General features: G+C 72.9%; 48 protein-coding genes, 1 other RNA gene, 2 pseudogenes and 1 riboswitch (1 of these 52 cut by a window edge). Of the genes and pseudogenes, 31 read left to right on the forward strand and 20 right to left on the reverse strand.

Annotated features, from left to right (window positions below):
* From HW130_RS15025 to HW130_RS15045, 5 genes are all read right to left on the reverse strand, one after another.
* Positions 1-1,018 (reverse strand): ATP-binding cassette domain-containing protein (locus HW130_RS15025; protein WP_309140444.1); only part of this gene is annotated, 1,018 nt, incomplete at its 3' end.
* Positions 1,015-2,394: an energy-coupling factor transporter transmembrane protein EcfT gene (locus tag HW130_RS15030; RefSeq protein WP_309140445.1), complete on the reverse strand. Its 1,380-nt coding sequence runs from the start codon at positions 2,392-2,394 to the stop codon at positions 1,015-1,017. The genes HW130_RS15030 and HW130_RS15025, both read right to left, overlap by 4 nt.
* Positions 2,367-3,008, reverse strand: a complete 642-nt coding sequence (locus HW130_RS15035; protein ID WP_177150066.1) for an SCO2322 family protein — start codon at positions 3,006-3,008, stop codon at positions 2,367-2,369. Before HW130_RS15035 ends, HW130_RS15030 begins: the two co-directional genes overlap by 28 nt.
* Positions 3,008-4,240, reverse strand: coding sequence for a prenyltransferase/squalene oxidase repeat-containing protein (locus HW130_RS15040; protein ID WP_177150067.1), 1,233 nt, complete (start codon positions 4,238-4,240; stop codon positions 3,008-3,010). The genes HW130_RS15035 and HW130_RS15040 overlap by 1 nt, the downstream gene beginning before the upstream one ends.
* Positions 4,241-4,378: 138 nt before the next feature.
* A riboswitch (cobalamin riboswitch) is annotated at positions 4,379-4,448 on the reverse strand.
* Positions 4,449-4,516: 68 nt separating this feature from the next.
* Positions 4,517-5,551, reverse strand: a complete 1,035-nt coding sequence (locus tag HW130_RS15045) for an MBL fold metallo-hydrolase (RefSeq protein ID WP_177150068.1) — start codon at positions 5,549-5,551, stop codon at positions 4,517-4,519.
* 254 nt (positions 5,552-5,805) lie between these two features.
* Between HW130_RS15045 and HW130_RS15050 the strand changes: the two genes are divergently transcribed.
* The 4 genes from HW130_RS15050 (at position 5,806) to HW130_RS15065 (ending at position 9,110) form a co-directional block, all read left to right on the forward strand.
* A complete protein-coding gene (locus tag HW130_RS15050; RefSeq protein ID WP_177150069.1) occupies positions 5,806-7,275 on the forward strand; it encodes an aldehyde dehydrogenase in 1,470 nt (489 codons plus the stop codon).
* Positions 7,268-7,501: a ferredoxin gene (locus HW130_RS15055; protein ID WP_177150070.1), complete on the forward strand. Its 234-nt coding sequence runs from the start codon at positions 7,268-7,270 to the stop codon at positions 7,499-7,501. Before HW130_RS15050 ends, HW130_RS15055 begins: the two co-directional genes overlap by 8 nt.
* Positions 7,502-7,663: 162 nt before the next feature.
* Entirely contained in the window at positions 7,664-8,494 is an 831-nt protein-coding gene (nadE, locus tag HW130_RS15060; protein WP_309140446.1) for an ammonia-dependent NAD(+) synthetase, read from the forward strand.
* A gap of 94 nt (positions 8,495-8,588) precedes the next feature.
* Positions 8,589-9,110, forward strand: a complete 522-nt coding sequence (locus tag HW130_RS15065; RefSeq protein ID WP_177150071.1) for a hypothetical protein — start codon at positions 8,589-8,591, stop codon at positions 9,108-9,110.
* A gap of 30 nt (positions 9,111-9,140) precedes the next feature.
* On the opposite strand, the gene HW130_RS15070 is transcribed toward HW130_RS15065, so the two are convergent.
* On the reverse strand, positions 9,141-9,785 hold the full coding sequence (locus HW130_RS15070) for a TetR family transcriptional regulator (RefSeq protein ID WP_177150072.1): 645 nt from the start codon (positions 9,783-9,785) through the stop codon (positions 9,141-9,143).
* Positions 9,786-9,980: 195 nt separating this feature from the next.
* Between HW130_RS15070 and HW130_RS15075 the strand changes: the two genes are divergently transcribed.
* Genes HW130_RS15075 through HW130_RS15085 form a run of 3 tightly spaced genes read left to right on the forward strand, consistent with a single transcriptional unit; the run spans position 9,981 to position 13,176 of the window.
* The gene (locus HW130_RS15075) at positions 9,981-11,300 is read left to right on the forward strand and encodes a glycosyltransferase family 4 protein (RefSeq protein ID WP_177150073.1); all 1,320 of its coding nucleotides are present in this window, start codon (positions 9,981-9,983) and stop codon (positions 11,298-11,300) included.
* A 41-nt stretch (positions 11,301-11,341) separates the two neighbouring features.
* Positions 11,342-12,100, forward strand: a complete 759-nt coding sequence (locus HW130_RS15080) for a class I SAM-dependent methyltransferase (protein ID WP_177150074.1) — start codon at positions 11,342-11,344, stop codon at positions 12,098-12,100.
* Positions 12,097-13,176: a prenyltransferase gene (locus HW130_RS15085; RefSeq protein ID WP_177150075.1), complete on the forward strand. Its 1,080-nt coding sequence runs from the start codon at positions 12,097-12,099 to the stop codon at positions 13,174-13,176. The genes HW130_RS15080 and HW130_RS15085 overlap by 4 nt, the downstream gene beginning before the upstream one ends.
* 92 nt (positions 13,177-13,268) lie before the next feature.
* On the opposite strand, the gene HW130_RS15090 is transcribed toward HW130_RS15085, so the two are convergent.
* The 4 genes from HW130_RS15090 to HW130_RS15105 form a co-directional block, all read right to left on the reverse strand.
* On the reverse strand, positions 13,269-13,559 hold the full coding sequence (locus HW130_RS15090; protein ID WP_177150076.1) for a hypothetical protein: 291 nt from the start codon (positions 13,557-13,559) through the stop codon (positions 13,269-13,271).
* 81 nt (positions 13,560-13,640) lie between these two features.
* Positions 13,641-14,651 carry an LLM class F420-dependent oxidoreductase gene (locus HW130_RS15095; protein WP_177150077.1) on the reverse strand — a complete coding sequence of 337 codons (1,011 nt, stop codon included), beginning with the start codon at positions 14,649-14,651 and terminating at the stop codon, positions 13,641-13,643.
* Positions 14,652-14,745: 94 nt separating this feature from the next.
* A complete protein-coding gene (locus HW130_RS15100) occupies positions 14,746-15,588 on the reverse strand; it encodes a DUF5336 domain-containing protein (RefSeq protein WP_177150078.1) in 843 nt (280 codons plus the stop codon).
* A gap of 157 nt (positions 15,589-15,745) precedes the next feature.
* A complete protein-coding gene (locus HW130_RS15105; RefSeq protein WP_177150079.1) occupies positions 15,746-16,705 on the reverse strand; it encodes an N-acetylmuramoyl-L-alanine amidase in 960 nt (319 codons plus the stop codon).
* Between the two features lie 753 nt (positions 16,706-17,458).
* On the opposite strand from HW130_RS15105, the gene HW130_RS15110 reads away from it, so the two are divergent.
* Positions 17,459-18,709, forward strand: coding sequence for an RNA-guided endonuclease TnpB family protein (locus tag HW130_RS15110; protein WP_177150080.1), 1,251 nt, complete (start codon positions 17,459-17,461; stop codon positions 18,707-18,709).
* Here HW130_RS15110 and HW130_RS15115 read toward each other — a convergent pair.
* Positions 18,692-19,360, reverse strand: coding sequence for a class I SAM-dependent methyltransferase (locus HW130_RS15115; RefSeq protein ID WP_177150125.1), 669 nt, complete (start codon positions 19,358-19,360; stop codon positions 18,692-18,694). The genes HW130_RS15110 and HW130_RS15115 overlap by 18 nt on opposite strands.
* A gap of 125 nt (positions 19,361-19,485) precedes the next feature.
* Here HW130_RS15115 and HW130_RS15120 point away from each other — a divergent pair, with 125 nt between their 5' ends.
* From HW130_RS15120 to HW130_RS15145, 6 genes are all read left to right on the forward strand, one after another.
* Positions 19,486-20,334 (forward strand): helix-turn-helix transcriptional regulator, encoded by an 849-nt coding sequence (locus HW130_RS15120; protein ID WP_177150081.1) that lies wholly within the window; start codon positions 19,486-19,488, stop codon positions 20,332-20,334.
* Entirely contained in the window at positions 20,294-20,563 is a 270-nt protein-coding gene (locus HW130_RS15125; protein ID WP_177150082.1) for a DUF397 domain-containing protein, read from the forward strand. Before HW130_RS15120 ends, HW130_RS15125 begins: the two co-directional genes overlap by 41 nt.
* A gap of 62 nt (positions 20,564-20,625) precedes the next feature.
* Entirely contained in the window at positions 20,626-21,669 is a 1,044-nt protein-coding gene (locus HW130_RS15130; protein ID WP_177150083.1) for a hypothetical protein, read from the forward strand.
* Positions 21,666-22,829: a hypothetical protein gene (locus tag HW130_RS15135; RefSeq protein ID WP_177150084.1), complete on the forward strand. Its 1,164-nt coding sequence runs from the start codon at positions 21,666-21,668 to the stop codon at positions 22,827-22,829. Before HW130_RS15130 ends, HW130_RS15135 begins: the two co-directional genes overlap by 4 nt.
* A gap of 108 nt (positions 22,830-22,937) precedes the next feature.
* Complete coding sequence (locus HW130_RS15140) at positions 22,938-24,374, forward strand: MFS transporter (RefSeq protein ID WP_375256537.1); 1,437 nt, start codon at positions 22,938-22,940, stop codon at positions 24,372-24,374.
* 104 nt (positions 24,375-24,478) lie between these two features.
* Positions 24,479-28,786, forward strand: coding sequence for a trypsin-like peptidase domain-containing protein (locus HW130_RS15145; protein WP_177150086.1), 4,308 nt, complete (start codon positions 24,479-24,481; stop codon positions 28,784-28,786).
* Between the two features lie 61 nt (positions 28,787-28,847).
* On the opposite strand, the pseudogene HW130_RS15150 reads toward HW130_RS15145, so the two are convergent.
* Positions 28,848-29,294: pseudogene (locus tag HW130_RS15150) on the reverse strand (response regulator); the annotation flags it as partial.
* Positions 29,295-29,546: 252 nt separating this feature from the next.
* On the opposite strand from HW130_RS15150, the gene HW130_RS15155 reads away from it, so the two are divergent.
* The 3 genes from HW130_RS15155 to HW130_RS15165 are packed head-to-tail and all read left to right on the forward strand — an operon-like array spanning position 29,547 to position 32,461.
* Entirely contained in the window at positions 29,547-30,401 is an 855-nt protein-coding gene (locus HW130_RS15155; protein WP_177150087.1) for a MaoC/PaaZ C-terminal domain-containing protein, read from the forward strand.
* A 19-nt stretch (positions 30,402-30,420) separates the two neighbouring features.
* Positions 30,421-31,497, forward strand: a complete 1,077-nt coding sequence (locus HW130_RS15160; protein ID WP_177150088.1) for a Zn-dependent alcohol dehydrogenase — start codon at positions 30,421-30,423, stop codon at positions 31,495-31,497.
* Between the two features lie 10 nt (positions 31,498-31,507).
* Positions 31,508-32,461, forward strand: coding sequence for a 3-oxoacyl-ACP reductase (locus HW130_RS15165; protein ID WP_177150089.1), 954 nt, complete (start codon positions 31,508-31,510; stop codon positions 32,459-32,461).
* Positions 32,462-33,692: 1,231 nt separating this feature from the next.
* Here the strand turns inward: HW130_RS15165 and HW130_RS15170 are convergent.
* Complete coding sequence (locus HW130_RS15170) at positions 33,693-34,925, reverse strand: hypothetical protein (RefSeq protein WP_177150090.1); 1,233 nt, start codon at positions 34,923-34,925, stop codon at positions 33,693-33,695.
* A gap of 183 nt (positions 34,926-35,108) precedes the next feature.
* Between HW130_RS15170 and HW130_RS15175 the strand changes: the two are divergent.
* From HW130_RS15175 to HW130_RS15195, 5 genes and pseudogenes are all read left to right on the forward strand, one after another.
* Positions 35,109-36,106: pseudogene (locus tag HW130_RS15175) on the forward strand (ABC transporter substrate-binding protein).
* Positions 36,107-36,227: 121 nt separating this feature from the next.
* A complete protein-coding gene (locus tag HW130_RS15180; protein ID WP_177150091.1) occupies positions 36,228-37,067 on the forward strand; it encodes a Nif3-like dinuclear metal center hexameric protein in 840 nt (279 codons plus the stop codon).
* Positions 37,064-37,807, forward strand: coding sequence for a zinc ribbon domain-containing protein (locus HW130_RS15185; protein WP_218183556.1), 744 nt, complete (start codon positions 37,064-37,066; stop codon positions 37,805-37,807). Before HW130_RS15180 ends, HW130_RS15185 begins: the two co-directional genes overlap by 4 nt.
* Before the next feature lie 8 nt (positions 37,808-37,815).
* On the forward strand, positions 37,816-39,072 hold the full coding sequence (locus tag HW130_RS15190) for a bifunctional RNase H/acid phosphatase (RefSeq protein ID WP_177150092.1): 1,257 nt from the start codon (positions 37,816-37,818) through the stop codon (positions 39,070-39,072).
* 505 nt (positions 39,073-39,577) lie between these two features.
* Positions 39,578-40,429: a GNAT family N-acetyltransferase gene (locus HW130_RS15195; RefSeq protein WP_177150093.1), complete on the forward strand. Its 852-nt coding sequence runs from the start codon at positions 39,578-39,580 to the stop codon at positions 40,427-40,429.
* Between the two features lie 16 nt (positions 40,430-40,445).
* Here the strand turns inward: HW130_RS15195 and eda are convergent, their stop codons facing one another.
* Complete coding sequence (gene eda, locus HW130_RS15200) at positions 40,446-41,099, reverse strand: bifunctional 4-hydroxy-2-oxoglutarate aldolase/2-dehydro-3-deoxy-phosphogluconate aldolase (RefSeq protein WP_177150094.1); 654 nt, start codon at positions 41,097-41,099, stop codon at positions 40,446-40,448.
* Between the two features lie 61 nt (positions 41,100-41,160).
* Entirely contained in the window at positions 41,161-41,925 is a 765-nt protein-coding gene (gene yaaA / locus HW130_RS15205; protein ID WP_177150095.1) for a peroxide stress protein YaaA, read from the reverse strand.
* 112 nt (positions 41,926-42,037) lie between these two features.
* Here yaaA and HW130_RS15210 point away from each other — a divergent pair, with 112 nt between their 5' ends.
* From HW130_RS15210 to rnpB, 3 genes are all read left to right on the forward strand, one after another.
* On the forward strand, positions 42,038-43,483 hold the full coding sequence (locus HW130_RS15210) for an RNB domain-containing ribonuclease (protein WP_177150096.1): 1,446 nt from the start codon (positions 42,038-42,040) through the stop codon (positions 43,481-43,483).
* Between the two features lie 145 nt (positions 43,484-43,628).
* On the forward strand, positions 43,629-44,222 hold the full coding sequence (locus HW130_RS15215; protein WP_177150097.1) for a Uma2 family endonuclease: 594 nt from the start codon (positions 43,629-43,631) through the stop codon (positions 44,220-44,222).
* 30 nt (positions 44,223-44,252) lie between these two features.
* Positions 44,253-44,655: RNase P RNA component class A (gene rnpB / locus HW130_RS15220), an RNA gene on the forward strand.
* A gap of 68 nt (positions 44,656-44,723) precedes the next feature.
* Here the strand turns inward: rnpB and HW130_RS15225 are convergent.
* From HW130_RS15225 to HW130_RS15235, 3 genes are all read right to left on the reverse strand, one after another.
* A complete protein-coding gene (locus tag HW130_RS15225) occupies positions 44,724-46,064 on the reverse strand; it encodes an MFS transporter (RefSeq protein WP_177150098.1) in 1,341 nt (446 codons plus the stop codon).
* 72 nt (positions 46,065-46,136) lie between these two features.
* Positions 46,137-47,798 (reverse strand): amidohydrolase, encoded by a 1,662-nt coding sequence (locus HW130_RS15230; RefSeq protein ID WP_177150099.1) that lies wholly within the window; start codon positions 47,796-47,798, stop codon positions 46,137-46,139.
* A gap of 182 nt (positions 47,799-47,980) precedes the next feature.
* Complete coding sequence (locus tag HW130_RS15235) at positions 47,981-48,940, reverse strand: Lrp/AsnC family transcriptional regulator (protein ID WP_218183548.1); 960 nt, start codon at positions 48,938-48,940, stop codon at positions 47,981-47,983.
* A 139-nt stretch (positions 48,941-49,079) separates the two neighbouring features.
* Between HW130_RS15235 and HW130_RS15240 the strand changes: the two genes are divergently transcribed.
* From HW130_RS15240 to HW130_RS15250, 3 genes are all read left to right on the forward strand, one after another.
* The gene (locus HW130_RS15240) at positions 49,080-50,066 is read left to right on the forward strand and encodes a C-terminal binding protein (RefSeq protein ID WP_177150100.1); all 987 of its coding nucleotides are present in this window, start codon (positions 49,080-49,082) and stop codon (positions 50,064-50,066) included.
* An 11-nt stretch (positions 50,067-50,077) separates the two neighbouring features.
* The gene (locus HW130_RS15245) at positions 50,078-50,869 is read left to right on the forward strand and encodes a class II aldolase/adducin family protein (RefSeq protein WP_177150101.1); all 792 of its coding nucleotides are present in this window, start codon (positions 50,078-50,080) and stop codon (positions 50,867-50,869) included.
* A gap of 89 nt (positions 50,870-50,958) precedes the next feature.
* Positions 50,959-51,303, forward strand: coding sequence for a nuclear transport factor 2 family protein (locus HW130_RS15250; RefSeq protein WP_375256538.1), 345 nt, complete (start codon positions 50,959-50,961; stop codon positions 51,301-51,303).
* A gap of 110 nt (positions 51,304-51,413) precedes the next feature.
* Here HW130_RS15250 and HW130_RS15255 read toward each other — a convergent pair whose 3' ends face one another.
* A complete protein-coding gene (locus HW130_RS15255) occupies positions 51,414-52,196 on the reverse strand; it encodes an SDR family oxidoreductase (RefSeq protein ID WP_177150102.1) in 783 nt (260 codons plus the stop codon).
* A 132-nt stretch (positions 52,197-52,328) separates the two neighbouring features.
* Between HW130_RS15255 and HW130_RS15260 the strand changes: the two genes are divergently transcribed.
* From HW130_RS15260 to HW130_RS15270, 3 genes are all read left to right on the forward strand, one after another.
* Positions 52,329-53,963 (forward strand): alkaline phosphatase, encoded by a 1,635-nt coding sequence (locus HW130_RS15260; protein WP_177150103.1) that lies wholly within the window; start codon positions 52,329-52,331, stop codon positions 53,961-53,963.
* 219 nt (positions 53,964-54,182) lie between these two features.
* Positions 54,183-55,508 carry a multidrug effflux MFS transporter gene (locus tag HW130_RS15265; RefSeq protein ID WP_177150104.1) on the forward strand — a complete coding sequence of 442 codons (1,326 nt, stop codon included), beginning with the start codon at positions 54,183-54,185 and terminating at the stop codon, positions 55,506-55,508.
* Between the two features lie 272 nt (positions 55,509-55,780).
* Positions 55,781-56,803, forward strand: coding sequence for a small ribosomal subunit Rsm22 family protein (locus tag HW130_RS15270; RefSeq protein ID WP_177150105.1), 1,023 nt, complete (start codon positions 55,781-55,783; stop codon positions 56,801-56,803).
* Here the strand turns inward: HW130_RS15270 and ddaH are convergent.
* Positions 56,792-57,256: the 3' portion of a dimethylargininase gene (gene ddaH, locus HW130_RS15275; RefSeq protein ID WP_375256540.1), read on the reverse strand. Its footprint extends 432 nt past the window's final position; 465 of the gene's 897 nt are visible here — the last part of the coding sequence; its start codon lies beyond the right edge, outside the window; the stop codon is at positions 56,792-56,794. The genes HW130_RS15270 and ddaH overlap by 12 nt on opposite strands.

Below are 57,256 nucleotides of genomic sequence, written 5' to 3' on the forward strand. Positions count from 1 at the left end.
CACCCCGCCCCTTTCCGTAACCGGGGCTCCGCCCCGGACCCCGCGCCTCAATCTCCCCCAGACTCCGTCCGGAGGTGTCCCCAGGCGGGGCTGGATTTGCCGCAGGCAAAACAAACCCGTCAGGCGTTTGAGGACACGGCCGAAGGCCGTACGGGGCCTGGGGCGGAGCCCCAGTTCGGGAAGGGGCGGGGTGGGGAAAGGCCCCCGCCAGGCGCTCCCGCAGGCCCCCCGACGCGCGGCGAGCGTCGCGGACGGAGAGCGGCACGGGGGACCAGCCCGCCGCGCGGCCGAGTGCGACCACCGGCGGGTGGACCGGGGACACCGCCATCACCGACGCCGGGTCGCCCACCACGGGCGGGAGACCGCGGCCCGGCAGCAGCACCACCCGGTCCGCGTACTGCACCACCCGCTCCAGGCGGTGCTCCGCCATCAGCACCGTCGTGCCCAGGTCGTGCACCAGGCGCTGAAGCACCGCCAGCACCTCCTCCGCCGCCGCCGGGTCCAGCGCGGACGTCGGTTCGTCGAGGACCAGCACCTTCGGGTGCGTGGTCAGCACCGAGCCGATCGCCACCCGCTGCTGCCGGCCCCCGGACAGCGTCGCGATCGGCCGGTCCCGCAGCTCGGCCAGGCCCAGCAGGTCGAGCGTCTCCTCCACCCGGCGGCGCATCACGTCCGGCGCGAGGCCCAGCGACTCCATCCCGTAAGCCAGCTCGTCCTCGACCGTGTCGGTGACGAAGTGCGCGAGCGGGTCCTGGCCCACCGTGCCGACCACGTCGGCGAGTTCACGGGGCCTGTGCGTACGCGTGTCACGCCCGTCGACCGTCACCCGGCCGCGCAGCGTGCCGCCGGTGAAGTGCGGGACGAGGCCGGACACCGCGTTCAGGAGGGTGGACTTGCCGACGCCGGACGGGCCGACCAGCAGCACCAGTTCGCCCTCGGGGACCGTCAGGTCCAGGTGCTCCAGCGTCGGCGCGCCGGCATCGCCGTACGTCACCGACACGTCCTCGAAGCGGATCACGGGGTCGTCTCCTCGGTTCCTGCGGGTACGGGTACGGGTGCGACGAGCGCCGGGAGCAGTCCGATCAGTACCGACAGCGCCGGCCACAGCGGCAGCGACGGCGCGGCGGGGGGTACGACGCCGGGCAGCAGCGCGTCGGGGTCCACGGCGGCCGCGCGGATCATCAGCACCGCGACGGCCACGCCCGACCCGGCCACCAGCCAGGACCGGACACCCCACCGGTCCGGCCGGTAGCGGCTGCGCACCGAGCGCCGACCGCCGAGCCACAGGCCCCCGGCCGCCGCGAGCAGCCCCGCGGCCAGCAGCGGCACGCCGTACCCGGCGCCCTCCGCCGCCAGCAGCCCGTACGAGCCCCCGCACACGCCGAGGAGTCCGCCGAGCGTCAGGGCGGTCGTCGTGCGGCGTACCGCCGGCGGGACCTCGGCCGTGCGCCCGTAGCCGCGGGCGTCCATCGACGCGGCGACGGCGACCGAGCGCTCCAAGGCGCCCTCCAGCACCGGCAGTCCGATCTGTGCGACGGCCCGGACGCCCCCCGTCAAACGCCCGCGCAGACGCCGCGCGGTGCGCAGGCGCAGCACGTCCGCGACCATGTTCGGGGCGAACGTCATGGCGACGACGACGGCGACACCTGCCTCGTACAGCGCGCCGGGCAGCGACTTGAGCAGCCGGGCCGGGTTCGCGAGGGAGTTGGCGGCGCCGAGGCAGATGAGGAGGGTGGCCAGCTTGGCCCCGTCGTACAGCGCGAACAGCAGCTGCTCCCCGGTCACGCGCCCGCCGGCACGGATGCCGTCGGCCCAGCCGGGCAGGGGCACCTCGGGCAGCGTGAACAGGACGTGCGTGCCGGGGACGGGGGAGCCGAGCGCGACGGAGAAGACGACGCGTACGGCCACGACGAAGAGCCCGAGCCTGACGAACGCGCCGTAGGACCGTGCCCAGGGCGCGTCCGTGCGCCGGGTGGCGACGACGTAGCCGGCGACGCCGACGAGCAGGCCGAGGAGCAGCGGATTGGTGGTGCGCGAGGCGGCGGTCGCGAGCCCGAGGGCCCAGAGCCACCAGGCCCCGGCATGCAGGGAGTTGCCGCGGTCGGCGAGGGGCGCGCGCAGCGCGCGGGCCGCGCGGAGCGCGGCGCCCTCGGCGGGGTGCGCGTTGCCCTCGCCGGGCGCGCTCGACCGTCCAGCGCCCTTGCCGGGGCTCTGCTCCGGGCCCCGCGCCTCAACCTCCCCCGGACCCCGTCCGGGGGTGCCCCCAGGCGGGGCTGGGTCTGCCTCGAGCGACGGCGAGGCCGGGGGTGTCGCAGGCGGTGCCGGGGTCGCCCGTTCGGACGCCCCGGTGCGCGACCCGTCGCCCGTCATCGTCCGCGGCGGCGGGACTGCCACAGCGCTGCCGCACCCAGGGCCAGGACCGCCGCGATGCCCGCGAACACGCCCACCGACGGGCCGCCGCCGTCGTTCCCCGCGGAGTCGGGCCGCGTCGTCGGTGCGGGTTCGTTCGCCGAGACCTGTTCTCCGCACCCCGACTTCGGGTAACCGGAGATCGCGCAGAGCAGCGCCTCGCTGTTGTACCGCAGCGGCTTCGCCACCCGCGCCAGCGCCTCCGCCGCCGTCGCGTCCGGCGCCACCCGCGCGCACGCGGTGCGCCGCGCGGGCGGCCGCTCGCCCTGCGGGGCGTCCTTCGGCGTGCCGAAGTCGACGACGAGCGCCACCCGCTTCGTGCCGTTCTCCGCGGGCGTCCGCGCGCAGATCGCCGCGAAGTCGGGGGCGGTGCGCGGCTGCGCCGAGTCCCCGCTGTCCTCGCTGACCGAGAAGCGGAAGCCGGTCACGGACCCGTCCGCGGGGCGCGCCGTGGCCGGGCCCTCGGTGGCGTACGTCCATGTCCCGCCGCTGCTCTGCCAGAACGACCAGTAGCGGTACCCCGCCGCCTGCGCGGGCGCCGTGCCGGCGACCGCGAGGAGCGCGGCGAGCCCGAGGAGGACGAGGAAGCGGGCGCGCATCAGAGCCGGTTCTTCCTGCGGCCGCTGAACAGGAAGCCGACGCCGACCGCCGCCACGAAGAACACGCCCACGAGCCACCACGTGGACATGGAGGACGCGGACTCGTCCGACGTCCCGTCCTTCGTCTCCGCGCCGGCGGAGAAGTCACCCGACGAGGGCGCCGGACCCGTCGCGTTCAGGGCCGCCACCAGGTCCGTGGAGCCGAACTTCCTCGGGTCGGTCCCCGTGGCGTGAGCGGCGAAGATCAGCTGGGCGTACGCGGCCGGGCCGTTCTCCTTCGCCCAGGCCGCCGCGTTCTCCCGGAGCCACCGGAGCGGCTTCTTCGTCTGCGCGGTCATGCCCTGTGCGGACAGGGCGACGACGGCGTCCGCCGTGTTCCCGAAGTCCGGCCGGGGCGCACTGTCCTCGGCGCCCGGCATCGGCGGCGTGTCGAAGTGGCCGGACTTCGCGAGCCCCTCGGCGAGGTACGCCGCGCCGTTGTGTCCCGCGTCCGCGACGTTCCTCGCCTTCTGGCACACCGCGTCCTCGCGGTCCTCGGCGCGCGCGGTGGCGACCATGCCGCTGTTGTTCGCGGCGAGCACCGCGGCGGCCGTGGAGTCGGCGACGACGCCGGGGGTGCCGGTCTGGTAGACGAACGCGCCGCCGTCCTTGCCGCCGCACGGCTTCGCGAACGTCAGCAGCGCGTCGTACGGGGTCTTGCCGCTCTGCGAGGTCACGCGCACCGGGTGGTCGCCGGCCGCGTGCAGGGCGCCGATGACGACCGAGGTGGAGTTCGCGTCGCTGGCCCCGCCCGGGTTGTAGCCCCAGCCGCCGTCCTCGTTCTGGACGGACCGCAGCCACGCGGTCGTCTTCGACACCACGTGGGTGCGGTCGCCCAGCGCGACGAGCGCCTGCACGGCCGCCGCGCTCGCGTTGGTGTCGCGCGGGAGCTTCGGATCGCACGCCTTCGCCGCGTCCGCGCGGTAGGAGGGGAATCCGCCGTCGGCGCACTGCTGACCGGTCAGGAAGTCGACGGCCCTGTCCGCGGGCCGGACCCCGACCGCGTCCTGGGCGAGCAGCGCCAGCGACTGCCGCCACACGCCGTCGTACGTCGGGTCGCCCTTGCCGTACAGACCGGACGGCAGCACGGCCGACGGCGTCGGGGACGGCGCGGCGGCGGCCGCCGGGGCGGCCGGCGTGCCGAGCACGGCGGACACGGCGAGCGCGATGGCGCCGCGGCGGACGGTGGTCATGGCGTACTGCCTCTCCTGTGGCTCCGGATTCCGGTTCCGGGCACGGGAAGACGCACCGGGGCTCCGGCTCCGTATGCCTCGACGGTGCCGGTCACCGGCGGGGCGCCGGTGACACGAGCCGGTCACGACCGCGTACGAGGCATTCCGACTTGCCACCCGGTGGTGGCTCACGGTTGCGGGGTCAGTGCCGGATTCGCACCGGCTTCCCCCCGTACGGGCAATGATGACGACGCCGCCACTCTACCGGCCGGTCACTTGGGCGGGACGGGGCCCGGGTCACACCGCGACGTACCGCGCGGGCGCGCTGCCGGGCACCTCCTCCGCCCGGCCCAGCTTCACCAGCCGCCGCAGATGCGACTCGGCCTCGGAGACCGCGATGGTGCGGGAGCCGTACGGGATCTCGGCCCAGGGCCTGTTCCACTCCATCAGCTCCGCGACCTGCCAGGGCGTGAGCGGCGTCGACAGCAGGCGCAGCAGCCCGGCGAGCCGCTCCTCGTGGTGGGCGAGCAGCTCCCGCACACGGCCCGTCGCGTCGGTGAAGGCGTACTGGTGGGCGGGGAGCACCTCGGCGACGCCGAGCCGGCCGACGCGTTCGAGGGAGTCGAGGTAGTCGCCGAGTGGATCGGTGACGGTGTCGTCGTCCGGGTCCTCGTACAGCCCGATGTGCGGGGTGATGCCGGGCAGCAGGTGGTCCCCGGAGAAGAGCCGGCCGTGCCCGGGGCGCCGTGCCGGGTGGTCCTCCTCCAGGTGCAGGCAGACATGGCCGGGGGTGTGGCCGGGCGTCCACACGGCGCGCAGCCGGCGGCCCGCGAGGCCGAGCAGTTCGCCGGGGACGATCTCGCGGTCGGGCAGGGCGGCGCGCAGTCCGGGCAGCCGTCCGCCGCCCGTGGCCCGCGCGGCGCGCAGCGGGGCCAGGTGGTCCTCGGGCGCCCCGGCCCGCTCCAGCTTGTCGGTCAGATAGGCGAGCCACATACCCGGTTCGGCCTCGCGGGTGCGGCGGACGACGGCGGCGTCGGCGGCGTGCATCGCGATCCACGCCCCGGACGCCTCACGGACGCGTCCGGACAGCCCGTGGTGGTCGGGGTGGTGGTGGGTGACGATCACGCCGTGGATCTCGGCGGCCGAGGTTCCGCACGCCTCGAGTCCGGCGGTGAGCGTGTGCCAGGAGTGGGGGTCGTCCCAGCCCGTGTCGACGAGTACCGGGCCCCGGTCGGTCTCGAGGAGGTGGACCACCGTGTGGCCGAGAGGATTGTCGGGAATCGGGACGCGGAGGGACCGTACGCCGCCTCCGTGGTCGGTCACCTGCGTCATGGAGTTTCATCTCCCGTCCGCCCGAGGGCTGTTGCCCGTCCGTCGACTATAACGAGAACCGGTTCTCATGGTTGCCCTGGTCTCCTGCCTCTGGGGGACCGGGTGCGGGGGTGGGTGCCGGCCGGCGTCGCGGCCGGTGGCCGGTCCCCACCCGTGGACTCCTGGAACAGGAACTGGTATCAGTTCTGAAGCACCGTCAGATACGGCGTGGGCCACGGCGCCGGAGACGGCCGGCCCAGTGGGAGGCAGCGGTCATGACCGACTTCCAGGAGTACCGACAACTGTTCATCGGCGGCCGGCCGGCCGATCCGCTCGGGAGCGACACCATCGACGTCGTCTCCCCGCACACCGAAGAGGTCATCGGCCGCGTCCCGCACGCCTCGCGCGCGGACGTCGACCGGGCCGTCGCCGTCGCGCGCCGCGCCTTCGACGAGGGGCCCTGGCCCCGGATGTCCCTCGGCGAACGCATCGAGGTCGTCTCCCGGATCAAGGACGCGATCGCCGTACGCCACGAGGAGATCGCCCGCTGCATCAGCGCGCAGAACGGCTCCCCGTACTCCTGGAGCGTCCTCGCCCAGGCCCTCGGCGCGATGATGGTGTGGGACGCGGCCATAGCGGTCGCCCGCGGCTTCGTCCACGAGGAGCACCGCGACGGCGTCCTCGGCCCGGTGCTGGTGCGCCGCGAGCCCGTCGGTGTCGTCGCGGCCGTCGTCCCGTGGAACGTCCCGCAGTTCACCGCCGCCGCCAAACTCGGCCCGGCGCTCCTCGCGGGCTGCACCGCGGTCCTCAAGCCGTCGCCCGAGTCGCCGCTCGACGCCTACCTCCTCGGCGAGATCGCGCAGGAGGCCGGGCTGCCGGAGGGCGTGCTGTCGATCCTGCCCGCGGACCGGGAGGTGAGCGAGTACCTCGTCGGCCACCCCGGTGTCGACAAGGTGTCCTTCACCGGCTCGGTCGCGGCCGGCAAGCGCGTCATGGAGGTCGCCTCCCGCAACCTCACCCGCGTCACCCTGGAGCTCGGCGGCAAGTCGGCGGCCGTGATCCTGCCCGACGCGGATCTCGCGGGCGCCGTCGCCGGGATCGTCCCGGCCGCGTGGATGAACAACGGACAGGCGTGCGTGGCCCAGACCCGTATCCTCGCGCCGCGCAGCCGGTACGACGAGATCGCCGAGGCGTTCGCCGCGGCGGCCTGCGAGCTGGTCGTCGGCGACCCGCTGGACGCGGCCACCCAGGTCGGGCCGCTGGTCGCCGAACGCCAGCAACGGCGCTCGCTCGACTACATCCGCGTCGGCCAGGAAGAGGGCGCCAAGATCCTCAGCGGCGGCGGACGTCCGGCCCACCTGGACCGCGGCTGGTACGTGGAGCCGACCCTCTTCGGCGGCGTCGACAACTCCATGCGCATCGCCCGCGAGGAGATCTTCGGCCCGGTGATCTGCCTGCTGCCCTACGGCGACGAGGACGAGGCCGCCGCGATCGCGAACGACTCCGACTACGGGCTCAGCGGCAGCGTGTGGACCTCCGACGTCGAGCACGGCATCGACTTCGCGCGTCGCGTGAGGACGGGCACGTACAACGTCAACACCTTCAGCCTCGACATGCTCGGACCGTTCGGCGGCTACAAGAACTCCGGTCTCGGGCGCGAGTTCGGGCCCGAGGGGTACGGGGCGTACCTGGAGCACAAGATGATCCACCTGCCCGCCGGATGGGAGGCGCGGGCCGATGGGTGACCGCTGGCGCGTCGAGGTGGACCGGGGCGTGTGCATCGGCTCGGGCATGTGCGTGGGCCACGCCCCTGACGGCTTCCGGCTCGACACCGCGCGGCAGTCGCATCCGCGCGCCGAGGCGGCGGACGCGAGCGAGGAGGTCCTGGCCGCGGCCGAGAACTGCCCCGTGGAGGCGATCACGATCACGTTGCCGGACAGCGGCGAGACGGTCTTCCCGCCGGAGGACTGACCACCGTGTCCGGGTGCCCGGCGGATCGCGGCACGGACCCGGCCCGCTCCCCGCAGCCCGGCCGCAAGGTGCTCCCACCGGGCCGTCCGACCCGGCTCCGCCGGAAACCCGCTGGGTAGGGTGGGCGCGACAGCACACCGCGAACCGGAACGAGGAGCAGACGTGAGCGAGCCGGCGTCCATCGCCCTGCAGCAGGAGATCGCCCGGGAACTCGAGGTCGCCGAGACCTTCGAGGCCGAGCGGGAGATCGAACGCCGGGTGGCCTTCCTCGCCGAGCGGCTGACCTCCACCGGTCTGCGCTCCCTCGTGCTCGGCATCAGCGGCGGCGTCGACTCCACCACCACCGGCCGGCTGTGCCAGCTCGCCGTCGAGCGGGCCCGGGCGGCCGGCCACGAGGCGCGGTTCTACGCGATGCGACTGCCCTACGGGGTCCAGGCCGACGAGCACGACGCCCAGCTCGCGCTCTCCTTCATCCGGGCCGACCACGTGCTGACCGTGGACATCAAGCCGGCGAGCGACGCCGCGCTCGAAGCCACACTGGCCGCCGGCGTGAGCTTCCGCGACGCCCACCACCAGGACTTCGTGCACGGCAACATCAAGGCACGCCAGCGCATGATCGCCCAGTACGCGGTGGCCGGCGCGCACGACGGCCTGGTCGTCGGCACCGACCACGCCGCCGAGGCGGTCTCCGGCTTCTTCACCAAGTTCGGCGACGGCGCGGCCGACCTGGTCCCGCTGACCGGCCTGACCAAGCGCCGGGTGCGCGCCGTCGCGGACGCGCTGGGCGCGCCCGCCGAACTGGTGTGGAAGACCCCGACGGCCGACCTGGAGACCCTCGACCCGGGCAAGGCCGACGAGGACGCGCTCGGTGTCACCTACGACGACATCGACGACTTCCTGGAGGGCAAGCCGGTGGACGAGCGGGCCTTCGGGACGATCGTCGGCCGCTACCGCCTCACCGACCACAAGCGCCGGCTGCCCATCGCCCCCTGAGGGGTCGCGAGGCTTCGCGCCCGCGACCGTGCGAGACTTCTGATCCATGATCACGGGGGCAACGGGCCGCCGTTCACGTCGGATTGGGACAACTGTGCGCAAGGCGAGGTGGGCGGCCGCGGCTGCCGGTGTGGTGCTCGTGGTGACCGGCTGCAGCAGCGAGGGCGGCTCGGACGAGGGCAAGGGCGGCGCGTCCGGCTCCTCGTCGCAGGCCCCGGCGGAGGCGGGCGGCAGCCTCGACGCCGCCACGGTGACCAAGGAGATCGCGGACGCGGCCACGGCGGCCGGCTTCACCGAGAAGCCGTCGGACGACGTCCCGCCGGCCCTCAAGAGCTGCATGGTCTCGTGGCAGCCCGACGACAAGAAGGCCGCCGACCCGAAGACGTCCTACGACGCGACCGTCGCGGCCCTCGGCAAGGGCGGCTGGGAGGAGTGGCAGACCTTCGACGAGAAGGGCTCGGTCATCAAGTCGCTGGACAAGAGCGGCTGGACCGTGAAGGCGAGCTACCAGGGCCAGAAGGACACGTTCCTGCTGATCACCTTCATCGCCACGGACAACGGCCCCGCGTGCGAGAAGCTCTTCCGGGAGGACCTGGAGAAGAACAAGGACTCCTGACACACCGCGCGGCGCACCGGCGGCGAGCGGCTACCGCGCCGTCCGGCCGCGTCCCTTCGGGGGCGCGTCCGGCGCCGTCAGGTCGATCAGCCGGCACACCGTCTCGATGTCGATCTTCACCTGCGCGATCGACGCCCGCCCCGACAGCCACGTGATCAGCGCCGAGTGCCACGTGTGCTCGATCACCCGCACCGCGGACAGCTGCTCCGGCGTCGGATGCTCCAGCCCCATCGCGTCCAGGATGATCGCCGTGGTCTGCCGTGAGACGGTGTCCACCTCCGGGCTGACGCTGCGGTCGGCGAACGTCAGCGCCCGCACCATCGCGTCCGCGAGATGCGGTTCGCGCTGGAGCGCCCGGAACGCCCGCATCAGGGTCTCCGCCACCCGCTCGGCCGCGCCCTCGCCTCCCGGCGGGCGCTTGCGCAAGGTGGTGTGCAGACGCTCCAGCTGGTCCTGCATCGTCGCGACGAGCAGATGGATCTTGGAGGGGAAGTAGCGGTAGAGCGTGCCGAGGGCGACTCCGGCCGCCTCCGCGACCTCCCGCATCTGCACGGCGTCGAAGCCGCCTCTGCAGGCCAGCTGGGCGCTGGCGTGCAGGATGCGACGGCGGCGCGCCTCCTGGCGCTCGGTCAGGGGCGGTGACACACCCACCGCCGGCTTGGCTTCCGCTGTCATAGGTCCCGTTCCCCGCACGCGTCCGGATCGCCCGGCACGGCCCGCGCGCCGTGGCGCGAATCACCTGATCCGCCGGTCACAGTTGCGCTACCTGCCGGTAGATTCGAAGCTCCTCGAACGATCAAGTCTGTAACTTGTTCTAGATTAGCGCGACCGATTACGCTCCGGCGAAACGCAGTGAGAAGGGGGCCGTGGGTGACCGCAGAGGCCATAGAGATCGGCCCCCGTGCGGGCGCGTCCGGCGACGGCGACTCCCCGCTGCGCATCGCGCTCCTGACCTACAAGGGGAACCCGTTCTGCGGCGGCCAGGGCGTCTACGTACGCCATCTGTCGCGCGAGCTCGCCCGCCTCGGCCACCACGTCGAGGTCATAGGCGCCCAGCCCTACCCGGTCCTCGACGAGGGCGTACCGCTCACCGAGCTGGCGAGCCTCGACCTGTACCGCCAGCCCGACCCGTTCCGCACCCCGAGGCGCGGCGAGTACCGCGACTGGATCGACGGCCTCGAGGTCGCCACCATGTGGACCGGCGGCTTCCCCGAGCCCCTGACCTTCTCCCTGCGCGCCCGCCGCCATCTGCGCGCCCGGCGCGGCGAGTTCGACGTCGTCCACGACAACCAGACCCTCGGCTACGGGCTCCTCGGCGACCTCGGCGCCCCCCTCGTCACCACGATCCACCACCCGATCACCGTCGACCGGCAGCTCGAACTGGACGCCGCCGCCGACTGGAAGCGCCGCGCCTCGGTACGCCGCTGGTACGCCTTCACCCGCATGCAGAAGCGCGTCGCCCGCCGCCTGCCGTCCGTGCTCACCGTCTCCGGTTCCTCGCGCCAGGAGATCACCGACCACCTCGGCGTACGCGGCGACCGTATCCACGTCGTCCACATCGGCGCCGACACCGACCTCTTCTCGCCGGATCCCTCGGTCGCCGAGGTCCCCGGCCGGATCGTCACCACCTCCAGCGCCGACGTGCCCCTCAAGGGACTCGTCCACCTCGTCGAGGCCCTGGCGAAACTGCGCACCGAGAACCCGGACGCCCACCTCGTCGTCGTCGGCAAGCGCGCCGAGGACGGCCCCGTCGCCCAGCTCATCGAACGGTACGGACTCGCGGACGCCGTCCGGTTCGTCAAGGGCATCACCGACGCCGAACTCGTCGACCTCGTGCGCAGCGCCCAGATCGCCTGCGTGCCGTCCCTGTACGAGGGCTTCTCGCTGCCCGCCGCCGAGGCCATGGCCACCGGCACCCCGCTCGTCGCCACCACGGGCGGTGCGATCCCCGAGGTCGCGGGCCCCGACGGCGAGACGTGCCTGGCCGTGCCGCCCGGCGACGCCGAGGCCCTGGCCGCCGCCCTGCGCCGCCTCCTCGGCGACGCGACCCTGCGGGCCGGGCTCGGCGCGGCGGGCAGGGCCCGGGTGCTCGCCCGCTTCACCTGGAAGCAGGCCGCCATCGGCACGGCCGAGCGCTACCGGGAGGCCATCGCCGCCTCGCCGGCACCCGTCCGTACCCGTACCTCCTGACCCCCCGCACCCCAGCTCCGCCCCCAGGAAGGCAGACCCCCGTGCTGACCGTCGACTTCTCCCGCTTTCCGCTCGCCCCGGGCGACCGCGTGCTCGACCTGGGCTGCGGCGCAGGCCGGCACGCGTTCGAGTGTTACCGGCGCGGTGCGCAGGTCGTGGCGCTGGACCAGAACGGCGAGGAGATCCGCGAGGTCGCCAAGTGGTTCGCCGCGATGAAGGAGGCGGGTGAGGCGCCCGAGGGCGCCACGGCCACCGCGATGGAGGGCGACGCGCTCAACCTGCCGTTCCCCGACGAGTCCTTCGACGTCGTGATCATCTCCGAGGTGATGGAGCACATCCCCGACGACAAGGGCGTGCTCGCCGAGATGGTCCGCGTGCTGCGGCCCGGCGGCAGGATCGCCGTCACCGTGCCGCGTTACGGCCCGGAGAAGGTCTGCTGGGCGCTGAGCGACGCGTACCACGAGGTCGAGGGCGGCCACATCCGCATCTACAAGGCCGACGAACTGCTCGCCAAGATCCGGGAAGCGGGCCTCAAGCCGTACGGCACGCACCACGCGCACGCGCTGCACTCGCCGTACTGGTGGCTCAAGTGCGCGTTCGGAGTGGACAACGACAAGGCGCTGGCCGTGCGGGCGTACCACAAGCTGCTCGTCTGGGACATCATGAAGAAGCCGCTCGCCACCCGGCTCGCGGAGCAGCTCCTCAACCCGGTCGTCGGCAAGAGCTTCGTGGCGTACGCGACCAAGCCGCATTCCCCCTCGCTTCGCGGCGGGTACACCCAGCCCAAGGCCGACGCGTGACGACCTCGCGCCGCACCGATCACCTGGTCCTGCCCGGGGTCCTGACGGCCGAGCAGGCCGCGCAGACCGTCGCGGGCATCCTCGCCGCGCAGCGCGAGGACGGCGCGATCCCGTGGTTCCGGGGCCACCACCTCGACCCCTGGGACCACACCGAGGCCGCGATGGCGCTGGACGCGGCGGGCGAGCACGAGGCGGCGGCCCGTGCCTACGCGTGGCTGGCCCGCCACCAGAACGACGACGGTTCCTGGTACGCCGCCTACCACGACGGCGACGCGGACAACGTGACCGACCACGGCCGCGAGTCCAACTTCTGCGCGTACATAGCGGTCGGCGTCTGGCACCACTACCTGACCACGGGCGACGAGGCGTTCCTCGACCGCATGTGGCCTTCGGTGTTCGCGGCGGTCGAGTTCGTGCTCGGCCTCCAGCAGCCGGGCGGCCAGATCGGCTGGAAGCGCGAGCCGGACGGCACGGCGGTGAACGACGCGCTGCTGACCGGCAGTTCGTCGATCCACCACGCGCTGCGGTGCGCTCTCGCGATCGCGGAGGAGCGGGAGGAGCTTCAGCCGGACTGGGAACTCGCCACCGGCGCGCTGGCCCACGCGATCCGCCACCACCCCGAGCGCTTCCTCGACAAGGACCACTACTCGATGGACTGGTACTACCCGGTCCTCGGCGGCGCGGTCACGGGCGCGGAGGCCAAGGCGCGGATCGAGTCCCGCTGGGACGATTTCGTGGTCCCGGCCCTGGGCGTGCGCTGCGTCCTGCCGAACCCGTGGGTCACGGGCGGCGAGAGCTGCGAACTGGCGCTGGCGCTGTGGGCGATGGGCGAGTCCGACCGCGCGCTGGAGATCCTCCAGTCCATCGGGCACCTGCGCGCCGAGGACGGCATGTACTGGACGGGCTACGTCTTCGAGGGCGAGCGCGCGATGTGGCCGGAGGAACTGACCACGTGGACGGCGGGCTCCCTGCTGCTGGCGGTGGCGGCGCTGGGGGGCGACGAGGCGACGACGGCGGTGTTCGGGGGGGAGCGGCTGCCGAGAGGGCTGGCGGGGGACTGCTGCGGGTTGGTGTGACCGGGGGGTTTGTCCCCCACCCCGCCGTCCCCCTACGGCCTGGCGGCCGTAGGGGGACGGCGGGGTGGGGGAAAGCGCGCCCCCGCAAGGCGCTACCGTTTGCGCAGCTGGCCCGCCACGCCGTGCCCCAGGAACAGGTACACCAACGCCGCCAGGCCGTAGCCCGCCACCACCCTCGCCCATTCCTTGTCGAAGGTGAACAGGTCGTGCGACCAGCCGGCCAGCCACCGTGCCACCCCGCGGACGAACTCCACGAGGTCGTTCGCGCGGTTGGCCTCCAGCAGGTACATCAGGATCCACAGGCCGATCACGAAGGCCATCACGTCCGCGACGACGACAACGATCCGCGCCGCCACCGCGGTGTTTCTCGCATGTGTTGTCATGACCAGCGTCTTGCCGCTTGTGCGTGCGTGAAACCCCTCAGGGCCAACCCCGTTGACAACCGGGGCTCTCCCGGGAGCGGGTTACGCGTTCAGTTCCGCGAGCACCCGCAGCGTATGCGGGTCCGGAGCCGTCACCAGCAGGTCCGTCACCGGCCCCTTGCGCCACAGTTCCAGCCGCTCCGCGATCCGTTCCCGCGGCCCGGTGAGCGAGATCTCGTCCGCGAACGCGTCCGGCACGGCCAGCACCGCCTCCTCGCGCCGCCCCGCGAGGAACAGCTCCTGCACCCGCCGGGCCTCCTCCTCGAAGCCCATTCGTGCCATCAGGTCCGCATGGAAGTTGCGCGCCGCGTGCCCCATGCCGCCGATGTAGAAGCCGAGCATCGCCTTCACGGGCAGCAGCCCCTCGGCGACGTCGTCGCAGACGCGGGCCCGTGCCATCGGCGCGACGACGAAGCCCTCGGGCAGAGAGGCAAGTGACGCGGCGTACACGTCCGTCCGCAGCGGCGACCAGTACAGCGGCAGCCAGCCGTCGGCGATACGCGTCGTCTGCGCGATGTTCTTCGGCCCCTCCGCACCCAGCAGCACCGGCAGGTCCGCCCTCAGCGGATGCGTGATCGGCCTCAGGGGCTTGCCCGTGCCGGTGCCGTCCGCGCCCGCGTACGGATGCGAGTGGAATCGTCCCGCGAGCTCCACGGGCCCCTCGCGGGCGAGGACTTGGCGGACGACGTCCACGTACTCGCGCGTCGCGGTCAGCGGGCTCGCCGGGAACGGGCGCCCGTACCAGCCCTCCACCACCTGCGGCCCCGACAGGCCGAGCCCCAGCATCATCCGCCCGCCCGACAGGTGGTCGAGGGTGAGCGCGTGCATCGCCGTCGCCGTCGGGGTGCGCGCGGCCATCTGCGCGACGGCCGTGCCCAGCCGGATACGGGAGGTGTGCGCGGCGATCCAGGTCAGCGGCGTGAACGCGTCCGACCCCCACGCCTCGGCCGTCCACACGGAGTCGTAGCCGAGCCGCTCGGCCTCACGGGCCAGGGCGAGATGGGCGGGGTCGGGGCCGCGGCCCCAGTAGCCGAGGGCGAGTCCGAGTCGCATGTGCGCCGCCTCCACTGCTCGCTGACGGGGCGTCAGAGTACGGCAGCGGCCCCCCGCCCGGAAGGGGCGAGGGGCCGCGAAGGCGTGCGCGACGTCAGCCGCGCTGGATGCCGGAGGTGTCCTGCAGGACACCGCGACGGCCGTCCTGGGTCTGGGCCACCAGGCCCGGACCGCGCTGCTCGACCGCCAGGTACCAGGTGCCGGGCGCGAGTTCGGCGATCGGCGTGGGCGAACCGTCCTCGCCGTACAGCGGCCGGGCGACGGGCACGGCGAACCAGAACGGCGAGAAGTCGGACGCCGCACCGCCGTGCGAGGCGTCGGCCGGGGCCGGCGCGGCCTGCTGACCGGGCTGACCGGCCTGCGGAGCGCCCGTCTGGGCACCGTACGGCTGCGGCTGACCCGGCTGCGCGCCGTAGGGCTGCTGGGCGCCCGGGTATCCGTAACCGCCCTGCGGCTGCATGCCGTACGGCTGCGGGGCGGCCGGGCGGGGGGCGCCGATGAGCGGGGCCTTGAAAGCGGGGACCAGCAGGGAGCAGACGGCGCCGGCGGCGAGCACGAGCGCGGCGATGAAGCCGAGGATGAGCCCGGTGCCGGAATCGGGGCTGAAACCCTCGGCGTTGAGCGAACCGGCCGGGTCGAAGATCGCACCGAGCGCGGACCAGGCCGTGAAGAGCGTCAGCGCGACACCGAGCTGGCCGAGGTCGAGCCCGATGACCTTCGGGGGCTGCGGCAGCGCGCGGGCCAGGACGATCAGGGCCGCACCGATGATGCCGGCGAGGTAGAAGCCCAGGAGCAGGGATCCGTTGTCCCAGGCGGTCGGCACGTCGTCGCATTCACTGCCAGAGCAGTCGAACGTGTCGAGGAACGAGGCGATGAACAGCAACACCGCTGCTCCGATCACCACGCCATCGCCTCGAGTGAGGGAGCGGATGTTCACGTGTCAGTCCTTCGTAGGTCGTCTCATCGGGGCGGTCGTCGCTGCCGCCTGGTCGGGCGGGTGCACGGACGCGGAGCTCGGGGGTGACTCCCCATCGTAGAGGCGAATCTATCGTCCGCCGGTTCCGCCCGTCCTCCCGGTATCGCAGTTGCCCGGGTTACTTCCCGAGGTAGCTGCCGATCCCGTCCGCCATTCCCTGTGCCGCCTTCTGGCGCCAGCCCGGACTGGTCAGCAGAGCGGCATCCTTGGGATCACGCATATTGCCGCATTCGATGAACACCTTGGGAACGGTGGACAGGTTGAGCCCGCCGAGGTCCTTGCGCTCGTCCAGTCCCGTACCGCCGCCCACATAGTTGGACGGCGCGCTTCCGGTCGCGCGCAGGAAGTGGCCCGCGATGCGTTCCCCCAGGTCACGGGAGGGTCCGACGATCTTCGACGTGTCCGCGGCACCGCCCTTGACGAGCGCGGGCAGGATGACGTGGAATCCGCGGTTACCGGTCGCCGATCCGTCCGCGTGCACGGAGATCACGGCGTCGGCCTTCGCTTCGTTGCCGAACCGTGCCCGTTCGTCGATGCAGGGACCGAACGGACGGTCGCTTTCATGGGTGAATTCGACCCGTGCGCCCTGCTTTTCCAGCAAAGTGCGAAGACGTCGTGAAACATCGAGGGTGAAATCGGCCTCGCGGTATCCATCGGCCGTCGCCGTGCCCGTGGTGTCGCATTCCTTGCGATTCGTCCCGATGTCCACGAGCTTGTTGATCTCGCTCGGGTGACGGAAGTTACCGGGGTTGTGCCCGGGGTCGACGACGACCACCTTCCCCGTGAGCGGACCCTTGCCCCCGGGCCCCTCCGGAGCCGCGGAGCGCGTGGCGGACGCGCTGGGGGAGCCGGAGGGGGACGCCGAGGGGGAGGCCGAGGCGGTCGGGCCGGTGTCACCCGGCTTGCCCGCGGACGACGGCGTCGAGGCCGCCGCAGGTCCAGGGGCGCCGTCGCCGCCCGCCCCTTGCCAGATCAGCCATCCCGCGAGGCCCACGGGCACGAGAGCGGCGACAGCGACGAGACCGCGCCGGGAGCGGCGCGGTCCGGTGGGGAGATGCTGGTTCTCGTCGTACGACACGGTGGCGATGCTAACCGGGCCCGGTGTCCTGCCTCGGAACACGCGGCCGCGTAGGTCGGCGGATCAAGCGAGCGCTTGCGTGATTTTGCCGTCGTCGGCCGTCTAGAAGCCGCAGTACACGCTGCTCCCGTTGTCGGAGAGGAGGTATCACGGACCCAGCCGTAAGTGTTGGGGCACTCACTGTCGTCCCGCACGAAGGTCCAGGTGTCGACTGCTCAGCAGCTACGGGACTCCAACGCCGCCGCCGACTTCGCCATGAAGGAACAAACAGCGAGCCCGTGAGGTCGGCTACAACCCCGCCCTCCGCCAGCTCGGCAACCGCCTCGTCGGCATCCTCCACGGCTGCCTCAAGACCCGCACCCACTACGACCAAGCGACCGCCTGGTCACATCACGCCCACCCCCACACCCCTTGCCCCTTAACGACATGAGGTGTCTGACACGGTCGTGGGTGAGCGGGACCATCGTTGCCCGTTCAGCCGGACGGAAACGATGGTCCTTGTCCCTTGGATGACGCCGCCGGGGTTCAGCGGATTCTTGAGAGGAAACCCGGGGCTTCAGCCCCGGGAGGAATCGCATCCATGTGTTCGCGGCGGGGAGCGCCGCGGCATCCACTGTGATTGCCGGGCGTGAAGCGGCCGGAAGCCGCTTCGGGGACGGGCGGGGGTGCCGACGAGGCGGTCGGGTCATCCGGTGGGGTGAATGGTTGGGAACGTGCGATGGCGTCTCGCACGGATGTGTACGGTCGGTGACCGTGAAGCTGGTGGTGCAGATCAGGCTCTTGCCCTCGCCCGTGCAGGCGGCGGCGCTTGAGGCGACCCTGTGTGCCTGCAACGAGGCCGCCACCTGGGTGAGCAACGTCGCCTTCGAGCGGGGGGAGTCCAGGAACTTCGCCCTGCGCAAGCACACCTACGAGCAGGTCAAGTCGCGTTGGGGTCTGGGGGCACAGGCGGCCCAGCATGTGATCAAGAAGACCTGTGACGCCTACACCACTTTGAGGGCCAACCTGCGGGCCGGCAACCTGGGCAGGCCGGGGTCGAAACGCCGCCGCCAGGCGAGCGACAGGCCGATCGCCTTCCGACCTGGGGGCGGGCAGCCGTACGACGACCGGATGCTGTCCTGGCAGATCTCCGAGCGAACGGTGTCGATCTGGACGATACAGGGGCGGCTCAAGGGAATGACTTTCACTGCCTCGCCCGAGCAACTGTCCACCCTCGCCCGGTACCGGCGGGGCGAGTCGGACCTGGTGCATCGGGACGGTATGTGGTTTCTGAACGCCACGTGTGAGGTGCCCGAAGCCGAGCCGAACACGGGGCCGGTGGACTTCTTGGGCATCGACCTGGGGATCGTGAACATCGCCACCACGTCGGACGGTCAGATCATGGCCGGTCGGCAGCTGAACCGGATCCGGGTGAGAGAGCGCGGCCTGCGGCAGAAGCTCCAGAAGAAGAACACTCCGTCAGCCCGGCGCCGTTTGAAGAAGCGGCGACGCAAGGAAGCCCGGCGGGCGAAGGACATCAATCACAAGATCGCGAAACATGTGGTGGCCGAGGCAGAACGCACCGGTCGCGGAATCGCCCTGGAAGACCTCACGGGGATTCGCGAGCGGGTACGGCTTCGCAAGCCCCAACGGGCCACCCTGCACTCCTGGGCGTTCCAGCAGCTCGGCGAGTTCATCGCGTACAAGGCCCGCCGCGCCGGGGTTCCGGTGGTGTACGTCGATCCGGCGTACACCTCCCGCACCTGCGCCCAGTGCGGGCACATTGACAAGGCGAACCGGGTCTCCCAGGCCTTCTTCGCGTGCCGGTCCTGTGGATTCGTTGATCACGCAGACCGCAACGGCTCCCGCAACATCCGGGCCAGAGGCCTGGAGTTGTGGCGACGCGGGGCAAAGTCAACCGCCCCAGCCGTACCCCGATCCCGGAGTGCGGCAGGACGCAAACGTGGCAGCACCGCCAGTGATGCCACGCTGTGCAAGCCCGGGACTTCAGTCCCGGGTAGTTGACATCCCCGCGCCCGTGCGCCGCAGCACCCGCAGCGACCCCGCCGCCGCCACCTCGGTGAACGCCCCCGAACCCAGCGCCCGCAGGTAGACGCGGTACGGGGCCTGGCCGGTGAATTCGTCCACCGGGTCCGGGAACACGTCGTGGATCACCAGCAGACCGCCCTCCGCGATGTGCGGTGCCCAGCCCTCGTAGTCGTTCGTCGCGTGCTCGTCCGTGTGCCCGCCGTCGACGAAGACGAGACCGACCTCGCCGGCCCACACCTTCGCCGCCTGCGGCGACCGGCCGACGATCGCGATCACGTGGTCCTCAAGGCCCGCGCGGTGCAGTGTGCGGCGGAAGGTGGGCAGCGTGTCCATCAGCCCCACCTCCGGGTCCACCACCTCCGGGTCGTGGTAGTCCCAGCCCGGCTGCTGCTCCTCGCTGCCCCGGTGGTGGTCCACGGTCACCGCCACCGTCCCGGCCTCGCGGGCCGCGTCGGCGAGCAGGATCGTCGACCGCCCGCAGTACGTCCCCACTTCGAGCAGCGGCAGACCGAGCGCCCCCGCCTCGACAGCGGCCGCGTACAGGGCCAGCCCCTCGTCCACGGGCATGAAGCCCTTGGCGGCCTCGAAGGCGGCGAGGGTCTCCGGCTTGGGGGTGGCGGGCGGCATGCGGTCCTCCGGGCGGGTGTGCGGATCGGAGGCCATCGTGCCTTACGTGCCGGTAGCTTCCCCTTTCGCGGGCAGTTACCTGATTCACATCACCTGCGCGCGTCCGCGTGGTTACGCTCGGCTACATGGTGCACATCCGCAGCCTTGACCCCTCTGCGTCGCCCCTGGACTACTACGGCTTCGAACTCCGCCGCCGACGAGAGGAAGCGGGCCTCAAACAGAGCCAGTTGGGGGCGTGCATCTTCGTCACCGGCTCGCTGGTCGGCCAGATCGAGACGGCGAAGAAGGTCCCCACACGGGACTTCAGCGAACGGGTGGACGCGGCGCTCGGCACGGACGGGATGTTCTCCCGGCTCGTGGGCCTGGTGCTGCGCAGCCAACTGCCGCACTGGTTCCAGGCGTACGCGGAGATGGAGGCGAAGGCGGCGTACATCTCCACGTACCAGGCGCAGTTGGTCGACGGGTTGTTGCAGACGGAGGAGTACGCGCGGGCGGTGCTCGGCTTCAGGAACGAGGACAACCTCGACGCCAGGGTGGCCGCGCGGATGGAGCGCCAGCGCATCCTGGACCGGGAGACGCCGCCGCTGATGTGGGTGGTGCTCAGCGAGGCCGTGCTGCACCAGGAGGTCGGCGGTCCCGAGGTCATGCGGAACCAGCTCGCCCACCTGTTGGAGCTGCGCGGGCGTGAGTGGGTCAAGGTGCAGGTGCTGCCCTTCGCGGTCGGCGCGCATGCCGGACTGCCGGGTACGTTCACTCTGCTGCGGTTCGAGGACGACCCGGACCTCGTCTACACCGAGGACTTCGTCCAGGGCCATATGACGGCCAATCCGGCCGCTATCAGGGAGGGTTCGCTCCGTTACGATCACCTGCAGGCCGCCGCGCTGTCCGTGGAGGACTCCGCGGCACTCATCGCCCGCGTAATGGAGGAACGTTATGGACACCGACCAGGGCCTGACGGGCGCACGCTGGCGTAAGTCGTCGTACAGCTCCGACACCGGTGGGCAGTGCGTCGAGTGCGCCCCCGTCGGCGGCGCCACCTGGCGCAAGTCCTCGTACAGCTCCGACACCGGCGGTGAGTGCGTCGAGGTCGCCCACCTAGCCCCTCACGTCGCCGTCCGCGACTCCAAGAACCCCGACGGTCCCGTCCTCACCCTCACCCCCGCCGCCTTCGCGGCCTTCGTGGGAGCCGCCGCCGCGCTCTGACGGGCCGCCACGTACCATCGCTGCGTTTGCTCTGACTTGGCGGGTTCGCAAGGGGGAAAGTCATGGCCGGCAGCAGACGGAAACGTCTCGGTGTCACAGCCGGGGTGCTGGCGGGAGCGGTCTTCGCGACCGGGATCGGTTTGTGGGCCACGGACAGCGGGCCCTTCAAGGACGCCTACTGCTGGGGCGCGTGGCAGCAGAACAGCGGCCCGCGCCTGCTCGGCGACGAGGCCGTGGACGAGTCGGGTGCCGAGCGGCGGGCGACCGAGTCCGCGCCGCCGTCCGCCGGGCGGCCGCAGGGCACGTGCACCGTCGAGGTGGCGTCGGACGACGACGAGGACAAGGTCACGGTGACCTACGGCCCTCTCCCCGCCGCCGTGGACAAGCGCCAGGAGTGGATCACCCACTACCTGCACGGCTCCGTCTCCTTCCTGCCCGACGGCCTCGACGGCCTCGTCGGCGGTGACCGGGGCATGCTCGTGCTGCCCGAGGCGTGCGACGTGGACGGCAGGCCCTCCGTCGTGACGATGCACAACGAGAACTGGAGCGAGGGCCGCGAGGGCCGGGTCACCGGAGGCATGGGCGTCATCGGCACGCGCGCCGAGGTCGCCGAACTGCTGCTGGCGGCCGCCGACACCGGGATGCGCGCTGCGGGGTGCGCCCCGAAGGAGCCGCTGCGCGCCAACACGCCCATGGCGACCGTCGCCGAGGACAGAGAAGACGCGGACAATCCCGTCTGCCGGATTCCCGGCGTGGTCTTCGACCTGCCGAAGCAGTCGAGGTACCGGCAGCAGGTCGGCGTCGTGAGCGACCGGCTGCAGACGTGCTCCGTGGCGTGGCTGACCGAGAGCTTCGACGAGGAACCGGCCGCGCAGTACGTGATGGCCTCCGCGCCCCGGCTGGCGGCCCTGTTCACGGGCCTGCCCGAGGGGCCGGACAAGGGGCTCGTGCGGGTCGAGTGCGGGGGACGCGAGACCGTCTTCTACGGCAGCACCCGGCTCGGACTGACCGGCCTCGCCAAGCCCAGCGCGAAGCGGGTGTTCACGAACTTCGTCGACTCCGTCGGCAAGCGCATCGGATGCAAGGCGGACAGGGGCACGGCATGACGACGACCGACAAGACGCCGGAGCAGGAGACCGCGTCCGCCGCCGAGCCCCGGCCCTCGCTGCTGCGGAGGCTCCTGCGCAGCCGTACGGCCAGGGCGGTCACCGCCTCAGCCGTCGCCGGCGCTCTGCTGGGCGCGGGCGTCGTGGCCTGGCGTACGGACACGCTGCCGCTGCTGAAGGCGGATGCCTGCTGGGACTCGCTCGACGAGTCGACCCTCACCGCGCTGTTCGGCGACCGCCGGATCGAGGCGGAGGAGCAGGAGCTGCGGCGCGATCCGCAGACCGCCTCACGCTCGTACGGACAGTGCCGGGTCACCAGCTTCGGCGACCGCAGCACGGGGCGTCGGCAAGCCGTCCTCCGCGTCCACTACCTCGACGGGCTCTACGGCACCGACGCCCGCAATTGGCCTGCGGAGTACCTGTCCAGCCGGATGGTCGCGCTCGGCGAGGGGCTGCCCGGGATGGTGTCCCCGGACCGCGCGTGGCTCGCCGTGCCGCAGCAGTGCACGGGACGCCCCAAGGACGGCGACGCCTCGCTCGTGGTCGATGTGGCCCTGGGGGAGCACGTCTTCGACTCGGAAGGCCCGCACGACCGGGAGGACCGGGAGGCGCTGGCGCGCACCGTCGTGGCCGCGGCCAACGGCGTCATCCGCGACCTGGGCTGCACCGGCACGTACCGCGCGCCGCGCGACCTCCCGCCGATCCCGGAACGGGTGGACGTGGCCGAAGACGCCTTCTGCGGGGTGAAGGGGCTCACGGTGCCCGCCGCGTCCCGCGAGTACCTGAGGCGGGCCCGCATCGGCGGCGGCGCGGACGGACCCGCCCGCACCTGCGAGCTCGGCGGCACCTACCCGGACACCGCGGTGCGGATGACGACCATCGTCGATCCGGGTCTGACGGAGATCTTCGGCAAGGAGCTGCTGTACGGCGGGACGCGCTTCGGGGCCGAGAGCGACGACAAGGGTTACGGGACGGCCGGTCCGAGGCGTGCGGTGTACCGGGCGCCGTGCCAGACGGGGCCCGTGGTCTTCCTGGCCGAACAGCTGGAATCCATGGACGGCGGCAGGGACTTCCTCGCCGACGTCATGCCGGCCTACGTCGCCGCCGAGGCGGAGCGCATCGGCTGCGGCCGGCTGAAGATCGAGCTGCCGCGTGCCTGAGCCCGCGCCTTGGCGGGCTCAGCCCGGAGGCGTAGGACCAGCGGCGAGGTGACACGTACACCGCTGTCCTGATGTACGGGCCGCAGGGCGTTTGCGACCATGACACGCATGGTCGCAGCCCGTTCGCACACACAGACGTCCCTCCCGTCGTCCGCCGCCTCACGGTCGGCACGCACCTGGGCGGTGATCCTCGCCGCGTGCGCCGGTCAGTTCCTCGTCGTGCTCGACGTCTCCGTGGTCAACGTCGCGCTGCCGTCGATGCGGGCGGACCTCGGACTGAGCGCCACCGGGCTGCAATGGGTGCTCAACGCGTACTCCATCGCCTTCGCCGGGTTCATGCTCCTGGGCGGCCGGGCGGCCGACATCTTCGGCCGCAAGCGGATGTTCCTCGTCGGGCTCGGGCTGTTCACGGCCGCGTCGCTGGCGGGCGGGCTCGCGCAGGAGGGCTGGCAGCTGCTCGCCGCCCGTGCCGTGCAGGGCCTCGGCGCGGCCGTCCTCGCCCCGGCGACGCTCACGCTCGTCACGGCGGCCGTCCCGCCCGGCCCCGCCCGCACGCGCGCCATCGGAACCTGGTCGGCCGTCGGGGCGGCGGGCGGCGCGGCCGGCGGTCTCGTCGGGGGCGTCCTCACCGACCTGCTCTCCTGGCGCTGGGTCCTCCTGATCAACGTGCCCGTCGGCGTGCTCGTGCTGGCCTGCGCGGTGGTGTGGCTGCGCGAGAGCCGCGTGGCCGAGGGCCGCCGCCTCGACCTGCCGGGCGCGGTCCTGGTCACCGGCGGCCTCGCTGCCGTCGCGTACGGCATCGTGCAGACGGAGGAGTCGGGCTGGGCCGAGAGCGGGACGCTGTTTCCCCTGCTCGGGGGCCTGGTGCTGCTGGGCCTGTTCGTGGCCGTGGAGGCGCGCACGGCCGCACCCCTGATGCCGCTGAAGGTCTTCCGCTCGCGCGCCGTGTCGGCCGCGAACGTGGCGATGACGGTCACCGGTTCGGTGTCGTTCGCCATGTGGTTCTTCATGACCGTCTACGCGCAGAACGTCCTCGGCTACACGCCGCTGGAGGCCGGACTCGCCCTGATCCCCAGCTCGTTGAGCATCGTCATCGGCTCCAAGCTCGCCCCCCGCCTGATGGTGCGCGCCGGCGCGCGGAACGTCGCGGTCCTCGGCGCGCTGATCGCCGCCACCGGATTCGGCTGGCAGTCGACGATGGGGGCGGACGGCTCGTACCTGACGACCATCGCGCTGCCGGGCGTGCTGATGATGACCGGCGTCGGCCTCGTCGCGACGCCGCTCGCCTCCCTCGCCACCTCGGGCGCGGCGCCCGGCGACGCCGGTCTGGTCTCCGGCCTCGTCAACACCTCCCGCACGATGGGCGGCGCGCTCGGCCTCGCGATCCTCTCCACCGCCGCGGCCTCCCGCACGGACGGCGCGACCACGGCCGAGGCGCTGACGTCCGGCTACGCGCTGGCCTTCCGCACGGGCGCCGGGGTGCTGCTGGGCGCCGCGGTCCTGATGCTGCTGTGGCTGCCGCGCCCGGAGCGGGAGAGTGCCTGAAGCCGACCGGGTGCGGGGGGATCGAGGGTTGCGACAGGGTGTCGTGTGGAAGGGGTAGGGAACGCGGTCGACCGGGGCGGGGGAGCCCCGAAGGGGGAGAACAGGTGAGCGCGTTACCCCGGCAGCCCACGGAGGGCACCGGTCCCAAGGCCCTGGACGCGGCCGTCCTGCGGATCAGCGACGAGCAGGGCGACCCGGTCGGCCTGGGCTTCCTGGTCTCCGACGAGCTCGCCGTCACCTGCGCGCACGTGGTCTCGGCGGCGCTCGGCGCGCCGGAGGACGCCGAGCCCGACGCCTCCGCCCGGCTCCACGTCGACCTGCCGCTGCTCTCTTCGCCGGCGCAGGGAGTGACGGCGGGCGTCGTGCACTGGGTGCCCCCGCAGCAGTCCGGTGCCGGGGACGTGGCGGTGCTGCGGCTGGACGCGCCGCTTCCCGGCGCCCGGCCCGTCCGGCTGGTCGAGGCGCAGGACGTCTGGGAGCACCCCGTGCGCGCCTTCGGGTTTCCGCACGGGCGTCCCGGAGGGGTCTGGCACGCGGGCGTCCTGCGGGCGCGACAGGCCAACGGCTGGGTGCAGGCCGACCTGACCGGCGAGGGCTATCAGGTCTCCCGGGGCTTCAGCGGCACTCCGGTGTGGGACGAGAAACTCGTCGGCGTGGTCGGCATGGTGGCCGTCGCCGAGTCCGGCAGTCCCCCCGTGAGCTACCTGATCCCCACCGGCGGCCTGCTGACTGCCTGGCCCGAGATGCGCGGCCTGGCCCTCCCGCCGTCCCCGTTCCGCAGCCTCTCGGCGTTCGAGGAGTCCGACGCCCACGTCTTCCACGGGCGGCGGGCCGAGAGCGACGAAGTGGCCGGTGCGCTGGCCGCCGAGCGCTGGGTCTGTCTCGTCGGCCCCTCCGGCTCCGGCAAGTCCTCGCTGGCCCTGGCCGGAGTGGTCCCCCGGCTGCGCGCGGCCGGAGCCGCGGCGGTCGTCCTGCGGCCCGCCTCCGGCAGCAGCCCGCTGTCCGCGCTCGCGGCCGCCCTGCTCCCGCTCCTGGAGTCCGGTCTGTCCGAGACGGAACGGCTCGCACGGATCCCCGAACTGACCGGTCTGCTGCGGCGGCAGGGGCCTGCCGATGCCGTGGCACGGCTGCTGCAACTCCAGGGCAGCCGCCGGCTGCTCGTCGTGGTCGACCAGTTCGAGGAACTGCTCGGCCTCGACTCCGCGTTCGTGGACGAGCTGGCCGACGTGCTCTTCGACGACGCCCTCCCGCCCACCGTCCGGGTGCTGGCCACACTGCGGGCCGACTTCCTCGAGACCGCGCTCTCCCACCCGCGCCTCGGGCCGGTCCTCGGCCGGCACCTGTACGCGCTCGGCCCCCTGGGCCCCGAGCGGCTCCGCGAGGTCGTGACCGCACCGGTCGACGCCATCCCCGGCGTGCGCTACGAACCCCACCTCGCCGACCGCATCCTGGCCGACACCGGCACCGGCTCCGGCGCCCTGCCGCTGCTGGGCTTCACCCTCGACCTGCTGTGGCAGCGGCAGGAGGGCGGCCTGCTGACCCACCAGGCGTACGAGGAACTCGGCGGCGTGACAGGCGCGTTGAGCGCGCACGCCGACCGGGTCTGGGCGGAGTACGTGCCGAGGGAGGACGAAGAGGCGGCACGGCGGCTGTTCACCCGGCTCGTGCGGATGCCGGCGGGCGCGGCGGCGGCGACGCGCCGCATGGCGCTGCGCACGGAGCTGGGCGAGGACCAGTGGCGTATCGCCCAACGGCTCGCCGCGACCAGGCTGCTCGTCACCGGCCGCAGCGTCGAAGGCGCCGAGACGGTCGAACTCACCCACGAGGCGCTGATCAGCGGCTGGGACAAACTGGCCGCGTGGGCCGCCGAGGACCGGTCCTTCCTGGTCTGGCGGGAGTCCCTGCGACACGACAGGGAGCGTTGGGAGCAGGGAGGACGCGACCCGGAGCTGCTGCCGACGGCCGTCGCGCTGGCGGGCGCCCAGCAGTGGCAGCGCGAGCGGGGCGACGATCTGAGCGACGCGGAACGCACCTATCTGGAGGCCGGGCGCACCCACCGCCGATCCCGGACCCGCAGGCGCAGGGCGTTCCTCTCGGGTCTCGGCATCGTCGTCGTGCTGGCGCTGGTGCTCGGGACCCTGTTCGTGGTGACGCGGCGGGAGAGCGAGGAGCGAGCGGCGCTCGCCGCCTCACGTGCCCTGGCGGGTGCCTCGCAGGACGAGGCGTCCGCCGACCCGGCCCGGTCGGTGATGCTGGCGCTGGCGGCGTACCGGGCCTCGCCGACGCAGGAGGCGCGCAACCAGCTGCTGCGGCAGTATCTGGAGCACTGGGACACCGAACGGGTTCTCACCGGAGCGCTGGGCACCTTCAAGACGCTCGCGGCGAGCAGCGACGGCAATGTGGTGCTGGCCTCCTCGCAGCTGGGCAGCGCGGTGCTGTTCGTGCACGCGGCCGACGGACGCGTTCGCAGTGAACAGGTCCGCTCGACCGGCCACGTGCGTTACCCCCTGGTCTCGGCGGACGGAACGCGGGCCGGCTACGTCCAGGAGGACGGGAAGGCCGCCTGGTTCGACGTGCGTGCCGATGCCGGACGTCCCGTGGGCCGGGTGCGCGAACTGCCCGCGGCGCCGGGGGCGACCACCGGCGCGAACGAGGACGTCAAGTCCTCGATGTCGCCGGACGGAAGGATCATCGCCTCCAAGGTCAAGGACCGTCTGGTCTGGTGGAGCCTGGACAGCGGCACCGTCGGCGGAGAGGTGCCCGCACCCAAGGGCATGATCTTCGACCTGTGGGTCGGTGCCGACGACCGCACCCTGCTGGCGCCCGTCTACGAGAACCTGAACGGCCTGGGGAAGCAGGAGAAGATCAGCCTGCTGGCCGTGGACATGGCCACCGGCAGGCAGCGGGTGGTCGTGTCGGGAACGGATGAGGTCCTGCTGTCCGGCGACCGCAAGGCGGTCGTCGCCTGCCGTGAGCAGCACGGCCAGTCCGTCCTGAGCCTCCATCGCGTCTCCGACGGCACCCGGCAAGGGGGTCCGTACCGCGAGAAGGAGGAGAGGTACCGGACCGATCTGTGCACGGCGGACGCCGTCGACGCCACGGGACGCTTCGTCGTTCTCGGACTCGGCCATCTGCGCCTGCTGGACCTGTCCCGGAACAGGGTGGTGTCGCGGACGGCGGACCCGGTCGAGCCCGTCCGTTTCCTCCCCTACGAGAACCTGGTGTCGACCGGCGGAAAGCTCCTTCTCCTCCAGTACGACGACAACGCGATCACCTACACCGAGGTGCCCAGGTCCGGGGACCACATACTCGACGTGGGCCAGCAGACACTCACCGACGACGCCAGCAGGACGATCACCGTCCTCGCCGACGGATCGCGCATCCAGCTGCGGCCCTCGGACGCGGACGACGAGCGGGTGCTCGCCGAGGCGCAGCGGTCGAAACCGTACTGGAAGCCGGGACGGGACGACCTGCTCCAGACCGACAGCCGTGGAACACTCGTCGCCGACCGGGAGGGCAGGAACGTGGTGTCCGTCCGCGAGGTCGCGACCTTGCGGCAACGGGCGAGAATCACCGCGGCCGAGCCGCCACCCCTCGGCGCGCGGCCGCCGATCCCGGGAGGCGGCGGCGGGTCCCCCAACCGGCCGGGCCCGCAGTGGGACTTCCGCTACTTCTTCGACCCCAGCGGGCGTCTGGTCACCGTCTCGGGCACGGTGGTCCAGCAGTGGGACGCGCGCACCGGCGAGCAGCTCGCGCGCCTCGACGCCGGGCCCCTCCTCCGCAGGATCGCGGGGAAGGACAATCCGGATGTTCTGATCGGCGGCTATCCGGCCCCGAACCGGATCACCGTGACCGTCATGGGCGATCCCGTCGTCCGTGTCGTCGACGTCACCACGGGCCGCGTCACGGCCGAGGTGAGGACCAGCGAAGACGTCCGCGCCGTCCAGTTCGAGCCCACCGGCCGCTACTTCGCTCTGATGCGCCGGGGAGCGGTGGTCGAGCTGTGGCGGCGTGAGCCCACCCCCCGCAAGGTGCTCGGGCCGCTGCGCAGCGTCGGCGAGGACTCCACCACCCCGTGGGTGGCGGGCTTCCTTCGCGACGGCCGCTACCTGATAGCCGCCAACCGCTCCGTGCGGATCTACCGGGTCGACGGACGTGCGGCCGCGGACTCCTACGAGTTCGGCGTTCGGCGCAACATCGCCGGCGCGGAGGATGTGCACGCGTTCCTCGACGTCTCCAAGGACGGCAGAACCGTGATCCAGGCGGGCCCCGACGGCATCGGCGGTCCCCTCGCCCTCGACGCCGCCGCGTGGCAGCGCGCGTTGTGCGACGTCATCGGCCACCGCGCCTTCACGGATGACGAGGTGAGCAGCCTGCCGGTGGACATTCCGGAGAGAGTGGTGTGCCCCTAGCCTCAGGCGGGGGGTCGGTCAGGCGTGCCCTGCGCACGGCGGCGGTGCCGTCCGTCGGTCACGGCCTGCCCTGCTCCCCGGCCGCCGCCGCGGCCAGCACCGGGTCGATCACGGTCTCGCCGGTCAGCGCCCGGCGGATCGCCTCGGCCAGTTCCTCGACCGGGCCGTCCTTCACCAGGAGTCCGGCCGCTCCGGCCTCCAGAGTCCGGCGCAGGAGCCCGGGGCGGCCGAAGGTCGTGAGGATCAGCACCCGGCAGTCCGGCACCTCCTTGCGCAGCTCGGCCGCGGCGTCGACGCCGCTGAGCCCGGGCAGATCGCAGTCGAGCAGCGCCACGTCGGGCCACCGGGTCAGCGCCGCGTCCACGATCTCGTCACCGCGGCCCACCTGGGCCACCACCTCGATGTCGGGCTCCATGCCGAGGAGCAGCGCGAGCGCGCCGCGCGTGGTGCTCCGGTTCTCGGCGATCAGCACCCGTACGGACTTGGCGGGTCTGTGCTCCCGCGGCATCTCGTCCACGGTGTCAAGGGTATGACCGGCCGCGCCGGCCCGCCTGTCGTGGCCGTGGCACTGCGGGCCGTAACCAGGAATCTGACAAGCCGTCAGCCGTCTTCCCAATGCCCGGTGGCTGCGTTATACATAGGCCCATCGGCCTAGAACGCGTTCTAGAACCGTCTGGGCCCCGTCCGGGCGACCTCGGTGCGGCCGACGGTGCGGACGGCCGTGCCGAGGTCTTCGAACCGTTCGAGGAGCAGCAGCCCCATGCCCATTGACCCTGCCAGGGCCCTCGCCGCCGAACCCCGCTCGACCACGATCCGCTGGGACCACAAGGACGTCCAGCTCTACCACCTCGGCATCGGGGCGGGCGTCCCGGCCAACGACCCCGACGAGCTGCGCTACACGCTCGAATCCAGGCTCCACGTCCTGCCCAGCTTCGCCACCGTGGCGGGCGCGGGCATGGGCGTCGTCGGGGGACTGTCCGCGCCCGGCATCGACGTCGACCTCGCCGCCGTCCTGCACGGCGGCCAGCGCATCGCCCTGCACCGCCCCCTGCCCGTCAGCGGCACGGCGACCTCCACGTCACGCGTCGCCGCCGTGTACGACAAGGGCAAGGCGGCGGTCCTCGTCCTGCGCACCGAGGCGGCCGACGACGACGGGCCGCTGTGGACCAGCGACGCCCAGCTCTTCGTCCGCGGCGAGGGTGGATTCGGCGGCGAACGCGGCCCCTCCGAGCGCCTCGCCGTCCCCGACCGCGCACCCGACCGGACCGTCGAGCGCGTGATCCGTGAGGACCAGGCGCTGCTCTACCGGCTCTCCGGCGACTGGAACCCGCTGCACGCCGACCCGGAGTTCGCCAAGCTCGCCGGCTTCGAGCGGCCCATCCTGCACGGGCTCTGCTCGTACGGCATGACGCTCAAGGCCGTCGTCGACACGCTCCTGGGCGGCGACGTCACCAGGGTCCGCGCGTACGCCACCCGCTTCGCCGGCGTCGTCTTCCCCGGCGAGACCCTGCGCATCCGCATGTGGCGGCGCGACGACGGCGTCCAGGCGGCGGTGACGGCGGTGGAGCGGGACGACGCCCCGGTGCTCGCGGACACGATCGTCGAACATTCGTGATCTTCCGAAGGGATCCGTCATGCGCGCAGCCGTACTGCACGAGACAGGCCAGGACAAACTCGAAGTCCTCGACGACGTCGAGGCGGTGGGCTTCGGCCCGGGCAAGGTGCGGATCCGCGTCCGGGCGACCGGACTGTGCCACTCGGACGTCTCCGCGATGACCGGCGTCCTGCCGCAGCCCGCCCCCTTCGTCCCCGGCCACGAAGGCGCGGGCGAGATCATCGAGGTCGGGGACGGCGTTGCCGGCCTCGCACCGGGCGACCGCGTCCTGCTGTGCTGGCTGCCCGCGTGCGGCGCCTGCCCGTCCTGCCGGCGGGGGCAGTCGCACCTGTGCCTGGCGGGGTTCATGAACGCGGGCACGCCCAACTTCGCCCGCCCCGGCGGTGACGTCTTCGGCTTCGCCGGCACCGGCACGTTCGCCGAGGAGGTCGTCGTCGGCGCGGGCTGCGCCGTGCCCATCCCCGACGACGTGCCCTTCGACATCGCCGCGCTCATCGGCTGCGGCGTCACGACGGGGCTCGGTGCGGCGATCAACACCGCCCAGGTGCAGGCCGGTTCGTCCGTCGCCGTCATCGGCTGCGGCGGAGTCGGCATCTCCGCGATCCAGGGCACCCGGCTCCAGGGCGCGGCCGAGATCGTCGCGGTCGACCCGGTGGCCTCCCGGCGCGAGGCGGCCCTGCGGTTCGGCGCGACCGAGGCCGTGGCCCCCGACGGGCTCGCCGACGCCAAACAGCGCGTCACCGCGGGCGAGGGCTTCGACTACGTCTTCGAGGTGGTCGGCCGGTCGCAGACGGCACGGACCGCGTACGAGACGACCCGGCGCGGCGGAACGCTGTGCGTCGTCGGCGCGGGCGCCATGGACGACCACCTCCAGCTCACGATGTTCGAGCTGTTCTTCGACGAGAAGCGCATCCTGCCCTGCCTGTACGGAGGCGGCGACGTGCTGCGCTCCTACGAACGGGCCATCGCGCTCTGGCGGGCGGGCAGGATCGACCTGGAGTCGCTGATCACCCACCGGGTCCCGCTGGCCGGGATCAACGACGCCCTGGCGCAGATGCGCAGCGGCGAGGCCCTGCGTACGTGCGTCGAGATCTGAGGGGGCCGCGATGACACTCCCTCTGGCGGGCCTCACGGCCGTCGTCACCGGTGCGGGCCGGGGCCTCGGCCGCGCGGAGGCACGGGAACTGGCGCGGCTCGGTGCGGCCGTCGTCGTCAACGACTACGGGAAGCCGGGCCATGGGGGTACCTCCCATGCCGAAGGCTATGGGGGAGGCAGCGGCGACGCGTCGGCCGCGCCCGCCGAGTCGGTCGCGGCCGAGATCCGCGCGGCGGGCGGCCGGGCGGTCGCCCACCTCGGCGACGTCGCCGACTTCGCGACGGCCCGGGGGCTGATCGACCTGGCCGTGAAGGAGTTCGGCAAGCTCGACATCCTCGTCAACAACGCGGGCATCCTGCGCGATCGCATGATCTTCTCGATGTCCGAGAGCGAATGGGACGCGGTGGTCCACGTCCACCTGAAGGGCCACTTCACCACGACGCGCTTCGCCTCGGAACACTGGCGCGCACGCGCCAAGGCGGCGGGCGCGCCGGTGTACGGCCGGATCGTCAACACCTCGTCGGAGGCGTTCCTGGCGGGCTCGGCGGGCCAGCCCAACTACGCGGCGGCCAAGGGCGGGATCGTCGGCCTGACGACGTCGTCGGCGCAGGCGCTGGCGAAGTACGGGGTGACGGTGAACGCGATCTGCCCGCGGGCGCGGACCCGTATGACGGCGGACGTCTTCGGCGACGCCCCGCCCCCGGGCGCGGCCGACCCTCTGTCCCCGGAGCACGTGGCGCCTCTCGTGGGCTACCTCGCGTCCCCGGCGGCGTCGGTGGTCACCGGCCAGGTGCTGGTGGTGCACGGGGGGATGGTGGCGGTGATGGAACGCCCGAGGGTGGCGGCGAAGTTCGACACGGCGAAGGACGTGTTCACGTACGAGGAACTGGAGTCGCTGCTGACGCCCCACTTCGACGGGGAGTCGTTCGCGGCGCGCGAGGTCCTGTCGTTGAGGAGGGGGTAGGGGGTCGGGCGCGGCGCGTGATGCGGGGTCTCTGCCCCCGTGTGTCGCCGCGCCTCAATCGCCGGCGGGGCTTGATTTGCCCCCCGTTCCTCAAGCGCCGGGGTTTGATTCGCCCCCGTGCCTCAAGGACCGTCGGGGTTGGGTGTGCCTGAAGCGTCGGCGCGGCTTGGTGTGTGCGGCGGTCTTGTCGGGGCTCTGCCCCGAGCCTCGCGCCTCAATCGCCGGCGGGGCTTGATTTGCCCCTTGTGCCTCGAGCGCCGGGGTTTGATTCGCCCCCGTGCCTCAAGGACCGTCGGGGTTGGGTGTGCCTGAAGCGTCGGCGCGGCTTGGTGTGTGCGGCGGTCTTGTCGGGGCTCTGCCCCGGGCCTCGCGCCTCAATCGCCGGCGGGGCTTGATTTGCCCCTTGTGCCTCGAGCGCCGGGGTTTGCTTCGCCCCCGTGCCTCAAGGACCGTCGGGCTTGGGTGTGCCTGAAGCGCCGGCGCGGCTTGGTGTGTGCGGCGGTCTTGTCGGGGCTCTGCCCCGAGCCTCAATCGTCGGCGAGGCTTGATGCGCCCCCACCTATGCCTCGATGGTCGGCGGGGGTTCAAGCCCCGCGCCTCAATCGCCGGCGCGGCTTGGTGTGTGTGGCGGTCTTGTCGGGGCGCTGCCCCAAGCCCCGCGCCTCAATCGCCGGCGGGGCATGATTTCCCCCTGTGCCTCAAGCGCCGGCTGGGCTTGCTTCGCCCCCCGTGCGCCTGAGGCGCCCCGCGTGGCTCGTGGGGGATGAGCCCGGGGGCCGGAACGGCCGACGGGCTGGGTGCCGCGCAGCGACAGTGCCAGCCCGTCTGGGGGTTCGCCCACGGCCGCCAGGCCGTAGGGGGAGCGGCGGTTACAGGGGTCCAGGGCGGAGCCCGGTTACGGGATGGGGCGGGGTGGGGAAAACACCCCCGCGATTCAGGCGCCCCCGCCCTCCGACGCCCCCGGACGCCGGTGGCGGCCGTACGTCGGCGCCGCCCCGTCCTCCGCCGTGGCCGCCCCACCACGATGCTTCCCCGCGCCGCCGGCGTCGGCCCCGACCGCGTCCGCCGGCTGCGGGCGCTCGTGGGCCGTGTCGGTTCGGACTTCATACATGTGAGAACTTCACCCCGTCGCAATCGCTGATGCACTGTCACAGGGCTCCGGCAGCAAGCCCCGTGGACCCGTCACCGTCGGCGCGCGGGCAGTGCGGCTGCGTAGCCCCGGCCGCAGAGTCTAACCACGGGCCGCACGGCCGGTGAGGGGTGCCTGCTGCAAGGGAACCGGCTTGCACACCGCAGGACTCCCTGACGCCTCGCACGGTTCCCCACCTGCGTGTTCCGCTTGTGCCGGTTCTGTGGCCGGGCCCTCGCCGGGGCTCCGCACGCCGTTCGCATCCGGCAGGCCGAAGGTTTCTGCACCCCCGGCCGCACCCCCGGCCTCGCCGCCGCCCGCACCGTCCTCCGGCGCCTCCATCCGCACCACTCCGCACGGCACTTCGCCGGTCGCGTACGGCAGTCGGAGCACCCCGTCCCTGCTCCACGTCCCCGAACCCGCCAACCACCCGGGGGGAGGTGCCAGTTGGTGGAGGCGGCGGCCCGCCGGGCGCCATACCCCCAGCCAGCTGCCCGCCGCCCCGTCGATCCGCAGCGCCACCGCGCAGCTCTCCGGCGCCAGTATCTGCCCCGGCTGCACGGCGAACGGCGTCACCAGCGCGTCCGGCAGCCGCAGGCTCTCGGGGAACCGGACCGGTCGCAGGCTGCCGAGCACGCCCCAGCCGAGCCGGTCCCGGCCCTCGCCCGGCGCGTTCGAGCGGATCAGCAGCAGGCCGCTGTCGGCGTCCGCGAGCAGTAGCCGGTCGTCGCTCTCGTCGGTGATCTCCAGCAGCGGTGTCACCACCCCGCCGAGCGCGAGGTCCACCGCCACCGTCTTCACCGGTCCGCCGGGCTGCTGCCGGTCCAGGGCGAGCAGCCGTCCCGTACGGTCGAGCCACGCGCCGCCCGAGCAGCGGCCGGGCACGTCGGCGACGCGCTCGGGGCCGAACGCCCCGCCCGCCACGAGCCACACGGCCGTCGACGTCTCCCCGGGCGCCAGGGCATAGGCGTACGCACCGTCCGGTGCGGGCGGGAGCAGGGTGAGCTCCGCGGCCTCGACAGCGCCGAGGGCCAGTTCACCGGTCCCCGGACCGGTCGGGTACAGCAGCGAGAACGTGTGCCGCTCGCCCGCACGGCGGTTGATCAGGACCCGTCCGTCGGCCAGCGGCAGCACCTCCGCATCGCGCTCCTCGGGCTGGTCCAGCGGCAGCGGGACGGCGTAAGGCTCGGGTCCGTCGAGCGTCCAGCGCTCCGGGAACAGGGCGTCGCGGGTTCCGGCGAGCCGGGCCGCGTACGTACCGTCCGCGGTGATCGTGAACCCCGTACTCGCCACCGCCTCTTCCTTTGCGGCGGTCTCGATGGCACAGGCAGTCATCGATACGTCACCTCCGTCCGTCGACGCTAGGTATCGCACTTCCTGCCGAACACTGCGAGACGCGGCACTTCACACATAAGGATGGCGATGCCCGGATTTGCCTGAGACGAAGGGGGTGGTTGTGCTCGGTGACGGAGGAGTGCTTAAGGTAAGGCACCCCTAAGTTCGTCCCCAGGAGTCACCATGTCCCTACGCCGCCGCGGCGCCGCCGCAGCCATCGCTCTCACCGCCGCACTGTCCCTTGCCGCCTGCGGCGCCGACGGGGGCGGGGGCGACTCCGGGAAGGGCAAGGACAGCGGAAGCCAGGGCGATGCGGGCGGCAAGCCATGGGCACGGACGCCCGGCCCGGCCAGTTCCCGCGCACCATCACCCACGCCCTCGGCACGACGGAACTGAAGTCCGCGCCGAAGCGGGTCGTGGTCCTCGACGTCGGCGAGCTCGACAACGTCGCCTCCCTCGGCGTCGAGCCGGTGGGCTACGCGCCCACCGAGGGCGACGACGGCATCCCCGGCTACCTGAAGAAGCAGGCCGGCAGCCCGAAGAGCGTCGGCACGATCAACAGCCTCAACCTGGAGGCCATCGCCGCGCTGAAGCCCGACCTGATCCTCGGCAGCGAGCTGCGCGCGGCCGACAAGTACGACGAGCTGTCCAAGATCGCCCCGACGGTCTTCTCCATCCGCCCCGGCTTCACGTGGAAGGAGAACTACCTCCTCAACGCCGCCGCGCTCGACAGGACGGCCGAGGCGAAGGAGCAGCTCGGCGCGTACGAGAAGAAGGCGAAGCAGCTCGGCACGGACATCGGTGAGAAGAAGCCGACCGTCACCATGCTGCGCTACATGCCGGGCAAGATCCGCCTGTACGCCCAGGCGTCCTTCATCGGCACGATCCTGCGCGACGCGGGCGTCCCGCGCCCCGCGAACCAGCAGATCGAGGACCTGGCGGTCGAGATCAGCCCGGAGAAGATGGACCAGGCCGACGCGGACTGGATCTTCACCGGCGTCTACGGCGACCCGGCCAAGACCCAGCGCGACACCGCCCGCTCCAACCCGCTGTGGAAGAACCTCGAGGCGGTCAAGGCCGGTCAGGCCAAGGACGTTCCGGACGAGACCTGGTACCTCGGGCTCGGCGTCACGGCGGCGAACGAGGTCCTGGACGACCTGCGCGGCTACCTCGTCAAGTAGCACCCGCCGACCGGACGGCCGCGGCGCCCCCAGCGGTGGGGCGCCGCGGTCGTCCGCCGTGCGCCGGGCGGCGCCGCGGGCACAGACCGGTGTCCGGGCCCGGGCAGGTAGCCTTTCCCCCGTGCCCCGTCTGTCTGAAGTCATCACCGCCCTCGACGCCCTCTGGCCGCCCGAGCGGGCCGAACAGTGGGACGCGGTCGGCACGGTGTGCGGTGAGCCCGACGCCGCGGTCACGCGCGTGCTGTTCGCCGTCGACCCCGTCCAGGACGTCGTCGACGAGGCGGTGCGGCTGGGCGCCGACCTGCTGGTCACCCACCACCCGCTCTACCTGCGCGGTACGACGACCGTCGCCGCCGGCCACTTCAAGGGCCGTGTCGTGCACACGTTGATCAAGAACGACATCGCGCTGCACGTCGCCCACACCAACGCGGACACCGCCGACCCCGGCGTCTCCGACGCCCTCGCGGGCGCGCTCGACCTGCGGGTCGTGCGGCCCCTGGTGCCCGACACCTCCGACGCGAACGGGCGCCGCGGCCTCGGGCGCGTCTGCGAACTCGACCGCCCCGAGACGCTGCGCGACTTCGCCGCGCGCGCCGCGAAGCGGCTGCCCGCCACCGCACACGGCATCCGTGTCGCGGGGGACCCGGACGCCCTCGTACGGACCGTCGCGGTCAGCGGCGGTTCCGGCGACAGCCTCTTCGACCAGGTGCGGGCCGCCGGAGTGGACGCCTTCCTCACCGCCGACCTGCGCCACCACCCCGCGTCGGAGGCGACACAGCACTCTCCCCTCGGACTCGTCGACGCCGCCCACTGGGCCACCGAGTGGCCCTGGTGCGAGCAGGCGGCGGCGCAGCTCGACGAGATCTCCGACCGGCACGGCTGGGACCTGCGGGTCCACGTCTCGACGACGGTCACCGACCCCTGGTCCTCCCACCACGATTCCCCTGGAGCCCCCAACTGAACGCCGCGCCCGCCGACCAGATCCGACTCCTCGACGTACAGGCCCTCGACATGCGCCTGGCGCAGCTGGCCCACAAGCGCAAGTCGCTGCCCGAGCATGCCGAGATCGAGTCGCTGAACAAGGACCTCACGCAGCTGCGCGACCTGCTCGTCGCCGCGCAGACCGAGGAGAGCGACACCGCCCGCGAGCAGACCAAGGCGGAGCAGGACGTCGACCAGGTGCGCCAGCGCGCCACCCGCGACCAGCAGCGCCTCGACTCCGGCGCGGTCACCTCGCCCAAGGACCTGGAGAACCTCCAGCGCGAGATCGTCTCGCTCGCCAAGCGCCAGGGCGACCTCGAGGACGTGGTCCTGGAGGTCATGGAGCGCCGCGAGTCCGCGCAGGAGCGGGTCGCCGAGCTGACCGAGCGCGTCTCGTCCGTGCAGGGCAAGGCCGACGCGGCGACGGCCCGGCGCGACGCCGCACAGGCGGAGCTGGACGACGAGGCCGCCTCGGTCACCAAGGAGCGCGAGCTCGTGGCCGGTTCGGTGCCCGCCGACCTGCTGAAGCTCTACGAGAAGCTGCGTGTGCAGCAGGGCGGTGTCGGCGCGGCGCGCCTGTTCCAGCGCCGTTGCGAGGGCTGCCAGCTGGAGCTGAACATCACCGAGCTCAACGAGGTCCGCGCGGCCGCGCCCGACACGGTGCTGCGCTGCGAGAACTGCCGCCGCATCCTCGTCCGTACGTCCGAGTCGGGGCTGTAGTGCCCGCAGTGCGTGAACTGGTCGTCGAGGCCGACGGCGGCTCCCGGGGGAACCCGGGGCCGGCCGGCTACGGCGCGGTCGTCCTCGACCCGGCCACCGGCCTGACGCTGGCCGAGGCGGCCGAGTACATCGGTGTGGCGACCAACAACGTCGCCGAGTACAAGGGCCTGGTGGCCGGGCTCAAGGCGGCCCGGGAGCTCGACCCCGAGGCGGTCGTCCGCGTCCGGATGGACTCCAAGCTCGTCGTCGAGCAGATGTCCGGCCGCTGGAAGATCAAGCACCCGGACATGCGGCCGCTGGCGGCCGAGGCCGCGTCCGTGTTCCCGTCGTCGCAGGTCACCTACGAGTGGATCCCGCGCGAGCGGAACAAGCACGCGGACCGGCTCGCCAACGAGGCGATGGACGCCGGACGCAAGGGCAGGCAGTGGGAGCCGTCGCGCTCCACGGCCGAGCTGGACACGCAGGCGGCGCGGGTCGTCGGGGACGCGGCGGCCGGCGCGGCGAAGGCGCGGGCGGCGCTGGCGGGTGCGAGCGCCGGCGCGGTCGCGGCGCCGGTGACCTCCGCGCCTGTCGCGGCGACGTTGACCCAGGCGGCGGCCGCGCCCGTGCCCGCCACGGGCTGGGGCGTGTCGGCGGACCTCGGCACGCCGTCCACGTTCGTGCTGCTCCGCCACGGCGAGACGGCGCTGACCCCCGAGAAGCGCTTCTCCGGCAGCGGGGGCAGCGACCCCGTCCTGTCGGAGGCGGGCCGCCGCCAGGCGGAGGCGGCCGCCACGGCCCTGGCGGCGCGCGGCACGATCCAGGCGGTCGTCACCTCGCCGCTGCGCCGCTGCCGCGAGACCGCCGAGGTGGTCGCGGCCCGGCTGGGCCTCGACGTGATTGTCGACGAGGGGCTGCGGGAGACGGACTTCGGCGCGTGGGAGGGGCTGACGTTCGCGGAGGTCCGCGCGCGCTACCCCGACGACCTGGACGCCTGGCTGGCGTCCCCCAAGGCGGCCCCGACGGGCGGCGGCGAGAGCTTCGCGACGGTGACGCGCCGGGTGTCGTCGGCCCGGGACCGGCTGCTGGCGCGCCACCAGGGCCGTACGGTGCTGCTGGTCACGCACGTGACGCCGATCAAGACCCTGGCCCGTCTGGCGCTGGGGGCCCCGCCGGAGTCCCTGTTCCGTATGGAACTCTCGGCGGCGTCGCTGTCGGCGCTGGCGTACTACGCGGACGGGAACGCGTCGCTGCGTCTCCTGAACGACACGTCCCACCTCCGCTGAGCCGAGGTACGGGGGCTCTGCCCCCGTACCCCCCGCGCCTCAATCGCCGGCGGGGCTTGTTGTGCGAGGCGCCTGTCGGGGCTCTGCCCCAAGCCCCGCGCCTCAATCGCCGGCGGGGCTGAAGGTCCCGGCGGGGTCGGAAGTGCCGGCCTGGCAGCCCGTCGAGCGCCCCGCGCCCGTCCTCCGGGGCCTCGGTGACTCCCGCTGCTCGTGCGCCCACCGCTCGGGCCCGCGGCACGCCGATCGACGCCGCCGAGCACGTCTCGGCCTGCCTCGCCGACGCCGATCTACCCGGTGGACCCGGCGGGATCGGGCAGCCCGTCCGCGGCCCTCCCCCTGTCTTCGCCGGGGGGACCCCACCCACGGCCGCCAGGCCGTAGGGGGAGCTTGAGGACACCGCGCGGAGCGCGGTACGGGGGCCGGGGCGGGCGGAGCCCCGGTTCGGGGAGGGCGGGGTGGGGAAAAGCTCGCGCAGCCGCCGCCCGGCCTGTAGCACCATCGCCCCATGACCTGGCAACTCACCCACGACGTCGACGAGTTCCACCACCACGCCGGCCCCCACCTCGCCGCCGACCCCGTCCGCAACACCGGACTGCTCACCGTCAGCGAGACGGTCCGGCGCCACGGACCGGGCGCGTACGGCGACAGCGGCGGTCCGCCGCCCCGCTTCGGCTGGTGGATGGACGGCGACGGCGTCACCGGAGCCTTTCTCCAGACGCCTCCGCACCCGCCCCTCCTCGGGCCGCTCACCCCCCACCAGGCCCGTGAACTCGCCCGCGCCCTGCGAGCCGACGGGGCCGTGGTCACGGGCGTCAAGGGACCCGACGACAGCGGCCGGGCGTTCGCGGACGAGTGGGCCGGGCCGGGGCAGTGGTCCGTGGACGTGCGGCTGCGGCTGTTCCGGCTCGGCGAGCTCTGTCCTCCCCAGCAGCCGCCCCCGGGCCGTGCCCGCAAGGCCACCACCGCGGACGTCGCACAGGCGGCCGCGTGGATGACGGGCTTCGCCGCCGACACCGGGTCCGGCACCGATACGGACCAGACCTCGAACGTGTCCCGCCGCATCGCCTACGGCGGCCTGTACCTCTGGGAGGTGGAGGGCCGGCCCGTCTCCATGGCCGCCCACTCTCCGGTGCTCGTCGGCCATGCGCGGATCGCGCCCGTCTACACCCCGCCCGGGAGCCGCGGCCGCGGCTTCGCCGGCGCGGTGACCGCCGCGGCGAGTCTGGGAGCCCTGGAGGCGGGCGCCCGGCAGGTGCTGCTCTTCGCCGACGCGGACGACCCGATCGCCAACCGCCTGTACGAGCGCCTGGGTTACCGCCCTCTCGCCCCCTACGTGGAGCTGGACTTCGGCCGGTAGGACACCGGGCGGGACGTCAGGCCGACGGCGCTCGGCCGGCGTCCTGCCCGCGCAGCCCCGCCGCCTCGCGCGCCAGCGTCTCGACCCGGCCCCAGTCCCGGGCCGTCAGCGCGTCGGCCGGCAGCATCCAGGTCCCGCCGACACAGCCAACGTTCGGCAGCGCCAGGTACGCGGGGGCGGACGCGAGCGAGACGCCGCCCGTGGGGCAGAAGCGGGCCCCGGGCAGCGGGCCGGCGAGCGACCGCAGGTACGCGGTGCCGCCCGCCGCCTCCGCCGGGAAGAACTTCATCTCTTGCACGCCGTGCTCCAGCAGCGCCACGACCTCCGAGGCCGTCGAGACGCCCGGCAGGAACGGCACGCCCGACCCGCGCAGGGCCGCCAGCAGCGTGGCCGTCCATCCGGGGCTGACCAGAAAGCGCGCCCCGGCCGCCACCGCCGCGTCGACGCCGCCCGGCGAGACCACGGTGCCCGCGCCGACGACCGCGTCCGGCACCTCCGCCGCGATGGCCCGGATCGCGTCGAGCGCGGCGGGCGTACGCAGCGTCACCTCGATCGCGGGCAGCCCACCCGCGACGAGGGCACGGGCGAGGGGCACGGCGTCGGCCGCGTCGTCGATGACGACGACGGGCAGGACGGGCGCGAGGTCCAGTACGGACGGGGCGGAGGTCATGCGCCCCATCCTGCCCAGGACATGCATCTAGCGCAACGAGCGTTGCGTCCTGTGCAACGACTCAGTGGATCTCCGACACGAGCACGTCGAGCTTCCCCGTCGCCGGTGTCTCCACCACGTACCCGAGGTCCCGCAGCGCCTCCACCAGTTCGCCCGGCGACCCGGGCGCCGTCCCCGCCTCCAGCAGGCTCCGTACGATCCGCCCCTTCGTCGCCTTGTTGAAGTGGCTGACCACCTTCCGGGTCGGCGCGTGCAGCACCCGCACCGTCGCCGTACGCGCCGCGATCTCCCCCTTGGGCTTCCACGCCGCCGCGTACGCCGCCGACCGCAGGTCCAGCACCAGCCCGTCCCCGGCCGCGTCCGGCAGCACCGACGCCATCGGGCCCCGCCAGTACGCACCGAGCGCGCCCAGGCCCGGCAGCTTCACGCCCATCGAGCAGCGGTAGGAGGGGATGCGGTCGCCGAGACGCACCGCGCCCCACAGCCCGGAGAACACCAGCAGCGACTGCCGGGCCCGCCGGCGGGCGGCCGCGTCCAGCATGGCCAGGCCCAGCGCGTCGTACAGCACGCCCGTGTAGATCTCGCCGGCCGGACGCGTACCCGCCGTCCGGAGCCCCGCGTTCTTCGCGACCTCGCCGCGCAGCCCCTCGCTGAGGCCAAGAACCTCCCGGGCCTTCGTCTCGTCCGCGGCGCACAGCTCGACCAGCTCGTCCAGGACGGCGGCGCGTGCCTCGGCGAGCCCCGGAAGGGACAGCGACTCGGGCTTCAGGGGCGCCCCGCGGCCGGAAGCGGCCTTCCCCTCCGACGGCGGCAACAGCACGAGCACGGCAGATCTCCTTCATGACGTACGGGGGGAGGGGGTGCGGCCCCCGAGCCAGCCTACAAAGCGGGCGGGCCGCCGAAATGCCACGGCCCCCGCCCCGCCATACGCTCGGTCCATGCCCCGCCGCCCCATCCGTCTGACCGGCGCAGCCGAGGCCCCGCCGCTGCGCGCCGCCCTGCGCGAGCTGCGCGCGACGATCGGCGTCGGCGAGGATTTCCCGGCCGCGGTACTCGCCGAGGCGGAACAGGCCGCCCGCGCACCCCGCCTGCCCGGATCCGACGAGACCGGCATCCCGTTCTTCACGATCGACCCGCCGGGCTCGGTCGATCTCGACCAGGCGATGCACCTGACCCGGCGCGAGGGCGGCGGCTTCCGCGTCCAGTACGCGATCGCCGACGTCGCCGCGTTCGTCACGCCCGGCGGGGCGCTGGACGCCGAGGCCCACCGCCGGGTGCAGACCCTGTACTTCCCCGACGGGAAGGTCCCGCTGCACCCGCCGCTGCTCTCCGAGGGCGCAGCCAGCCTGCTCCCCGGCCAAACCGCGCCCGCCCTGCTGTGGCGCATCGACCTCGACGCCGAGGGCCGCGCCGTGACGACGGACGTACACCGGGCCCTCGTCCGCAGCCGGGCCGGGCTCGACTACGCGGGGGCGCAGCACCAGATCGACGCCGGCACGGCCGAGGAGCCGCTCGCCCTGCTCAAGGAGATCGGCGCCCTGCGCGAGGCACTGGAGGTCGAACGCGGCGGGATCTCCCTCAACGTCCCCGAGCAGGAAGTCGTCCAGCAGGACAGCACCTACGCCCTCGAGTACCGGGCCCCGCTGCCCGCGGAGGCGTGGAACGCCCAGATCTCCCTGCTGACCGGCATGGCCGCGGCCGACCTGATGGTCGCGTACGGCACCGGCATCCTGCGCACGCTGCCCACCGCTCCCGACGGTGCGGTGGCCCGGCTGCGCCGCTCGGCGACCGCGCTGCACATCGACTGGCCGCACCACGTCTCGTACGCGCAGCTCGTGCGCTCCCTCGACCCGCACGACGGCCGGCACGCGGCCTTCCTCCAGGAGTGCACGACGCTGCTGCGGGGGGCGGGGTACACGGCGTTCACCGGAGGCGTGCTGCCCACGCCCGCCGTGCACGCGGCCGTCGCGGACGAGTACACGCACTGCACCGCGCCGCTGCGCCGCCTCGTGGACCGCTACGCCGGTGAGCTGTGCCTGGCGGCGGTGGCAGGGCAGGAGCCGCCGCCGTGGGTGAGCGAGGCGTTGGAGGAGCTGCCCAGGGAGATGGCCGAGGGGTCCCGGCGGGCGGGCACGGCGGAGCGCGGGTACGTCGACATCGTGGAGGCGGCCGTGCTGCGCGACCGCGTCGGCGAGGTCTTCGACGCGGTGGTGGTCGACGTCAAGGAGAACGAGCCGTCCGTCGGCACCGTCCACCTGGAGGACCCGGCGGTGGTGGCCCGGGTGGAGAGCGACGGCGCCGGCCTGCCCCTGGGGGAGCGGCTGCGGGTGCGGCTCACACAGGCCGACCCGGTCCGCGCGAAGGTGCTGTTCGCTCCCGCGTGACGGCCTCGCGCAGGGCCTCGGCGAAGGCGCGGGCGTCGTCGGCGAGAACGTCATGGTCAAGCGTCGCCCGCACACGGTCACGTGACCGCCGTCCTGTGCCACGATCGAAGGAACGACCCCGATCTCACGGACGGCGGGTGCCTCGATGTCCGACGCTGACGACGTGATCGACACGTACGAAGCGCAGACGCAGGCCGACTTCCTGCTGGAAGGTTTCATGGCGCTGGAGACGCCCGAAGGCTTTCGCGCGCAACTGATCGAGGGGGAGATCGTTGTGACACCGCCCCCGAACGGGGACCACGAGCACTGCATCAGCGAGATCGTCAGGCAGGTGTACCGGCGGTCACTGACTGACATGGACTTCTCCGGGCACAAGGGCCTGATGCTGGAGGAGGCCCCTGGCGGGCCGAGAGACCACGTCATCCCCGACGGCACGTTCGCGCCGGGCGATCTCAGCCTCTACACCGGCGCGGCCCCCTGGATGCCTTGTGCCGGGGTGTCCATGGTGCTGGAGGTGACCTTGTCCCGTCCGGACATCGACCGTGAGACCAAGCGGCGCTGCTACGCGCGTGCCCGTATCCCGCGCTACCTCCTTGTCGACCGGGACTCCTCCACAATGACGCTCTTCAGCGAGCCCGAGGACGGCGACTACCGCCGGCACAACCTGGCGCCCTTCGGCAAGCCCCTCACCCTCCCCGAGCCCTTCGGCTTCGACCTGGAGACCGCCGAGTTCCTCTGAAACGCCAGGTAGCATGGTCGCCACGGCAGACGAGCCGGGCGGGCGGCCGCGTGGGGGTCCTGCGAAGGATCTCCCCGAGGAACGTCCGGGCTCCACAGGGCAGGGTGGTGGGTAACGCCCACCCGGGGTGACCCGCGGGACAGTGCCACAGAAAGCAGACCGCCGGGGACCTCGGTCCTCGGTAAGGGTGAAACGGTGGTGTAAGAGACCACCAGCGCCTGAGGTGACTCAGGCGGCTAGGTAAACCCCACCTGGAGCAAGGTCAAGAGGGGCCACTTCGGTGGCCCTGCGCGGACGTTCGAGGGCTGCCCGCCCGAGTCCGCGGGTAGACCGCATGAGGCCGGCGGCAACGCCGGTCCTAGATGGATGGCCGTCGCCCCGACGACCGCGAGGTCCCGGGGGACAGAACCCGGCGTACAGCCCGACTCGTCTGCCGCCATGACGTGGCCGAGGGGCCCGCGACCTGGTGTCGCGGGCCCCTCGCCGTATCCCCGTCCTCGGTCAGACCGCCGTCGTCACCGCCGCGGCCCCGTGGTCGGCGGGGACGCCGGCGTCGCGCGACCGCATGGCGCGCAGCCGTGCCGTGCACCAGATGCCCATCACCGAGATGGTCATCAGCAGGGCAGCGGCAGGCCAGTAGTGGCCGCCGGCCAGGGCGGTGAGGGAGACCGCCGCCAGCGGGGCGAAGCCGCCGAAGATCATGTTGCAGATCTGGTAGGACAGCGAGATCCCGGTGTAGCGGACGCGAGGTGCGAAGCCCTCGGCGAGGATCGCCGCGATCGGGCCGTACAGCGCCGACATCACGAACCGCATCGCCAGCATCATCGCGTAGATCAGGAAGACGCTCCCCGTCCCCATCACCAGGAACTGCGGCACGGCCAGGACCACCACACCGACCAGGCCGCCGATCACGACCTTGTGCGGGCCGACGCGGTCGCCGAGCCAGGACAGGCCGGGGGTGACGGCCAGTTCCACGAAGGCGGCCAGGGTCAGGCCGTTGAGCAGCATCGCCTCCGACAGGTGCAGTTCACCGGTGCCGTACGTGAGCAGGTAGCTGGTGACGACGTAGTAGCCGCCGGTGGCCGTGGCCAGGGCGAAGACTCCGACGAGCACCGTGCGCCAGGACGTCTGGAAGACCTCCAGCACCGGCAGCTTGTCCCGCTCGGTGCGCTGGGCGCGGATCTCCTCCATGACCGGGGCCTCCTCCAGCTTGAGCCGGATGACGAGGCCGATGACGACGAGCACGGCGGACGCGAGGAACGGCACGCGCCAGCCCCAGGCGGTGAACGCCTCGTCACCCCACAGGCTCATCAGCGAGAAGGCGCCGGTCGACAGCAGGGCGCCGACCGAGGAGCCGAGCTGGGCGAACGAGCCGAAGAAGGTGGCCCGGCCCGTGGGGGCGTTCTCGACGGCGACCAGCACCGCGCCGCCCCACTCGCCGCCGATCGCGATGCCCTGGATCAGGCGCAGGACGATCAGCAGGGCGGGGGCGAGGGCGCCGGCCTGGGCGTAGGTGGGCAGCAGGCCGATCGCGAAGGACGCGATGCCCATCATCAGCAGGGTGATGACCAGGGTCTTCTTGCGTCCGACGCGGTCGCCTATGTGGCCGAAGACGATGCCGCCGAGCGGCCTCAGCAGGAAGCCGACGGCGAACGTGCCGAACGCGGACAGGGTCTTGAGCAGCGGCGGCATGTCGGCCGGGAAGAACACGTCGTCGAAGACGATCGCGGCCGCGGTGGCGAAGGCATAGAAGTCGTACCACTCGATGGACGTGCCCACGAGTGCGGCGAAGGCGGCTCTCAGGGGGTTCTGCGGCTTCGTGGGCGTGGCTGGCTGGGACACGGGGGCCTCCGGCGAGGAGCGAGGAGCGGGGAGCGGGGACGGGGATCGGGGAGGGCGAGCGGGGGGCGGGGGTCAGCGGCCGGGGGCGGCCCAGGCCCGCGTGCCGCCGATCCAGGTCTCGCGCACGCCGATCGAGGCGAGTTCGGAAGGGTCGGCGAGCAGCGGGTCGCGGTCCAGGACGGCGAAGTCGGCCAGCATGCCGGGCGCGAGCGAGCCCACGGCCGCCTCCCGGTGCAGGGCCCTCGCGGCCGCGGCGGTGTGGGCGTGCAGGCCGTCGGCGACGGGCAGGCGCAGCGACTCGTCGCCGAGCACCGTGCCGAGCACGGTCCGCCGGGTCGCGGCCGCCGAGACGGCCTCCAGCGGCGCGGGCGGTGCGACCGGTGCGTCGGAGGAGAACACCACGGGCACACCGGCGGACAGGCACGGCCCCGCGGGGTTGTAGCGGTGGCCGAGGTCGCCGACCGCGGTGAGCGTGCCGTCGCCGGTGCGCAGATGGTGCTGCGGCTGCATGACCGGTACGACCCCGAGGCCCGCCATGCGGGTGATCTGCTCGTCGGTGGGCAGCCCGCAGTGCTCGATGCGGTGACGCATGCCGGAGCGCGGGACGTCCGCCTGCGCCTTCTCGACGGCGTCGAGCACCATGCCGATGGCGAACGGCGACTGGGCGTGGGTCGCCGTCTGCAGTCCGGCGCCGTGGGCGCGCCGGACGATCTCGGCGTACTCCTCGGCCGAGTGGTAGAGCTGCCCGTGGTGGCAGCAGTCGGCGGCGTACCCGTCGGGGAAGTAGGCCGTCCAGCCGCCGAGCGTGCCGTCCGCGTAGAACTTGACGCCCTGCACGCGGAAGAGGTCGTCGCCGAAGCCGTGGACCACGCCGAGTTCGAGGGCCGTGTCGAGCAGGGCCGAGGTCAGGTACGCCGAGACGCGCATCCGCAGCGCGCCGCTCTCGCGGGCCCGCAGGTACGTCTCCATCTCGCGGCGCGAGGCCTGGGCGTCGCCGACCGTCGTCACACCGGCGGCGAGGAAGGTCTCCTGGGCGCGCAGCAGGTGGTCGGCCATGATGTCGTCCGGCTCGGAGAGGTGGAAGTTCGGGCCGTGGTTGCCGATCTTCACCCCGCCGGGGCCGGTGAGCCGGTCGCAGGCCGCGTCCCACAGCTGTCCGTCCGGCTCCCCGTTCTCGAAGCGGCCGATGGAGCCGCCGTCCGGGTCGGGGGTGCCCGCGGTGATGCCGCAGGCGTGCAGAGTACGGGTGTTGACGACGCCGCCGTGGCCGGAGGCGTTCATCACGTACACCTCGCGGTCGGTGGCGATCCGGTCGAGGTCGTGGCAGGTGGGGTGGCGGCGCTCGGCGAGGCGTCGGTGCTCGTAGCCGAAGCCGCGCACGGGTACACCCGCGGGCAGCTCACGGGCGGCCTCGGACAGCACCGCGACCAGGGTCTCGATGTCGGGGACGCGCTCGGGGCGGCAGTCGACCCAGGCCAGCGCCTGCCCGTACATCACGGGGTGGCAGTGGGCGTCGACGAAGCCGGGGTGGACGAGGCCGCCGTCCAGTTCCAGCGTCTCGTCCACCCGGCCGCCGAGGGCCGCGCGGGCGTCGTCGGCGGTGCCGACGTGGACGATCCGGTCGCCGCGCACGGCGAGCGCCTCCGCACGGCCGGCGCCGGCGGGGGCGGCCACGTCGGCGCCCGTCACCAGCAGCGTGCGGTCGGCGGAGGCATCGGCGAGGGGGTGGTGCATGGGGTCCTGCTTTCGGCCAAGGAGGAGGGTGCCGGGGTCGGGGACGACACGCATCGGCTGATTCGTTCGTCAGGACGATAGATAACGAACGACAAGTTGGCCAGACCTTGGATTGAATAACTCTTCGGAAGTTTTCTGCTCTCTCACTTACGGATTCGTCTGTCGAGGGCGTCGCTCGGGGATCAGGTGGCCGGAGCGCCCAGGTCGTACCGCTCCTTCACCAGCTCCAGGTGCACCCAGCTCTCCACCCCGCGCACGCCCGCGCGGCCCCGCATGTCGTCGAGGGTGGCGCGCACCGCCGCGAGCGACTCCGCCGTGATCGTGCCGACGAGCTCCGCCCGGCCGACGCACGCCGACAGGAACGACACCCGCTCCAGGCCGGCCAGGGCGTCGGCCACCGGATCCCGCGCCCCCTCGACCCGTACCGCGAAGCCGCAGAGGTAGCCCATGCCCAGCAGTTCGGGACGCACCAGGGCCAGCACCTTCACCACGCCGCCGTCCAGCAGGCGCAGCGTGCGCGAGCGCGTGGCACCGGGGGACAGGCCGACGCGTTCGGCGAGCTCCGCGAAGGGCAGGCGCCCGTCCCGCTCCAGCTCGTCGAGGATCTGCCGGTCCGTCTCGTCGAGTTCGTTCACGCCGGGCGTGGCCGCGAGCAGGTACGGGTCTTTCAGGTGCTCGATGCTGATGAGCGGGTCGACGGCCGAGACGCCCGGAAGCGACCGGACCCGCTCGATGGCCCGGTCCAGCGCGTCGAAGTCCTCGGTGCGCAGCTCGGCCATGACGGCGCGCTGCCCGGCGGTGAGCGTGACGAACGGCGCCTGGGGCATCGCCGCGATCTCGCGGGCGACGGTCTCCGCCGGGCCGTGGGTGTCGATGGACAGGTGCGCGGAGGCCGTCAGCCCGCGCACGGCCGGATGGACCACGGCGACGACCCGTACGGCCCCGGACTCGAGCAGCCGCTGCACGCGTGCGCGGGTCGCCGGCCTCGACAGGCCCACGCGCTGCGCCAGCGTCTCGTAGGTGAGGCGGCCGTCGGTCTGCAGTTCGCGGACGACGGCCAGGTCGATGCGGTCCAGATCCACCTGGGCTGATCCCCTCGGCTCGGTGGCCCCGGCGCGTGCCGCGCCGAGGTCCGCTGACATTCTCGGGCACCGCGGGTGCCGAGGGTCCCGTCGGTGACGGGCCTCACTGACGTCCGCAGCGGACAGGTGTGGACAATCATGGAGAACGAATCGTAAGTTCAGTGCATCACTTACCGACGAATCATCTGTGGAGGATCGTATGGGGCGGCCCGTCGTCGTCTTCACCGACACCGAGGACCTCGATCCAGGGCCCGGTGCCCGGCTGCTGGCCGACGCCGGCTTCGACGTACGCGTCGCCGACAGCCGCGACCCCGAGGTCATCGCCCGGGCCGGAACGGACGCCGTGGCGCTGATCGTCGGCTACGCGCGCATCGACGCCGCGCTGCTCGACCGCCTGCCGGAGCTGCGGATCCTGGCCACCATGTCCGCCGGCTTCGACATGGTCGACACCGCGGAGGCCCGGCGCCGCGGCCTGTGGGTGGCCAACCTGCCGGACGCGGCCACCGAGGACGTGGCCGTCCACGCCCTCGCGAGCGCCCTGTCGCTCGTCCGCCGGCTCCCGCAGGCCGACGCCGTCGTCCGGTCCGGCGGCTGGAACGCGGAGTTCGCGGCCGCCGAACTGCCGCGCCGGGCCAGTGACCTGACCCTGGGCCTGGTCGGTCTCGGCCGCATCGCCCGCCACCTGGCCGCTCTCGCCGCACCGGTCTTCGGCCGGATCGCCGCGTACGACCCGCACGCGGCGGACGGGCACTGGCCGGCCGGCGTCCGGCGGTACGCCGGCCTCGACGCGCTCGCGGCGGACTCCGACGTGCTGTCCCTGCACGTCCCGCTCACACCGCGGACCCAGGGGCTGGCCGGCGCGCGGCTGCTGGGACGGATGCGGCCCGGCAGTTTCCTCGTCAACGTCGCCCGCGGCGAACTCGTCGACCCGTCCGCCCTGCTGGACGCCCTCGACAGCGGGCGGCTCACCGGAGCGGCGCTCGACGTCTTCCCCGTCGAACCGCCGCCCGCGGGCGACGCGCTGCGCCGCCACCCGGGCATCCAGCTGTCGCCGCACAGCGCGTACCTCTCCGACACCTCGCGCCGCGCGTACGTGTGCAAGCCCGCCGAGAACGTCATCGCCTGGCTGCGCACCGGCCGCCCGCTGACCCCCGTGGTCGACCCGTCCACCGCCGTCCCCGCCTGAGGAGCCACCGCATGACCGCCGACCTGGTGACGACCACCGCCCCCGCCGCTGCCGCCGCTGCCGCCGAGGAACTGCGGCTGCGCCGCGAACTCGCGGCCGTGTACCGGCTCGTGGCGCACTTCCGGATGACCGACCTGATCTTCACCCACATCTCGCTGCGGCTGCCGGGCCCCGAGCACCACTTCCTCATCAACCCCTACGGGCTCCTCTTCGAGGAGATCACCGCCTCCAACCTGGTGAAGATCGACCTGGAGGGCAACCCGGTCGAGCCGAGCCCGTACCCGGTGAACCCGGCGGGATTCGTCATCCACAGCGCCATCCACGCCGCCCGTGCGGACGCCCACTGCGTCCTGCACACCCACACCAAGGCGGGCTGCGCCGTCGCCGCGCAGGAGGGCGGGCTGCTGCCGCTCAACCAGATGTCGATGGAGTTCCACAACCGCGTCGGCTACCACGACTACGAAGGCGTCGCCCTCAACCTCGACGAGCAGCGGCGGCTCGTCGCGGACATCGGCGGGCACCCGGCGCTGATCCTGCGCAACCACGGCCTGCTGACGGTGGGTGAGAGCGCGGCCCAGGCGTTCCTGCGCATGTACTACCTGGAGAAGGCGTGCGAGATCCAGGTCACCGCGCAGGCCGGCGGCGGGCCGCTCATCCTGCCGCCCGCCGAGGTGTGCGAGTACACCGCGCGGCAGCTCGCGGGCGAGGCGGACGCAGACTTCCAGGACGACGACGCGTACGACCTGGCGTGGGCGGCGATGCTGCGGCTCCTCGACCGGATCGCCCCCGACTACAAGGACTGATCCGCCCCGGCGAGCGGGCCGACGCCCGGGTGGCCGCCGCCGGAAGGTGCCGCGCGGCGGGGCGGTGTACCGATGGAGGCGACCCACCCGTGAGCGGAAGGACCACCGCCGTGCCCATCGCCGTCAGCAAACTCACCGAGCCCGCCGTCCGCGCCTTCGTCACCGCGGTCAACGCCCACGACCGCGAGAGCTTCCGTGCCGCGCTCACGCCCGGCGCCACCATGTCCGACGACGGCAGCGAGCGGGACGTCGACGACTGGACCGAAAACGAGATCTTCTCGTCGAACGGTCACATGGACGTCGAGAAGCAGACCGCCGACGGGCTCGGCCTGGTCGCCCGCTACCGCAACGACACCTGGGGCGAGATGCGCACCACGTGGCGTTTCACCGTCGAGGACGGGAAGGTGGGCCGCTTCGAGACCGGGCAGGCCTAGGGTCTTTCGTTTGGATCAGGCCGGATCAGTCCGGTCCCGCCCTCAGCCGTCGGGGCCGGCTCCCGGCCCGCCGGGCCGCGCGACGGCCCTCAGCCGCGCCCCGCCGCGGCTCACCCGCGGCCGATGAACGGCATGTTCGTCGCCAGCACCGTCGCGAACTGCACGTTCGCCTCCAGAGGCAGCTCCGCCATGTGCCGTACGGTGCGCGCCACATCGGCCGCGTCCATCACCGGTTCGGCCGCCAGTTCGCCGTTCGCCTGAAGGATGCCCGCCTGCATGGCCTGGGTCATCTCGGTCGCCGCGTTGCCGATGTCGATCTGGCCGCAGGCGATCGCGTACGGGCGCCCGTCGAGTGAGATCGACTTCGTCAGCCCGGTCAGCGCGTGCTTCGTCGCCGTGTACGGCGCCGAATGCGGGCGCGGTACTTGCGCCGATACCGAGCCGTTGTTGATGATCCGGCCGCCCTGCGGGTCCTGGTCCTTCATCTGGCGGAACGCCGCCTGCGCGCACAGGAAAGCACCCGTCAGATTGACGTCCACCACCTTGCGCCATGCGGAGTAGGGCACGTCCTCGAAGGGGATGCCGCCGGGACCGAACGTGCCCGCGTTGTTGAACAGCAGGTCCACCCGGCCGTAGCGGTCGCGGACCGTCGCGAACAGCGCGTCCACCGCGGTCGGGTCGGTCACGTCCGTCGGCACGCACAGGACGTCGGCGTCCGGGCCCGCCAGGGCCGCCGTCTCCTCCAGCGCCTCGGCGCGCCGGCCCGCCAGCGCGACCGCCCAGCCGGGCCGGGCGCCCGTGTCCTTCGCGGCGGCCGCCAACTCCAGCGCCACGCTCCGGCCGATGCCCGAGCCCGCGCCCGTCACCACCGCGATCCTCCGTACAGCGTTCATGGGGCGCAGCGTACGCGCCTGTGCCCTACACGGAACTCATCCGACCGCCATACGGATGTGGTGTCCCCGACAACGTCGATTCGTCACCGGCCACTCCAATGCGACTGACAACAGCCGCAAGGGGAGGGCCACATGACACCCGCGTCGCACCGGAATCACGCACCCGAGCTCAGAGCGGCGGCCGTACGGCACCTGGGCCGCCGCACCTTTCTCACCGTCACCTCCGCGGCGGCCGCGCTCGCCTTCAGCGTGGGCCTGCCCGGCACCGCGCACGCCGCCGAGGCCGACGGCCGGAAGATCACCGCGGACCCGTTCACCCTGGGCGTCGCCTCCGGAGACCCGCAGCCCTCCTCCGTCGTGCTGTGGACGCGTCTCGCGCCCAGCCCGCTGGAGCCCGGCAGCGGTCTGCCGCAGGCCCGCTTCCAGGTCCTCTGGGAGCTCGCGCACGACGCGCGCTTCACCAGGATCGCCAAGCGCGGCAGCGCCACCGCCCACCCGGAGTTTCACCACAGCGTCCACGTGGAGGCCACCGGACTCGACCCGGACCGCGTCTACTACTACCGCTTCCGCGCCGGGAACTGGATCAGCCCGGCCGGCCGCACCCGCACCGCGCCCGCCCGCGGCGCCCGGATCGGCGAGCTGAAGCTGGCCGCCGTGTCCTGCCAGGCGTACCACGACGGCTACTTCACGGCGTACCGGCACCTCGCCGACGAAGATCTCGACGTCGTCTTCCACCTCGGCGACTACCTCTACGAGTACGCCGTCAACGCCGTCGGCGGCGCCCGCAACTACACCGACCGCCGGCTGCCCGCCCACGTCAACCGCGAGACGGTCACGCTGGAGGACTACCGGCTGCGGTACGGCCTCTACAAGTCCGACCCCGACCTCATGGCCGCGCACGCGGCCCACCCCTTCGTCGTCACCTGGGACGACCACGAGACCGAGAACAACTACGCGGACGAGACGCCCGAGAACGACGTGCCGCCGGAGGAGTTCCTGCTGCGCCGGGCCGCCGCGTACCGCGCGTACTGGGAGAACCAGCCGCTGCGCGCCCCCCAGCAGCCCACCGGCCCGGACATGACCCTCTACCGCCGGCTGCACTTCGGGCAGCTCGCGCAGTTCGATGTCCTCGACACCCGCCAGTACCGCTCGGACCAGGCGTACGGCGACAAGGCGCACGCCCCGGGCCCCGAGTCCGAGGACCCGTCGCGCACGATGATCGGCGCGACGCAGGAGCGCTGGCTCATCGACGGCTGGCGCGCCTCCGACGCCGTGTGGAACGTCGTGCCGCAGCAGGTCAACTTCTCGCAGCGCAAGCTGGACCTGATCGAGCCGGCCAGGGTCAGCATGGACGCCTGGGACGGCTACCCGGCCTCCCGCGACCGTGTCCTGGACGGCGCCGAGGCCGCCGGCATCGAGAACCTGATGGTCCTCACCGGCGACGTCCATGTCGCGTACGCCTACGACATCAAGCGCGACTACGAGACGCCCGGCGCGAAGACCGTCGGCACCGAGATCGTCGCCACGTCCGTCTCCAGCGGCAAGGACGGCGCCGACCGGCCGGCCACCTGGGAGACCTACACCAAGGCCAACCCGCACATGAGGTTCTACAACGGGCGGCGCGGCTACGTGACCGTCACCCTCGGCGAGCAGCAGGCGCGCGCCGACTTCCGCTCGATGGACTTCGTCACCAGGCCGGGCGGGTCGATCACCACGTCCGCGTCGTTCGTGACCGAGGCCGGCGACCCCGGTCTGCGGCAGGTCTGACGCTCACTCACCGGGAACTCCTCCGGGAAGCGGACGCCGACGCGGTCACAGCGCCGCGTCGAGCGTCCGCATTAAGGCGAGGGTGCCGTCCAGCGGGGCCGCCTGCGGATCAGGACCCGGCGCCGGAGCGTCCGAGTGACGAAGTCCACTGCTTCCGGAGTCGCTGCGAACGGACGAGCTGAGAGCATGGTTCGTTGAATTCAAAGAACGGAGCTGTCGATGCCGGAGAGCGGCCAGAGCCCCCAAGGACCCGTCCCCGAAGCCGATCCGGCACTTTCCTCTCCCGTCACCGGGCCCCGTGCGCAAGCCGCGGCCACCCGCCGCGTCGGTCTGCTGGTCACGCTCGTGCTGGGCGGGCTCACCGCCCTTGCACCGTTGTCCATGGACATGTACCTGCCGGCGCTGCCGCAGGTCACCGACTCCCTGCACGCACCCGCCGCGACCGTGCAGCTCACGCTGACCGCGTGCCTCGCCGGCATGGCGCTGGGACAGCTCGTCGTCGGGCCGATGAGCGACAAGTGGGGACGAAGGCGGCCGCTGCTCATCGGCATGACCGTGTACGTCGTCGCCACCGTGGTCTGCGCGCTCGCCCCCAGTGCCGCACTCCTCATCGGCTTCCGCCTGGTGCAGGGCCTCGCGGGCGCCGCCGGCATCGTCATCGCCCGCGCCGTGGTCCGGGACCTCTACGACGGCATCGAGATGGCCCGGTTCTTCTCCACCCTGATGCTGATCTCCGGGGCGGCGCCGATCATCGCGCCGCTGATCGGCGGCCAGGTGCTGCGGCTGACCGACTGGCGCGGCATCTTCGTCGTCCTCGCCGCCGTCGGCCTCGTGCTCACCCTCGTCGTGGCGAAGTGGCTGGACGAGACGCTGCCCGTCGAACGGCGCCACGGGGGAGGGGTCGGCGAGGCGCTGCGCACGATGCGCGGACTGCTCGGCGACCGCGCCTTCACCGGCTACATGCTGGTGGGCGGACTCGCCTTCGCCGCCCTGTTCGCGTACATCTCGGCGTCCCCGTTCGTGATGCAGGAGATCTACGGGGCATCGCCCCAGCTGTTCAGCCTGCTCTTCGGCCTCAACGCGGTCGGACTGATCACGGCCGGGCAGATCAACGGCAAGCTGCTCGTCGGGCGGGTCGGCCTCGACAAGGTGGTCGCCGTGGCGCTGACGGTGCTCACGCTCGCGGCCGCGGTGCTGCTGCTGATGACGGCGGGCGTGTTCGGCGAGGTGGGCCTGGTGCCGGTGGCCGCGGGCCTGTTCGTGCTGTCGGCGGCGATGGGCTTCGCCTCGCCGAACACCACGGCCCTGGCGTTGCTGCGCACTCCGCACGCGGCCGGTTCGGCCTCGGCCCTCATCGGCACGTCGTCGTTCCTCGTCGGCGCGGTCGCGTCTCCGCTGGTGGGCATCGCGGGCGAGGCGACGGCGGTCCCCATGGCCGTGGTCCAACTGTGCTGCGGGGTGGCGGCGCTGGCGTGCTTCGCGGTCCTGTGCCGCCCCTGGCAGCGCGACCGGTCCGGCCCGTCCGCGGCTGCCGCCGAGGGCTGAGCCCTACGCCCGCCGGCGGGGGCTGCCGAGCAGGTGGCGCCGGTCCCGGGGTCCGTCCAGGTGAAGAGGCCCGAGATCTCCGCGTCCGGCACGCGTACGTGCGCGGGCAGTGGGTCGGGGCCTGCGGCGGCCGGCATGGCGCCGCGGGCATGGCGCGGCAGCGTGGCAAGAGGCCCCGGACGCGGGGCAGTTCGCCGCAGGGCGCGGAGGTGGCGTCCTGGGCCGTCCGTGCGCGCCCGTTCCGGCAGGCCGGACGTGCCTAGAATCTTTCGGTGAACGCCTCCGCCCCCACCGCCGAGACCCTGCGCGGCGCCCTCGCCGGGCTGCTGGACGGCCTGCCGCCCCGGCAGGCCGCGCAGGCCGTCGAGCGGCTGATCGCCAACTACCGGGGCACCACCCCGACCGACTCCCCCGTGCTCCGCGACCGCTCCGACGTCGCCGCCTACGCCGCGTACCGGATGCCCGCGACCTTCGAGGCCGTACGGTCCGCGCTCGCGGCGCTGCGCGGGGCGGCGCCCGTGTGGACGCCGGCCACGCACACCGACATCGGCGGCGGCACGGGCGCGGCGAGCTGGGCGGTGGCCGACGCGTGGGAGGAGTCGGCGCCGGAGACGACGGTGCTCGACTGGGCGGAGCCCGCGCTGGAGCTGGGCCGCGAGCTGGCGCTCGCCTCGCCTTTCCCGTCGCTGCGGGCCGCGCGCTGGCAGCGCTCTCGGATCAGCTCGGCGCTCCGCATCGAGAGCACCGATCTCGTGACGGTGTCGTACGTCCTGAACGAGCTGTCCGAGGCCGACCGGGCCGCCGTGGTCGCCGAGGCGGCGCGTGCGGCGCAGGCCGTCGTGATCGTCGAGCCCGGGACGCCCGACGGCTACGAGCGGATCATCGAGGCCCGCGACGCGCTGATCGCGACAGGCCTCACCGTCGCCGCCCCCTGCCCCCACAGCGCGGCGTGCCCCATAGAGCCCGGCGCCGACTGGTGCCACTTCTCGGCCCGTGTCTCCCGCTCGTCCCTGCACCGGCAGGTCAAGGGCGGCTCGCTGGCCTACGAGGACGAGAAGTTCAGTTATGTCGCGGCCGTGCGCTTCCCCGCCGCTCCGGCGGACGCCCGGGTGATCCGCAAGCCGCAGATCCGCAAGGGCCTGGTCCTGCTGGACCTGTGCGCGAAGGACGAGGCGCTGCGCCGCGAGACGGTCACCAAGCGGCACGGCGACCGGTACCGCGCGGCACGCGACGCGGCGTGGGGCGACACGTGGCCGCCCCACGACGGTGACGGGGCCAACGCCTCAGGGGCGTAGCTCCTGGGTGCAGCACTTCACGCTGCCGCCGCCCTTGAGCAGCTCGCCCAGGTCCATGCCGATCGGCTCGAAGCCCCTCGCGCGCAGCGGCGGGAAGAGGCCGACCGCCGCCTGCGGCAGCAGCACGTGGCGGCCGTCGCTCACCGCGTTGAGGCCGAGGGCCGCCGCGTCGCTCCCGTCGGCGACGAGAGCGTCGGGGAACAGCCGGGCGAGCACCGCGCGGCTGCCGGGCGAGAACGCGCCCGGCCAGTACATGATCTCGTCGGTCCTGTCGTCGAGGACGGCGAGCGCGGTGTCCAGGTGGTAGTGGCGCGGATCGACGAGGTCGAGCCCGATGACGGGCCGGCCGAAGACCTCCTGGGCCTCGGCGTGCGACAGCGGACTGGACCGGAAGCCGCGCCCGGCCAGGATCCAGGAGGCGGTGACGGCGAAATCGCCCTCGCCCTCGTTGAC

It is taken from the genome of Streptomyces sp. PKU-EA00015, assembly GCF_013387495.1.
Lineage (GTDB): Bacteria > Actinomycetota > Actinomycetes > Streptomycetales > Streptomycetaceae > Streptomyces.

Excerpts from the sequence above, each read along its gene's own strand:
- HW130_RS15035 (WP_177150066.1), bottom strand. The coding sequence starts at position 3,008 with ATGCGCGCCCGCTTCCTCGTCCTCCTCGGGCTCGCCGCGCTCCTCGCG.
- HW130_RS15040 (WP_177150067.1), bottom strand. The coding sequence starts at position 4,240 with ATGACCACCGTCCGCCGCGGCGCCATCGCGCTCGCCGTGTCCGCCGTG.
- HW130_RS15045 (WP_177150068.1), bottom strand. The coding sequence starts at position 5,551 with ATGACGCAGGTGACCGACCACGGAGGCGGCGTACGGTCCCTCCGCGTC.
- HW130_RS15050 (WP_177150069.1), top strand. The coding sequence starts at position 5,806 with ATGACCGACTTCCAGGAGTACCGACAACTGTTCATCGGCGGCCGGCCG.
- HW130_RS15055 (WP_177150070.1), top strand. The coding sequence starts at position 7,268 with ATGGGTGACCGCTGGCGCGTCGAGGTGGACCGGGGCGTGTGCATCGGC.
- HW130_RS15070 (WP_177150072.1), bottom strand. The coding sequence starts at position 9,785 with ATGACAGCGGAAGCCAAGCCGGCGGTGGGTGTGTCACCGCCCCTGACC.
- HW130_RS15090 (WP_177150076.1), bottom strand. The coding sequence starts at position 13,559 with ATGACAACACATGCGAGAAACACCGCGGTGGCGGCGCGGATCGTTGTC.
- HW130_RS15095 (WP_177150077.1), bottom strand. The coding sequence starts at position 14,651 with ATGCGACTCGGACTCGCCCTCGGCTACTGGGGCCGCGGCCCCGACCCC.
- HW130_RS15115 (WP_177150125.1), bottom strand. The coding sequence starts at position 19,360 with ATGCCGCCCGCCACCCCCAAGCCGGAGACCCTCGCCGCCTTCGAGGCC.
- HW130_RS15120 (WP_177150081.1), top strand. The coding sequence starts at position 19,486 with ATGGTGCACATCCGCAGCCTTGACCCCTCTGCGTCGCCCCTGGACTAC.
- HW130_RS15125 (WP_177150082.1), top strand. The coding sequence starts at position 20,294 with ATGGACACCGACCAGGGCCTGACGGGCGCACGCTGGCGTAAGTCGTCG.
- HW130_RS15130 (WP_177150083.1), top strand. The coding sequence starts at position 20,626 with ATGGCCGGCAGCAGACGGAAACGTCTCGGTGTCACAGCCGGGGTGCTG.
- HW130_RS15135 (WP_177150084.1), top strand. The coding sequence starts at position 21,666 with ATGACGACGACCGACAAGACGCCGGAGCAGGAGACCGCGTCCGCCGCC.
- HW130_RS15140 (WP_375256537.1), top strand. The coding sequence starts at position 22,938 with ATGGTCGCAGCCCGTTCGCACACACAGACGTCCCTCCCGTCGTCCGCC.
- HW130_RS15155 (WP_177150087.1), top strand. The coding sequence starts at position 29,547 with ATGCCCATTGACCCTGCCAGGGCCCTCGCCGCCGAACCCCGCTCGACC.
- HW130_RS15160 (WP_177150088.1), top strand. The coding sequence starts at position 30,421 with ATGCGCGCAGCCGTACTGCACGAGACAGGCCAGGACAAACTCGAAGTC.
- HW130_RS15165 (WP_177150089.1), top strand. The coding sequence starts at position 31,508 with ATGACACTCCCTCTGGCGGGCCTCACGGCCGTCGTCACCGGTGCGGGC.
- HW130_RS15170 (WP_177150090.1), bottom strand. The coding sequence starts at position 34,925 with ATGACTGCCTGTGCCATCGAGACCGCCGCAAAGGAAGAGGCGGTGGCG.
- HW130_RS15195 (WP_177150093.1), top strand. The coding sequence starts at position 39,578 with ATGACCTGGCAACTCACCCACGACGTCGACGAGTTCCACCACCACGCC.
- eda (WP_177150094.1), bottom strand. The coding sequence starts at position 41,099 with ATGACCTCCGCCCCGTCCGTACTGGACCTCGCGCCCGTCCTGCCCGTC.
- HW130_RS15210 (WP_177150096.1), top strand. The coding sequence starts at position 42,038 with ATGCCCCGCCGCCCCATCCGTCTGACCGGCGCAGCCGAGGCCCCGCCG.
- HW130_RS15215 (WP_177150097.1), top strand. The coding sequence starts at position 43,629 with ATGTCCGACGCTGACGACGTGATCGACACGTACGAAGCGCAGACGCAG.
- HW130_RS15230 (WP_177150099.1), bottom strand. The coding sequence starts at position 47,798 with ATGCACCACCCCCTCGCCGATGCCTCCGCCGACCGCACGCTGCTGGTG.
- HW130_RS15235 (WP_218183548.1), bottom strand. The coding sequence starts at position 48,940 with ATGTCAGCGGACCTCGGCGCGGCACGCGCCGGGGCCACCGAGCCGAGG.
- HW130_RS15240 (WP_177150100.1), top strand. The coding sequence starts at position 49,080 with ATGGGGCGGCCCGTCGTCGTCTTCACCGACACCGAGGACCTCGATCCA.
- HW130_RS15245 (WP_177150101.1), top strand. The coding sequence starts at position 50,078 with ATGACCGCCGACCTGGTGACGACCACCGCCCCCGCCGCTGCCGCCGCT.
- HW130_RS15255 (WP_177150102.1), bottom strand. The coding sequence starts at position 52,196 with ATGAACGCTGTACGGAGGATCGCGGTGGTGACGGGCGCGGGCTCGGGC.
- HW130_RS15260 (WP_177150103.1), top strand. The coding sequence starts at position 52,329 with ATGACACCCGCGTCGCACCGGAATCACGCACCCGAGCTCAGAGCGGCG.
- HW130_RS15265 (WP_177150104.1), top strand. The coding sequence starts at position 54,183 with ATGCCGGAGAGCGGCCAGAGCCCCCAAGGACCCGTCCCCGAAGCCGAT.